Annotated in this window: 54 protein-coding genes (1 of these 54 running past the window's edge); 12 read left to right on the forward strand and 42 right to left on the reverse strand. The window is 45.8% G+C overall.

Annotated features, from left to right (window positions below; genetic code table 11):
• Window positions 1-293: 293 nt before the first annotated feature.
• From istB to truA, 26 genes are all read right to left on the reverse strand, one after another.
• Window positions 294-1,013, reverse strand: a complete 720-nt coding sequence (gene istB / locus GCU44_RS17270; protein ID WP_154858080.1) for an IS21-like element helper ATPase IstB — start codon at window positions 1,011-1,013, stop codon at window positions 294-296.
• Window positions 985-2,583 carry an IS21 family transposase gene (gene istA, locus GCU44_RS17275; protein ID WP_241685002.1) on the reverse strand — a complete coding sequence of 533 codons (1,599 nt, stop codon included), beginning with the start codon at window positions 2,581-2,583 and terminating at the stop codon, window positions 985-987. Before istA ends, istB begins: the two co-directional genes overlap by 29 nt.
• Window positions 2,584-3,019: 436 nt before the next feature.
• A complete protein-coding gene (locus GCU44_RS17280) occupies window positions 3,020-4,168 on the reverse strand; it encodes a glycosyltransferase (RefSeq protein WP_154858084.1) in 1,149 nt (382 codons plus the stop codon).
• Window positions 4,169-4,197: 29 nt separating this feature from the next.
• Window positions 4,198-5,304 carry a glycosyltransferase gene (locus GCU44_RS17285; protein WP_154858086.1) on the reverse strand — a complete coding sequence of 369 codons (1,107 nt, stop codon included), beginning with the start codon at window positions 5,302-5,304 and terminating at the stop codon, window positions 4,198-4,200.
• Window positions 5,282-6,271, reverse strand: a complete 990-nt coding sequence (locus GCU44_RS17290) for a glycosyltransferase (RefSeq protein WP_241685003.1) — start codon at window positions 6,269-6,271, stop codon at window positions 5,282-5,284. Before GCU44_RS17290 ends, GCU44_RS17285 begins: the two co-directional genes overlap by 23 nt.
• A gap of 163 nt (window positions 6,272-6,434) precedes the next feature.
• A complete protein-coding gene (gene pssE, locus GCU44_RS17295) occupies window positions 6,435-6,914 on the reverse strand; it encodes a PssE/Cps14G family polysaccharide biosynthesis glycosyltransferase (protein WP_161993964.1) in 480 nt (159 codons plus the stop codon).
• A 32-nt stretch (window positions 6,915-6,946) separates the two neighbouring features.
• The gene (pssD, locus tag GCU44_RS17300; protein ID WP_161993965.1) at window positions 6,947-7,423 is read right to left on the reverse strand and encodes a PssD/Cps14F family polysaccharide biosynthesis glycosyltransferase; all 477 of its coding nucleotides are present in this window, start codon (window positions 7,421-7,423) and stop codon (window positions 6,947-6,949) included.
• A gap of 31 nt (window positions 7,424-7,454) precedes the next feature.
• Window positions 7,455-8,153 (reverse strand): glycosyltransferase, encoded by a 699-nt coding sequence (locus GCU44_RS17305; protein WP_241685004.1) that lies wholly within the window; start codon window positions 8,151-8,153, stop codon window positions 7,455-7,457.
• A gap of 636 nt (window positions 8,154-8,789) precedes the next feature.
• Entirely contained in the window at window positions 8,790-9,647 is an 858-nt protein-coding gene (locus GCU44_RS17310) for a hypothetical protein (protein ID WP_092177891.1), read from the reverse strand.
• Window positions 9,648-9,651: 4 nt separating this feature from the next.
• Entirely contained in the window at window positions 9,652-10,665 is a 1,014-nt protein-coding gene (locus GCU44_RS17315) for a Gfo/Idh/MocA family protein (RefSeq protein WP_154858088.1), read from the reverse strand.
• A 64-nt stretch (window positions 10,666-10,729) separates the two neighbouring features.
• A complete protein-coding gene (locus tag GCU44_RS17320; protein WP_154858090.1) occupies window positions 10,730-11,737 on the reverse strand; it encodes a glycosyltransferase family protein in 1,008 nt (335 codons plus the stop codon).
• A 122-nt stretch (window positions 11,738-11,859) separates the two neighbouring features.
• On the reverse strand, window positions 11,860-13,170 hold the full coding sequence (locus tag GCU44_RS17325; RefSeq protein ID WP_154858092.1) for a glycosyltransferase family protein: 1,311 nt from the start codon (window positions 13,168-13,170) through the stop codon (window positions 11,860-11,862).
• 19 nt (window positions 13,171-13,189) lie between these two features.
• Window positions 13,190-14,443 (reverse strand): hypothetical protein, encoded by a 1,254-nt coding sequence (locus tag GCU44_RS17330; protein WP_154858094.1) that lies wholly within the window; start codon window positions 14,441-14,443, stop codon window positions 13,190-13,192.
• Window positions 14,440-15,105 carry a CatB-related O-acetyltransferase gene (locus GCU44_RS17335; RefSeq protein ID WP_154858096.1) on the reverse strand — a complete coding sequence of 222 codons (666 nt, stop codon included), beginning with the start codon at window positions 15,103-15,105 and terminating at the stop codon, window positions 14,440-14,442. The genes GCU44_RS17330 and GCU44_RS17335 overlap by 4 nt, the downstream gene beginning before the upstream one ends.
• The gene (locus GCU44_RS17340; RefSeq protein ID WP_154858098.1) at window positions 15,102-16,472 is read right to left on the reverse strand and encodes a lipopolysaccharide biosynthesis protein; all 1,371 of its coding nucleotides are present in this window, start codon (window positions 16,470-16,472) and stop codon (window positions 15,102-15,104) included. The genes GCU44_RS17335 and GCU44_RS17340 overlap by 4 nt, the downstream gene beginning before the upstream one ends.
• Before the next feature lie 44 nt (window positions 16,473-16,516).
• Window positions 16,517-18,886, reverse strand: a complete 2,370-nt coding sequence (locus tag GCU44_RS17345; RefSeq protein ID WP_206670855.1) for a GumC family protein — start codon at window positions 18,884-18,886, stop codon at window positions 16,517-16,519.
• A gap of 18 nt (window positions 18,887-18,904) precedes the next feature.
• Complete coding sequence (locus GCU44_RS17350) at window positions 18,905-19,702, reverse strand: polysaccharide biosynthesis/export family protein (protein WP_154858102.1); 798 nt, start codon at window positions 19,700-19,702, stop codon at window positions 18,905-18,907.
• 446 nt (window positions 19,703-20,148) lie between these two features.
• Window positions 20,149-20,856 (reverse strand): sugar transferase, encoded by a 708-nt coding sequence (locus GCU44_RS17355; RefSeq protein ID WP_154858104.1) that lies wholly within the window; start codon window positions 20,854-20,856, stop codon window positions 20,149-20,151.
• Window positions 20,857-21,176: 320 nt separating this feature from the next.
• The gene (locus GCU44_RS17360; protein ID WP_154858106.1) at window positions 21,177-21,869 is read right to left on the reverse strand and encodes a sugar transferase; all 693 of its coding nucleotides are present in this window, start codon (window positions 21,867-21,869) and stop codon (window positions 21,177-21,179) included.
• Window positions 21,870-22,111: 242 nt separating this feature from the next.
• Window positions 22,112-23,146, reverse strand: coding sequence for a uroporphyrinogen decarboxylase (hemE, locus tag GCU44_RS17365; protein ID WP_154858108.1), 1,035 nt, complete (start codon window positions 23,144-23,146; stop codon window positions 22,112-22,114).
• 114 nt (window positions 23,147-23,260) lie between these two features.
• Complete coding sequence (locus GCU44_RS17370) at window positions 23,261-23,818, reverse strand: hypothetical protein (protein WP_154858110.1); 558 nt, start codon at window positions 23,816-23,818, stop codon at window positions 23,261-23,263.
• 143 nt (window positions 23,819-23,961) lie between these two features.
• Entirely contained in the window at window positions 23,962-24,510 is a 549-nt protein-coding gene (locus GCU44_RS17375; protein ID WP_154858112.1) for a hypothetical protein, read from the reverse strand.
• Window positions 24,511-24,827: 317 nt separating this feature from the next.
• Window positions 24,828-25,349 (reverse strand): hypothetical protein, encoded by a 522-nt coding sequence (locus GCU44_RS17380; RefSeq protein WP_154858114.1) that lies wholly within the window; start codon window positions 25,347-25,349, stop codon window positions 24,828-24,830.
• Window positions 25,346-25,939 carry a hypothetical protein gene (locus tag GCU44_RS17385; RefSeq protein WP_154858116.1) on the reverse strand — a complete coding sequence of 198 codons (594 nt, stop codon included), beginning with the start codon at window positions 25,937-25,939 and terminating at the stop codon, window positions 25,346-25,348. Before GCU44_RS17385 ends, GCU44_RS17380 begins: the two co-directional genes overlap by 4 nt.
• 102 nt (window positions 25,940-26,041) lie before the next feature.
• Entirely contained in the window at window positions 26,042-27,817 is a 1,776-nt protein-coding gene (locus GCU44_RS17390) for an ABC transporter ATP-binding protein (RefSeq protein WP_092177859.1), read from the reverse strand.
• A 12-nt stretch (window positions 27,818-27,829) separates the two neighbouring features.
• Window positions 27,830-28,585, reverse strand: coding sequence for a tRNA pseudouridine(38-40) synthase TruA (gene truA, locus GCU44_RS17395; RefSeq protein ID WP_154858118.1), 756 nt, complete (start codon window positions 28,583-28,585; stop codon window positions 27,830-27,832).
• A gap of 83 nt (window positions 28,586-28,668) precedes the next feature.
• Here truA and GCU44_RS17400 point away from each other — a divergent pair, with 83 nt between their 5' ends.
• Window positions 28,669-29,166: a DUF4293 domain-containing protein gene (locus tag GCU44_RS17400; RefSeq protein WP_317175345.1), complete on the forward strand. Its 498-nt coding sequence runs from the start codon at window positions 28,669-28,671 to the stop codon at window positions 29,164-29,166.
• Between the two features lie 57 nt (window positions 29,167-29,223).
• Window positions 29,224-30,333: a trans-sulfuration enzyme family protein gene (locus GCU44_RS17405; RefSeq protein ID WP_154858120.1), complete on the forward strand. Its 1,110-nt coding sequence runs from the start codon at window positions 29,224-29,226 to the stop codon at window positions 30,331-30,333.
• 7 nt (window positions 30,334-30,340) lie between these two features.
• Here the strand turns inward: GCU44_RS17405 and GCU44_RS17410 are convergent, their stop codons facing one another.
• The 5 genes from GCU44_RS17410 to GCU44_RS17430 form a co-directional block, all read right to left on the reverse strand.
• Window positions 30,341-30,793: a bactofilin family protein gene (locus tag GCU44_RS17410; protein ID WP_154858122.1), complete on the reverse strand. Its 453-nt coding sequence runs from the start codon at window positions 30,791-30,793 to the stop codon at window positions 30,341-30,343.
• Window positions 30,794-30,934: 141 nt separating this feature from the next.
• The gene (locus tag GCU44_RS17415; RefSeq protein ID WP_154858124.1) at window positions 30,935-32,473 is read right to left on the reverse strand and encodes a YifB family Mg chelatase-like AAA ATPase; all 1,539 of its coding nucleotides are present in this window, start codon (window positions 32,471-32,473) and stop codon (window positions 30,935-30,937) included.
• 51 nt (window positions 32,474-32,524) lie between these two features.
• On the reverse strand, window positions 32,525-32,878 hold the full coding sequence (locus tag GCU44_RS17420; protein ID WP_092177847.1) for a hypothetical protein: 354 nt from the start codon (window positions 32,876-32,878) through the stop codon (window positions 32,525-32,527).
• Window positions 32,879-32,912: 34 nt separating this feature from the next.
• Entirely contained in the window at window positions 32,913-34,745 is a 1,833-nt protein-coding gene (locus GCU44_RS17425) for an ABC transporter ATP-binding protein (RefSeq protein WP_154858126.1), read from the reverse strand.
• A gap of 72 nt (window positions 34,746-34,817) precedes the next feature.
• Window positions 34,818-36,488, reverse strand: a complete 1,671-nt coding sequence (locus GCU44_RS17430; protein ID WP_154858129.1) for a hypothetical protein — start codon at window positions 36,486-36,488, stop codon at window positions 34,818-34,820.
• 209 nt (window positions 36,489-36,697) lie between these two features.
• On the opposite strand from GCU44_RS17430, the gene GCU44_RS17435 reads away from it, so the two are divergent.
• The 9 genes from GCU44_RS17435 to GCU44_RS17475 all read left to right on the forward strand — a co-directional run bounded on the left by GCU44_RS17435 (window position 36,698) and on the right by GCU44_RS17475 (window position 44,920).
• The gene (locus GCU44_RS17435; RefSeq protein ID WP_092177842.1) at window positions 36,698-36,943 is read left to right on the forward strand and encodes a type B 50S ribosomal protein L31; all 246 of its coding nucleotides are present in this window, start codon (window positions 36,698-36,700) and stop codon (window positions 36,941-36,943) included.
• Between the two features lie 72 nt (window positions 36,944-37,015).
• The gene (locus GCU44_RS17440) at window positions 37,016-38,218 is read left to right on the forward strand and encodes a GlmU family protein (protein WP_154858131.1); all 1,203 of its coding nucleotides are present in this window, start codon (window positions 37,016-37,018) and stop codon (window positions 38,216-38,218) included.
• 11 nt (window positions 38,219-38,229) lie between these two features.
• On the forward strand, window positions 38,230-39,375 hold the full coding sequence (locus GCU44_RS17445; RefSeq protein WP_154858133.1) for a DNA polymerase III subunit: 1,146 nt from the start codon (window positions 38,230-38,232) through the stop codon (window positions 39,373-39,375).
• A gap of 57 nt (window positions 39,376-39,432) precedes the next feature.
• Entirely contained in the window at window positions 39,433-39,879 is a 447-nt protein-coding gene (locus GCU44_RS17450) for an ATP-dependent zinc protease family protein (RefSeq protein WP_154858135.1), read from the forward strand.
• Window positions 39,876-40,784 (forward strand): 30S ribosomal protein S6--L-glutamate ligase, encoded by a 909-nt coding sequence (gene rimK / locus GCU44_RS17455; RefSeq protein ID WP_154858137.1) that lies wholly within the window; start codon window positions 39,876-39,878, stop codon window positions 40,782-40,784. The genes GCU44_RS17450 and rimK overlap by 4 nt, the downstream gene beginning before the upstream one ends.
• A complete protein-coding gene (gene hemC, locus GCU44_RS17460; RefSeq protein WP_174238268.1) occupies window positions 40,784-41,722 on the forward strand; it encodes a hydroxymethylbilane synthase in 939 nt (312 codons plus the stop codon). The genes rimK and hemC overlap by 1 nt, the downstream gene beginning before the upstream one ends.
• A complete protein-coding gene (locus GCU44_RS17465) occupies window positions 41,715-42,566 on the forward strand; it encodes a peptidylprolyl isomerase (protein WP_092177832.1) in 852 nt (283 codons plus the stop codon). The genes hemC and GCU44_RS17465 overlap by 8 nt, the downstream gene beginning before the upstream one ends.
• On the forward strand, window positions 42,541-43,488 hold the full coding sequence (locus GCU44_RS17470) for an SDR family oxidoreductase (RefSeq protein WP_154858141.1): 948 nt from the start codon (window positions 42,541-42,543) through the stop codon (window positions 43,486-43,488). Before GCU44_RS17465 ends, GCU44_RS17470 begins: the two co-directional genes overlap by 26 nt.
• Before the next feature lie 40 nt (window positions 43,489-43,528).
• Window positions 43,529-44,920 carry a sodium-dependent transporter gene (locus GCU44_RS17475; RefSeq protein WP_154858143.1) on the forward strand — a complete coding sequence of 464 codons (1,392 nt, stop codon included), beginning with the start codon at window positions 43,529-43,531 and terminating at the stop codon, window positions 44,918-44,920.
• Window positions 44,921-45,049: 129 nt separating this feature from the next.
• Here GCU44_RS17475 and GCU44_RS17480 read toward each other — a convergent pair whose 3' ends face one another.
• Together GCU44_RS17480 and GCU44_RS17485 are read right to left on the reverse strand one after the other, a co-directional pair.
• Window positions 45,050-45,616 carry a bactofilin family protein gene (locus GCU44_RS17480; RefSeq protein WP_092177827.1) on the reverse strand — a complete coding sequence of 189 codons (567 nt, stop codon included), beginning with the start codon at window positions 45,614-45,616 and terminating at the stop codon, window positions 45,050-45,052.
• A gap of 4 nt (window positions 45,617-45,620) precedes the next feature.
• Window positions 45,621-46,703, reverse strand: a complete 1,083-nt coding sequence (locus GCU44_RS17485; RefSeq protein ID WP_394366498.1) for a ParM/StbA family protein — start codon at window positions 46,701-46,703, stop codon at window positions 45,621-45,623.
• A gap of 329 nt (window positions 46,704-47,032) precedes the next feature.
• Between GCU44_RS17485 and GCU44_RS17490 the strand changes: the two genes are divergently transcribed.
• Window positions 47,033-47,635 carry a porin family protein gene (locus GCU44_RS17490; protein ID WP_154858147.1) on the forward strand — a complete coding sequence of 201 codons (603 nt, stop codon included), beginning with the start codon at window positions 47,033-47,035 and terminating at the stop codon, window positions 47,633-47,635.
• A gap of 17 nt (window positions 47,636-47,652) precedes the next feature.
• On the opposite strand, the gene GCU44_RS17495 is transcribed toward GCU44_RS17490, so the two are convergent.
• The 9 genes from GCU44_RS17495 to pheT form a co-directional block, all read right to left on the reverse strand.
• A complete protein-coding gene (locus tag GCU44_RS17495; RefSeq protein WP_241685005.1) occupies window positions 47,653-48,180 on the reverse strand; it encodes a helix-turn-helix domain-containing protein in 528 nt (175 codons plus the stop codon).
• A gap of 171 nt (window positions 48,181-48,351) precedes the next feature.
• Window positions 48,352-48,933, reverse strand: a complete 582-nt coding sequence (locus GCU44_RS17500) for a hypothetical protein (RefSeq protein WP_154858151.1) — start codon at window positions 48,931-48,933, stop codon at window positions 48,352-48,354.
• A 382-nt stretch (window positions 48,934-49,315) separates the two neighbouring features.
• Window positions 49,316-50,470, reverse strand: coding sequence for a hypothetical protein (locus GCU44_RS17505; protein WP_154858153.1), 1,155 nt, complete (start codon window positions 50,468-50,470; stop codon window positions 49,316-49,318).
• Between the two features lie 30 nt (window positions 50,471-50,500).
• The gene (locus GCU44_RS17510; protein ID WP_154858155.1) at window positions 50,501-53,617 is read right to left on the reverse strand and encodes an efflux RND transporter permease subunit; all 3,117 of its coding nucleotides are present in this window, start codon (window positions 53,615-53,617) and stop codon (window positions 50,501-50,503) included.
• 50 nt (window positions 53,618-53,667) lie between these two features.
• The gene (locus GCU44_RS17515; RefSeq protein WP_154858157.1) at window positions 53,668-54,819 is read right to left on the reverse strand and encodes a hypothetical protein; all 1,152 of its coding nucleotides are present in this window, start codon (window positions 54,817-54,819) and stop codon (window positions 53,668-53,670) included.
• A 172-nt stretch (window positions 54,820-54,991) separates the two neighbouring features.
• A complete protein-coding gene (gene rny, locus GCU44_RS17520; protein ID WP_154858159.1) occupies window positions 54,992-56,557 on the reverse strand; it encodes a ribonuclease Y in 1,566 nt (521 codons plus the stop codon).
• Window positions 56,558-56,627: 70 nt separating this feature from the next.
• A complete protein-coding gene (locus tag GCU44_RS17525; protein ID WP_092177809.1) occupies window positions 56,628-56,912 on the reverse strand; it encodes a cell division protein ZapA in 285 nt (94 codons plus the stop codon).
• 1 nt (window position 56,913) lies between these two features.
• Window positions 56,914-57,201, reverse strand: a complete 288-nt coding sequence (locus tag GCU44_RS17530) for a hypothetical protein (protein WP_092177807.1) — start codon at window positions 57,199-57,201, stop codon at window positions 56,914-56,916.
• Between the two features lies 1 nt (window position 57,202).
• On the reverse strand, window positions 57,203-57,671 hold the 3' portion of the coding sequence (gene pheT, locus GCU44_RS17535; protein WP_154858161.1) for a phenylalanine--tRNA ligase subunit beta. Its footprint extends 1,943 nt past the window's final position; only the last 469 of its 2,412 coding nucleotides appear in the window; its start codon lies beyond the right edge, outside the window; its stop codon occupies window positions 57,203-57,205.

Below are 57,671 nucleotides of genomic sequence, written 5' to 3' on the forward strand. Positions count from 1 at the left end.
AACTTGGCCATAGTTGCTTTTTTGTACAACTCCAAAATACCATTTTTGGAGAAAAAAAACAACTAAATTAGAGGCTGCCCGACTTTTCGGACAGCCTCATTTTCTTTACCTCATCAAATGAATTGCTCCCGGCCAATATGCAACTGGAATGTAAGCTACCGACGGTTGGTGACGCCTCATTTTTTCTTTACGGAGGGTGTACCTGGATATTCCGGTGATGTTGACCCCCTTCCGGGCATACTGACCCCCCTAAAAATGACTGGTTTTTTGAAGAACGCTATATACTGACAATTTTACTGTTTTTTTCTGAGACTTTCCCCTTTTATTTCTATTCTATAAGATCCATGCACGAGACGGTCCAAAACCGCATCTGCAATCGTCTCCTCTGTAAACACATCATACCAGCTCCCAACCGGTAACTGACTTACTATAATTGTTGAGCGTTTGCCATGTCGGTCCTCTATCATTTCCATAAAATCCATTTCCTGTTGCTTATCCAGGTGTGTCAGCCCAAAGTCATCCAGGATCAATAGATCCGCTTTCGCCAGTTTATCAAAAAACCTGATACTGGAGCCTTCCAGACGTACCAGCTTGGCCTTCAACATGAGCTTCTGCGTATTAAAATATGCTACTTTATACCCCTGTAGACATGCCTGGTGACCAAGTGCCGAAGAGAGGAAACTTTTTCCGCATCCAGTGGAACCGGAGATCAGTACCGCTGTTCCCTGCGCGATATATTCACCGGTTGCCAGGGTGGTAATCAGGTTTTTATCCACTCCCCTGGAAGGATCCAGCCTGAGTTCTTCGATTGAAGCCCTGTACCTGAACCCGGCGTTTGCCGATAGTCTTTTGAACCTTCTGTTAGTCCTTTCCTCTTCCTCGGCCTGGAGCAGGATCTCCATCCCTTCCTGCAGGTTGAGTTCATGCAGTCTCCGTGTTTCTTTTAGGGCTTCCCAGGTACGGGACATCCCGTGGAGCCTCAGGTTACCCATTTTTGTTTCGATCTGATTCATTGTTCTGTTGTTTGTTAAATTTAAGTTGAGTTTGGTAATGTTCTTTTCCCCTTACGTTTTTGTGGTCGGGAAGCTTCTTTTGAACCGGTTCCCGGTACTGTCCGGTCATATTGTTTTCCAGGATGTTTTTAACAAAAGAATAGGAGTAAACTTCGTTGTCTATGGCCATTTGGCAGGCAAGCCTGAATTTTTCCGCATCCGATTTCCTTGACAGTGCCAGAAGGCCATCACAGGTATTATAAAGTTGTTCCGGATAACGGTCCTGACTGAAAATATATTCAACAAGCCTGCTTAATATATCCGAATGCCCGGAGGCGAGTTTCTTATAATATTCAGGGCTTCTGTCCCTGTAGTGCCTGTGCTGGGAACATAAGTGGTCGGCAGTTGTCGTGTATTTGCCATCCTTGGAGCCGCTCCGGATATGTACGGCAACCTGCTCCCCCTCATGGTAGATGTATACCATGGAACGGGTATAGAGCACCTTCATTTTTAAACCTATAAGCCTGTAAGGGACACTGTAATAATGGTTGTCCTCGGTCAGATAGATATGGTTGTTTTTGGCGGCCTTGAGTTCACAGTAACTCTTGAGTACGAACGGATCATCGGGAAGTGCGGACATATGCTTTTTTTCCTCTGCCAGATACTGTTCCTCTCTGCAGTAGGGTTTCTGTTGCATCCTGGTCTGGTTGTGGGCCTTTACCTTACATTTAACCGCTTCATTGAGCGAATGGAGGTCAAAAAACTGCTGGTTCCTCAGTTTGGCATATACCCTGGAATAAACCAGTTTCACCTGGTTCTCAACCAAAGCTTTATCTTTTGGTTTTTTCACTCTTGTGGGCAGTACGGCTGCCCCGTAATGGGTGGCAAAATCTTCCATGGCCCTGTTGATGTGGGGCTCATATTTGCTGGCTTTGATGACTGCGGATTTCAGGTTATCGGGAATCAAAACCTTTGGGACAGCCCCAAGAAAGGCTAGACAACAGGAAAGGGCATAAAGAAAGTCGGATACGGACTGGCTTGGAACAGCCAGTACGAAGGCATAATCGGAAAAGGGCATACAGGCCACAAAAACCGGACATTCAATTGCTTCCCCGGTTTCCCTGTCATAATAGGTGAGCTTTTTGCCTGCAAAATCAATGTAAAGCTTATCCCCCGGAACATGCTGCAATACGGCAGAAGGTTTGGAGGCTTCCTTTTGCTGCTGGAGATGGAAACAGAACTGGGAGTATCCATAGCCATCCGGATTGGATTCCCTGTACTCTTCCCACAACAGCCTTTTATTGACCCCTGTACGCTCAAGCTCTTTCAAATAGTAGTCGATGTGGGTTTTAAGGTGCTCGTATCTTTCTTCTTTATAAGCAGGGTTTCCCGGGTGGAACTTGGCCTCAAGTTCGGGGGATTCCAGCTTCAGAAGACTTTCCGTACTGTTCTTTACACCCTGCGAGACAAGGGCATCATGCTTTGCAAGATAGGCTTTTACGGTGTTTTTGCTGATACCAAGGCTGCGGGCAATGGTCTTGATGCCCTTGCCCTGCTGGTGTAAAATCAATAATTGTTTTATCTGACTCATCGGTTTTGGTTTTCCTGCCATAGCTTATCTAAATCGGTAAGTTAATTTTACCGCAAGAAACCAAAATCATCTTTAGGGGGTCAATCCCGATGCTCGGGACAGGCTATGCTCCGGAATAGTCCGAAAGAGGGGTCAACATGCTCCGGATTTTTTCACTCAGGGAGTGTGAAAGAGGGGTCAACATCTGCCGGAATGGCAGCCGTTTAAAGCATTTAAAGACACCCTAACCTTCCGGATAAGGGCATCATTTGGGGGGTCAATTTACTCCGGTATATCCAGGTGTACCTGGATAACCAAACAAATGTAGCTGTCAGAAGTGAACGGAGAGGCCGCAAAAAAAACCGTTGCGAAGCTGCCTTATTCGGAAGCGTGTGTTGGTGGTAGCCAAAATGCACCAACAGGGATAGAAAAAGAATCACCGGAATTCATCCGGACGTCAAGCGAGCAAGGCTCTTAGAATACCGAGGTAATCCTCCGTGACGCGCTTTCTCGAAAACGCATCCAATTTACCCTCATCTTTAAAATGTTGCACCGAGGCCGTGTATGCTTCGTTGTTTTCGTACACCTGCTTCAATGCATCGGATATTTCTTTCACCGAGCGACTGTCAACCTTTACGCCCACCTTTCTGTACTCCTCAAAAAAACCGTCCACACCGGCGTTTTTAGCATAGATGATGGGAAGACCCGAATTAAGGGCTTCAATAAAAACCAGACCAAAGGTTTCCGGATTACTTGGGAGTACCAGACCCAGGTATTTGGGGTACACGTGAACCAGCTGCTCATTGGGTACCGAACCGAGGAGGTTAAAACGAGAGGGGTACTTGCAGGAATCAATGTACTTTTGAATTACTTTTTTTGATTTTTCGGTACCCGGTCCAATAATATCCAACCCAACGGAAGGGATCGACGCATGGAGCGCGTCCATTGCCTTGATGACGCGTTTAATGTTTTTCCTTTTATAGGAATCCAGTTTAAAAACCGAAACGAACTTGTTGTTTTTGGTATGGCCGGTTGTGCTTACCTGCCTGCTTGGCTCAATAATATTTGGGATCAGTACTGCTTTTTCCTGAAAGGGTATAGCGGGAAAATAGTGCTCCAATTGATACCTTGTCCACGGAGTAAGGAATAGAATTTTAGATGCCCCGCCCAAAATCTTCCCATACAATGGGCGTGCCCACCACTTGGCCCGAATCACTTTGAGGTCGGAGTCACCGCGAATGGTAACAATATACGGAATACCCAATCTCTCTGCCAGCGAAAAAGCAATGATCCCCTCAAAGGTAAGTTTGTGGGCATGGATCATATCAAAATCCACCGAATTGTTACGGAGGGTTTTCAGGATTCGCCTGCCAGCGAAACGCATGCAGGGCGTGAGAAAAATACCAAAGGGCAACCCAAATACCCTCATGCCAAAACCATAATCCGTCTTGACCACCCGGTAATCGGAAAAAGGATTTGCCGAACGTTTCATAGAGAACACCAAATTGTCAAACTCGTTTTGTGCATCTATGAGGTTCTTGACAGCTTTTGTCTTATCCTTGTGTAGAAAGCCCGGGTAATCAAAAGACAGGTGCAGTATCGACATGGGTTACAACGTTGATTCGAAAAATGCCATTATATTGCTTTTCTAAATATTTCAGCCATCTCCTGACCAAATACTCCTGAATGATACCGGGTATGGTACAATTGTCGGGCATTTTTCTCCATAAGATCAAAACTACCCGAAAGGCCAAACATCCTATTCAAGGCAGTCTCCCAGCCTTTCACCGTGTTGTCTTTTACCCACAGTCCGATATTCTCCTTCTCTATATCAATATCGATGTAGGGGTGGTATGTCATTAAAACTGGCTTTCCCATGGCGATGCAATCGTTTAATACAGTAAGTCCAAAGGTATTTCCCCTGTTCTTGATATCATCCCGAATGGGAATGATCACAAAACTGGATGCCCGGTATTCCTCCATCAAAACAGGGTAAGGTACCCAGGAATTGTCCACAAAAACGTTCGAAGGCAATTCTTTAGAGGAAGAAACCCCCTTTTCCGTGCAAAAAATCCTCAACTGCTCCCCCACGTTAGAGAAAGCCGCAATCAACATATCGTAATCCCTATCTACTGTGCCGGCACAAACAGCAAATGGCCGATCGTTTGGAGACGTTTTGGTAGCTGACAGGCGCTGATAAAACTTCCTGTCCGGCCCCCAATGGACGTAATGAAAACGCTCTCTTGCAGAATCACTGGAAAAATCCAAATCGATTTGGGTTTTCTCTAGTAATTTTCTACTGAAAAACGCATAATGATCAAACTGCTGATACCCCTTTTTTAGAAGTCGGTTAAAAAACGTGTCTTTGTCATCGTAGTACTGAAAACCTTGATGTCCAAGTACTACAATAGGTATAGGAAGCAGTTTCATCCACTTCAATAGCGATAATAGCCGACTATTGGCAAGCGGGTAGGGCAGGTAGAGAAGGTCGTAGCGGTTGACCGACAAAAGCGTCCTAACCTGTTGGTCCAGGAAGGGAATACGAAGTAGGCTCCCCAGTCGATTTAACCAACGGTATTTTTCGTGCTTTAGAATATCTACAACAAAATCCCCGGACTCTTCCAATTCAATTTTCCCCATAAGAAAATGGCTGGGATTTTCCCCCTTTGACCAATTGGCAAAAATCGTATCGAATGAGTAGGAATTGATGAGGAGTACTCTAATCTTTCGTTGCGTTACCATTTTCTGCGTTTAAAAGACCAGCAATTCGTTCGCTTACATACCGTGCAGTAGCGCTTTCCGAGCATCGATTCTCCCACCATTCAATCATCTGTTTTTGGATACGCTGCATTTGCTCGGGATTCGCTAAGAGTTTCTTTACAATAGCGATTCCTTCGCCCCAATCGTCTATTTCCAGTATCGGAGATCCCCGGTAAAACTCGGTATTCGGCAACCGTTCGGAAAGTATCACACAGCCGGCACGCATTCCTTCAAAATGCCTGAAGCATTCTGTCATATCGTATCCTTTTGGACAAAGCACGATTTTACTTTCAGAAAGAATCTCTCCATATTTTTCCAACGTGTAACCCGATTTAAACGAACTGTTAAACATGAGAATGGAATCCGGGAATTTGCTACTAAAATCAACTTTCGTTTTTAGTAACAAATTGCGGTACAGTTCGCCCCTAAAAAATCGCTGTGCCGGGAACAGCCATTTCAAGCCCGATATATTTCGGAAAAAATCGATTCGGTTTTTATTTAAGTTTCCGCGGAAAAACACGTTGTATTTTCGATTCTCGATTGGCTTTATCGGTCGAAAGACCGGTACGTCCTTCACATAGCCAATCTGTATGGGAAAGACGTTCCCCGTAGACCCATATCTATCTCCAATATACGCCTTAAAAATAGCAAAATAATGCTGTGAATAGGGTCTCGGATCCTTTCCCAATTCGTCCGAAAAATAAAGCAGAATTTTCTTTTTGCTGCTTTTCACCTGTATACTTTCCGGGAGAACCTTCTTTTTGTGGTTGGAGAAAATAAAAAACTCGAAGTCAAAAAAAGTCTCCTTCATCAAACGTTGGAGCTCCTCAAAAACCCGGGAAATAAATACCCCTTCGTTCAGATCCTCAAATCTATAATCTGAGTTTTTATCATAATGTACATTGGGGTATTCAAACAAATCTCCACCAACTATTTTTTTACTACTCACATCTACCCTTTTAATCTTTAAACACATCCTGCATCAAAACTTTCCTAGATGGTCTATCGCATTGCTCGCAAACGGTTAACTATTTTAAAAAGCTAAGACTGCGCCTGCTTAAAAATACGAACAATCACCAATAAAATACGTCTTTACGAACCACAAATCTCAATCACAACTGACTGATGTAGTCTTCCAGAAAATCTATTATTTGTTGCTTTTGCGAAACATACGGAGCCGGTTCGAAATCTTCGACCCTATTGAGCAAATCGATCAAACTATCCTCTTCACGCCAGGCAATCAAATACCCCAATCGCTCAAATTCGCGGAGAATCTCAAGCTGATGATCATCTACGTGCTCGCCGTATTTTGCCAGCCGGGGAATGGCAATCACTTTCTTGCCAAGCTTCACGGCTTTCAGGATCGATCCGGATCCCGCATGCGTGATAATGAGACGTGCCTTTTTATATAAGCCCAACAGATCATCGGCCGACATAAAGGGTTTCACTGTAAGATAATTCGAATCAACTTCTGTATGTCCAGACTGAACGATTATTTCTTCGTTCAATAATCCTTCCTTGCAGAGTCTGTCCAACTCAACAAGAGGCCTTTTAAACTGGATAGGAAATGTTCCCAATAACACTAAAATCATATTCGTAGGGTTGGATTTATACGCTATATTAATCAATAGATTCCTCCTAAATGTATTCCTTTTTTGTAAAACCGTTGAGGACCCGGCCATTGCAAAATAAACTTATCCGCAATGGGGTAAATAAGATCCGCAGAAAACGCCCTTGAATCGATCCTTGCGAAGGACAAAATCCAGATAATCTTTCTACCCAACAATTTCCCCAGAATACACATCGGAACTGCTGTATGGCTTCCAGTCGTAATGATCGCTTTTGGAAAATGACTAAATAAAATCTTAATCGTAAGAAAAAAATTAACCAATATATTGATAAAAAACCCCACACTTCGACTTTTCCCATTTGACCTGCCCCTTAGATACTTAATATTATATTGGTCTTGATAGGCCATGGTGGAAGGAGCCATCTCTGTAACCAAAAGATAGTCATAGTTGGTAAACCAATCCCGCAATTCAAGTATCTGCGCCAGGTGCCCCCCATCCGAACAAATCAAAATAATCTTTTTTTTCTTCATCTTCCTCATGATTTTATAAAACAGTTAGGAATTACTTATCTCTTTCTTTCCAAAATTGGGTAAAAACCGTTTTCAGTTGATTGGCAAAAATATCCGCATTGAACTTCTTGCGATAGACCGACAACGCATTTTCACTCATTTGTTTCATTTTTGTTTTGTCATTCATTAGCGTTTTCACCGCATTCACCCACCCATCAACATCCCCCATTTCTACAAAGATACCGAACCCTTCTTTCTCGGCATCGAGATTTAAGGTTATATTTTTGGTGATAATCGTAGGTTTTCCCAGTGCAACTACGTCTTGAATACTGGTCATCCCCTGACAACCTTCCTGAATGCGATCGTATTTTAGCGGAATTAGGATCGCTTGTGCATTTATATAATGTTCCATCAACTCTATATAGGGAATAAATTCAGAATGAATGGAGACATTCGCTGGAAGCTCGGCTATCTTCGGCATTGACCTTGGCGTACAAAAAATCTTTAATTTATAATCCAGGCGCCTAAATGCTTCAATCAACGTCTCGTAATCTCTCGCCGTATGTCCCGCACTAATCAGATAGGATTCTGTCGCTCCCGCAGAGAATTTCGAGTTTGCATAAAAATTAAGATCTGGCCCCCACTGAGCCGTATACAGTTTATTGGCAATCGCATCCGTATCGATCTTTAATTTTTCAATGGCCTGAGCCAGCAAGGCTTCACTTAAATAAATGCTGGCATCGTAGGTCATCAAAAGCTTTTTGGTAATCTTCCTAACCAGGTAAGAGCTGGAATTGGTTCCGATAAAGGGCTGGTGAATCGTAACGACCACCGGTTTGCGGTAAATTTTTAAAAACTTAAGAAATAATAACAACTTTGTGTTCTTCGTATTGTAGGGCGCATACAATACGTCGTAGCTCCCCGGCGAAAACAATATCCGTATTTGTTGATCCAAGTGTGTGACCCCAACTTTCCCGCCGATTCGGTTCAACCATTTGTACTTTTCGTGGGGAAAAATAATCATCTTAAAATCGCTGATGCGCTCCAATTCAATCTTACCCCAAACATGGTGAGACCCGCTTTTTCCCTCGCTCCAAAGCTGGTAAGCGTTTTCCATGGAATAACTATTGATCAACAAGATCCTCATTTCAGTAACAGAAAATAACTGGAACAAACAAATGTATCCGGAACCTAACAAGAAGGAACCCTATGCCGCACTACCGGCTAGCGAACCAACACCCATGAACTTAATCCTAAATGACCCGTGAAAGCAGCGACTACTCAATGTATAAACGTTATAATGCCCCCGCTAACGGGTGTAGAGATGACGTGCATCCCGCGCGAGCCAAAGGAACAGGGACCCTTGGCTCGGCGGAAAAACACCCGATCAAACGCGGCTATATGTATCAATTAAGGTTTTCGTCTGATGTATGTTCGCTCTTGACGAAGCACCGAACAATATGGATTCAACTCCGTCCAGGGAACAAACGTATTCCAGGGCTTCCGCCGGAGGCAGTGCCCCTGCAGCAAGTACTTGCATGGCGACCAACTTGCATCGTTTTTGGGCGATTACCTCTTCATACTTTTCTTTCCCGCCAGACATTCGAAACCCGATTTTATTGATCGATGCGCAGACTGTAGGATTCTCAATACCTGCTTTCTCGAGCGTATCCAGTAACAACGGTAGATTCATCGTAATGAAGCCCGGTTCCGCTTGGTGCTTTTCTTTTACGTGCCGATAAAACGTGACCAAAAACTCGGTCATTCCCAGACCTAACAGCAAGTCCGTGATGACATTCTGAACCCAAATCACGGGGGTTTTTATGCCCTTAAACATTTTCAATTCGGCATCAATCATCAACTCCGCCAGGGAAGAAAAATCCTTTTTCACAAAAGCCAGCCCCCCCTTTGCAAACGTATTGAAGATGTTCCCGGGAACAAACTGTTTGATGGTCCCCAAATAGCCCAACTCGGTCACCGCATTTGCATATTTATGCGCGTAGGGCATACAGGGAAAAATTTGAAAACCGTTGTATTTATCGTTTGTTCTGATGACCTCGCAAATATTGGCAATACGATCATGCGTCGTGCACATAAAGGTATTAATCCCTTCATCAATCGCGGTATCCAACACTTTCAGGATGGCCTCGTCTTTTTGAAATTTCATCGTCTGAGCCCTGGATTTTTCATCAGAACTGTGGTTTACACCAAAAAACTGATTATCTCCAAATAATACTCTATCCATTTTCTTATTGTTTAGCGTTTTCAAGTAATTTTGATATTGTCTGATCCGTCACTGTCGCGTTCTTGAAACTACTTTTATTCTGAACTCCCTTATTGAGAATACAGGAAATAAAGTGATCCAACTGCGAGCTATATTCCTCTCCCCTCAGGTAAAAGTCCACGGATTCAGTAAGGTCTGTTAAGTACTTTATCGTCCAGCCCTTTTCAAGTCCCTCTTGTAAATTTGCTTCTTTCAGAAAAATCTTTACTTCTGTAGCATCAGCGATTAATTTCCCCTTCTTTCCCATGACGGTGATTTGAGTCGTCATTTTTCTATGCGTCTCGTCGCTCCAGTTCACGGACAATTGGCCACTCAACCCATTTTCCAATTCCATACTGCTGTAAACAGCATCTTCCACGCCCCGGGAGAAAATACTTTTAAGCATCGTCCCCGAGACTGCCGTTGGCTTACCCAGAAGAAAATATACCAGATCGATGGTATGAGACGCATAGTCATAAAGACAGCCTCCTCCCTGATTCTTTTCAGACCTCCAGGTTCCCCCTTTTTCTCGCAATACTACAGGTCCGTAGGATTCCGCCAAAAAATGGTACATCTCTCCCAGTATCCCTTTTTCGAGCAACCTTCTTACTTCCTCGAATGTCCCTAAAAATCGATTGTGGTACCCTACTTGATTTACTAATCCTTTTGCATCCGCTTTTTCTGACAGGCGAATCCCATCCTCCGCGTTGAGGACAAAAGGCTTTTCGCAGAACACGTGAATATTTCGCTCTAATCCATAGTCCACCATTTCAGCGTGAAACTTGGTCGGAGATGCAATGAGCAAGGCATCCAGGTTTGCCTGATCGATCATCTTCTTATAATCCGTATAACACGGAAACGACGAATATTTCTTGAACCCGTCGATTACCAAACCAGAGGTGTCACATACACCTGCTACCTCTACTTCCGGATGCGCGCCTAAGATCGAACAATGTGATAAACCCATTTTCCCAAGGCCTATAATCCCTACTCTAATCATTTTTAATTCAGTTTAAAATATATGTTAATAGTGCAGTATAATATTTCAAAAACCAGAACATCACTTACAAATCTGCAAGCACCCGATCTACTTTGTCTATAAACCTTTCCCAATTATTCTCCTTAAAAAAAACGTCCCTTTCCGACCTCAGCTGATCGGATGTTGTACCCGTGAAACGACTACATTCAACGATATCCCCAAAATTCTCGTAGGTTTTCACAAAACTCAGGTTGCTCAAATCTTTGAATGCCCCATGATTTGGACCCAGTATGGCGCTTCCCATGCGTATGGAATCAATCAACGAACCCGAACTTATAACCGTGTCGGAATTATAGGTAAACAAAATAAATTTTGCTTCCTGTGCAATCCGATAAATTTCCTCCAATTCCAGAATTTCATTAGTAAACATAATATCTTCGTTTACATAAGAGGTGATTTCCTTCAGATAGGCTTTATCAAAACATTTTCCAACAATTCTTACTTTAAAACGGTGTTCCTCGGATATTGTAGCGAGGAAATTTAAAAACTTATCAATCCCTTTGTACCTGTGAACGCTGCCCCAAATCAAAAAATCGATGGTTTTTTCCGCATCAATAATCGGAAACAGTTCGCTAATGGGATGCAGAATCACCACAACTTTGGCTGCTTGTTCGGGGTACGTTTCCTCAACAAAAGACTTACCTGATTCGGAGTGGGTGATAATCTTATCAGATCTTCGCATCATTAACCTAAAAACTTTATCCGCCTGTTGATTGTCTCGTTGATGGTGTGAACCTTTGTTATGCAGTACCCAAACAATTTTCTTTTTGAATATACGCACCAGCCAAAGGAAAAAGACAAACCCAGCTACTTGAAGGCGGCCAAACTTCTTTTCCGGCAGGTTTTCGATCCAATTAAAAAGAAAAACTTCCGATTGGAAAAAGTAGACAAATAAATTCAAAGTACCTATATTTGGCGCATTTTTGTTTACAACCCGATGCTTTTTAGCAAGTTCCCGGTGGAAATCAAAGATATAGGGATTTGGAGATCCATAAAACCGATCGTGCTTGGGATATAAAAAAATATTTTTCATCTGTTTATAATTGTCTTTTTGTGGTCACATAATCTGTCCGGATCACTTAATAATCATCCCTCTGTGTGACGGTACCTCATGCCTGCCTGTCCGGTAGGCGGGCACGATTTCATCACGTATAATCAGGCCAAAACTGAATTCAAGGCCTGTCTAAAATCATCTCGCACCTTTTTGCCCTCGTGTCGCTCTTTTGCTATCGCTATAGCCGCTTTTCCAAACGCTTCTCTTTCGCCGGAATTTGTCAGCAGTCCCTCCACTGCTTCCACTAATACGTCTATCTTATTTTCGGTGACCACTTTAGCCCATTGGTACTTTTTCGCATAGTCTACGAGCGCCGTCTCCTCCGGTGCAAAGATCAGGATTGGTGTTCCGCTTACCATGTATTCCGATGCTTTCGTTGGCATGGAATACTTGATAAACTTGACTGCGCTTTGAGAAAAATCATAGGGCAGGTACAATATATCCGCTTCCCCAAATTTTAGTGGAAGCTGTTCATAAGGCACCGGCTCCCGGTGTTTTACGCAGGAATACTTTTCCATCCAGGCCCTTTTTGTAGCTACTTGTATGACAAACTCTATTGAACTCCCCGATTTGGAATTAATTCGTGTCACCGCCTCCGCCATATTTTCTAACGACTCCTCGATTCCCAACCCGACACGTCCTGCATACAAAATCGTGGGGTTTTCAGCCTGCAATTCCCAGGTCGTTTTTTGGCCCGTTTTCCAAAAATCAATATCAATCGGATTGTGGAAAGGTTTGAAGTCCATGCCATATCTCCTTCGGTATTCATCATCCATCAACTCACTTATCCCCAAATGAAGATCGGATATCTTTAGCAGGTGCCGAAATTCTTTATCAACGACTTTTTCCCAGGATTTACCGAATACGCTCTCATCGCGCGCATAACTGGGCCAATCGTCCATCATATGAAAAACCATTGGCTTTTTCGAATACTCCTTTACCCGCGAACAAAATCGAACCCTGTTTCTCCCATGTGCCTGGGCGTAGATAATATCCGGATTAAAATCATCAAGCCAGCGTGTAAATTCATCGGACATCTTCAACTCGTACAACAATTCCATCACCCCCAACCACTTTAGTGCGGGCTCAACGTAGTCAATTGAAATCCGAGAACGTAACCGGGATTTTTTCGGGACAATTTCCTTTACCTGTCGCTTTTTGAAGTCCAGTAGTCCCGATGGATACCTCCGTTTTATCTTATTAAAGGGAAACTTCCAGATCGTCTCTTTCTCTCCTAACTGATAGTACGTATCACAGATAGCAGTATTAATATGGGTACTAACCAATGCCGGTAAACTCGCTACCGCTAGTTTATCTTTTGGCCAGCCGTAAAATAGATTGGTCAGCGTAATACCTCCTCCGGTATTGTTGTTAAACGGTTGGATTAATATAAGAACCTTGGGATGCTTCATGTTACCAACTAAAAATAACCTATTGTTTAAATGCCTCTTTGATCGTTTCGTCCGATAAATACCGAATATCCCTCGAATACCCGATTCCAACAGCTATCCAAAAAATCATGTAGTTTACCGAAAATATAAACACATTCATTGGATACAAACTTAAGATCCATAAAATTATCCAAATACCGGCTGCTTTGGACAAAAGGTTTTTCGAATAAAAAAACGCTTTAAAAGCAGCAGGAATTGAAATTACTAAAATCAGCACAAGTAAAATAGAGCCCCCTTTTAAAATCATGTTTAGGTAATCTGTCTCTATCATCCTCCGATACCCTGTCGTATCATTCACGTCAATATTCGGACACCAATAGGTCCCGTTAATTCCCCGGCCAATAATCCAATCCTGCAATTCGAAATCGCGATAAAACGCAAGTTCTACGTATTCACGCGTGTTTTCGGTACTCCGCTCCTCAATTTTCTCGAAAAAAGTAAACCGAAGTTTTTGATAGATCTGTCCGGCAAAAGCAGAAGCGACTAGTAAAAATACACCGAAAAGCATGGCCATCAAAACTTTTCGATTTGAATAAAGGTAGAGTATCACGAGAAAAATCAATAGGTAAACAACGCCTACAACCATAATGGATCGCCTTGCTCGATAGGCAGCCACGCCTACCATAAAAAGTACACCCAGTAATACCGTTAAATTTTTTGTTTTACTATGATATATATACGTGAAGAGAAGAAATCCCAATGGGATACCAAAATTTCTGGTAAATCCTTCGAAAATAAATTTCTCGTTGACGTTCGTCTCATAGTGCGTGGTAACCTCTTCGAAAAAGAGTAAGTTGTATACGATATACGCAATAGCCAGCACAAAAATGACCGAAAAAAGCTTCTTGTAAAAAAATAGATTTCTGGGAAAGAAAAGAAGAAGTGGAAATAAATACTTAAAGACACCCCCAAAAATAACAGACTTGGTACTCTGATACGTATACTCGAACCCATAAAAGGTAATAAAAATCACCCATATAAAGTAAATAACCAATAGTATGCTGATCACTTTATTGGGCGAGCGGAATTGCACGATATGATAGGTAGAATAAAAAATTCCGAGCAGCGCGATCATCTGAAAAAATTGCTCAATCTTATACAAACTTTCGATAAAGGTATTTCCTAGCCCTCCACTTATGCTGTATAGCAGTACAGATGCCCAAAACACCTTATAGTTAAAATTAAGTTCGTTTACGTACTTTTGATAGTTGATTGAGTATTCAATGGTATTCATGCTTCTTGAATTTGCTTTATAAATCCCTCAACATCGAAAAACATTTCCTCTACCTTCTGTAGGGAAGCATCATCGCCTTCCCACCATTTTGACCTTAATAAACCATCGATGATTTCATTGCTAAAGCGGTATTTGATTATGCGTATCGGACAACCTACTGCAACCGCATAGGGGGGGATGTCTTTACTAACCACCGCACCCGCACCGATCACGGCCCCATCACCGATGGTAACCCCGTCCAAAATGATCACATTGGCCCCGATAAAGACGTCATTCCCAATCTTGATGGGTATTAGCTCTTGAACTTTGGTTTCTTTACAAAAGGTAAATCCAGCCTGCGCATTTGCTGAGTAAAATGCAGGAGAAGTAGAGATGCCATTGATGGGATGCATCCCCCAACCACATACCAAATTAGGGCCAATTGAGCAAAACTTCCCGATCGTTGTGTTGTATATCCGCGCATTGAGTGAAATGTACGTTCCCTTATCTACTTCTGTGTTACTCAGCACGTAGTACTTAAACACTCTTGCCTGTGGATGAACTTTACTGTTGATCAGATTTCCTCCAAGGATTTCCCAGTAAACACTCTCCTTTTTTGCCGATACCTTGAGCAGTATAAACGTATTTATGAAAAAATTCCGTATGTAATTGAAAACCCTCATTGATTCCAAATATTTTTCGCTGATTTATTCAATATCTTTCGGGTTTGAATAAAGAACACCAAACCCTGTACCCCAAAAATGATGGTACTGGTAAGCGTGATTCCGACCAAACCAAACAACCCCCCTAAATAAATGGCCATCGGTATATTCAGCACCGCCGCAATAGAAACCATGTACAGCTGCAGCTTGATTTTACCGATCCCGTTTAAGAAAAAAACATGAATCGTCTGCCAGATTGAAACCACCACATACACGCACATTGCCACCGAAAGGCTAAAAGGTACCTGCACTTTGTCCCCTACCCAAATATCGTATAAAAACGGTGATGCAAACAAGATGGCGACCGCTGCAAGAATGGACAACAGCCATATTTTTCTCATTTTAGCCAGGGTATTTTTTATCCAGGTGTATTCCTCACGTACATATGCATCCGTAAATGCACTCCAAAGTGGGGTTGCGACAATCCCAAAACCCATCGTCACAATATTAAATAATTTGAAGGCTATATTGAATGGCGTGACTTCCGTCGGGCCAAACAGCTGCGTAATAATGATATTATTCGTGCTGAACAACACGAGTGCGCCAATCTGAATGATAAAAAACTTCCCCCCTAATGTCATTAAATCCCGTGCCAGGCTAAAGTCTACTTGCTTTAACGAGGGTGCGTATCGCTTGTATTCGTGATTGTAAAACCAAACACTTGAAAAAATCAAAACCAATACGGGTGTAAAACTCAGTGCCGTTCCCAAATAAATTAAGTTTCCCTCTGTCGTTAACGTCAGGATATAAATCACAATCAGCGAAAAAAGACTCCCCAGAAAATTAAAAAAGGAAGCTTTCGCAGGTTCCTGATTCGCAGTAAGTACGGTTGTAATTAACTTTAAAACAAATTGAAGGCAAAAGAACGTGAAAACGATCAAGGCCAAAATCCGTAATTCTCCAGCCATTTCAACCGGCGAATTCAGAATATTTGACCAATTCAAAAAAGGTGTAATACCGGCAAATACCAGTAACACGACACCAATAATCAAGCTTAAAACTACATAGGTGGTACTGATGTATTTTCTCGCCAAATCGTATTCACCCCTGGCAATACTTTCGGCGAATTTGTTTCGCAGCCCATGCCCAAAACCGATGTCAAAGAAACTAAACCAACCAACGATAGAACTCAACGTCAACCAAATACCGTAGCTTGTCGCGTTAACGTAATTGATAGTCAAAGGAACCAGTACCAAGCTAATCGCGATACTTCCGCCCTTTATCACCAGGGAGGCAAGGATGTTCTTTTTGGCTTTTACACTTCTTTTGTGCCCTTTATTGATCGCCTTACTTAAAACGAAATAAAGAGAGGAAACTTGACTTCTCATACAGAAAAACATTCACTAACACCTCAACCTAAAAAAATGCAAGGCTATACTTTTTTCACCATCTTTTTATACACCTCGCGTTTCTTCTTCTTAATATCTGCCTTCTGATAGTAATCGTAACCGTAACTCATCTTGGTTTTGGCATCATTTAAAACAATCACAGGATTTTTTAATTTCTTTTCTCTTTTTTGCTCGTTAATGAACGTAATTGCCTGTGATTCAGAAAAGTTGTACCTCATGATATAGGTGGTGATATCCGAGAACCGCGAAAGTGAAAACGCGTCGGCCACCTGACCGACAGGAGCTGAATCAATGATGATCACGTCGTATATCTCCTGAAGCTTATCGATAAAATACCCCACTTTGGGCAATAGCATCAATTCCGACGGGTCATCTGGGAGCGTTCCACAACCAATCAAATCCAATCCATCCGGCAACCGGTCATTCTTGACAATTAAATCTGCTATCGTCAACGAATCGTTCTGTAGGTAATCGGAAATTCCCCGCTTCTCCTCCATTCCCAGGTATTCCAATAGTAGGGGCTTTCTTAGGTCAAATTCAAGAATGACAACTTTTTTATCCGCCAAACTCATGCTCACTCCCAGATTCAGGGAAAAAAATGTTTTTCCCTCCCCACTCGTAGTAGAAGTAACCAGAATCACTTTCTTATCCTTATTGGGCAGCGCAAACTGAAGGTTGGTCCGAATAAGGCGAAACTGTTCGGCCACGGGCGTCCGTACCCCTCTGGATATGGCTATCGGCACCTTTTCATCGTGGTGGGAGACTTCTCCCAGAATGGAAATATTGGTCCTTGATGTAACGTCTCGTTTCACTTTTATCTTGGTATTCAACTGATAAAAGACGAATACAAACCCGAGACTCCCGCCCAATCCGGCAAAAAATGCGAAGCCAAGGATCAATAGTTTATTAGGTTTGCTCGGTTTACTGCCGGCCATTGCTGGATCAATGATTCTGGAATTACTCACCGTTGTGGCGGCAAGAGACATCGATGCCTCTTCTCTCTTTTTCACCAGGTATTGATAATGGTCCTGCTTGATGGCTTGTTGGCGATTTATTTCCAATAGCTTTCGCTCGATTTCAGGAACTTTCCCGCTCTGTATCTCCACTTCGGTCGTCCGGGCCAGGAGATTATTTCTTGCAATTTCCACACTGGATTTAATGCTCTGGATATTTCCCAGTATGTTTTGACGAGCAGAACTCAACTGCTGGTTCTTCTCCAGTATCAGCGGATTACCCGGTTGGGTGGTACGAACCATGCGCTCTCTGTCCCGCAGTAACTCATTAAACTTGTCGATACTAGCCGACAACGTTGGATCAGGAATATTGAGCGATCCCGAAATAACCTGAAAATCGTCCTCCTGCCCCTGCAGTGACTCCTCGATCGAATTCAACACATCCAATTGAATGGAATATTCTGCCAGTTGTTCTTTCCCTTGGTTAAACCGCTCGGCATACTGCAGGGCATCGGAACTCAGTTCGGTGATTTTATTTTCTGACTTGTATTCTTCCACCATCGCTTCAATTTCCCGTAAATCATTGGTGACCGAATCAAGCTGTTTATTAATAAAATCAATGGTATTTTTAGCTGTTTGGTTTTTGTTCAGCATCGCCTCCCTGTTGTAGGCTTCAATTAGCTTATTCAAGACTAACATGCCCTTTTGGGGTACCGGATCCGTAAAACCAAGCCGCAATACGCTGGCTAGCTTGTTTACGATCATCACTTCCAACTTATTGCTATACCTTCCCGGTAGCGCATACGGGTTGTTGAATTGGATAATGATCGTGCTGGGGTATTCCTCCAACTCCTGCAATAGGTCAATGGTAAACTCCCCAAACGGGAAGGCCAACTCTTCCCCAAAACGGTGGTTAGAACTATTTTCCTCTTCATCCTCCAATTGAAACGTTTCCGGTCCCTGCACGTGGACCTTGAATACGGTCAACAAGTCTTCGTCAAAAAATGCGGCGGAATCGTACCGATCCAGGTTAACCCGTATGGGTACCTGAGGTCCAAAAATCTCTTTGTTTCGAAATAAATTATCTTCTACAAAGTAGGACACATTTAGATCCAATTCCCGAACTGCCTGCCTCATCAAGCTAAATGACTGCAACACTTCAGACTCATTTTCTACCAATTTGATCGACTGATACGTTTCCAATTCCGAGTATACGGCATTTTGAGAAAAATCCGAACTCTTGTTACTATTGATCAAAATAGTCGCCTCAATAGGGTATTCCGGGGTAGCATACTGCAAATAAAGAAATGCCAATCCCAAGCATCCTACAAGTCCGATCACATACAAATACCAAAACTTCAGGTATTTCATGATCAAGTACTTGTAATCCGTGTTTTCCACCTCCTTGGGTTGGAAATCATCCATTAACATATCCGACATTTTCATAATCCCGTATTCTTATTCGAAATAGAAGCGTAAGTTGAACAATACCGCGATGCCAAGTGAGGCCAAAATACCAAAAATGGTGATAGCCCGCTGATTTGTACTGGCCTGAATCGCTTTCATTTTATCTGGTTCTACGTATACCACGTCATTTTGGTGCAACATGAAATACGGAGAATTTAAAATTTCTCGATTATTTAGATTTAACCTGACTGCCTTTCGAACGCCATCTTCATCCCTGATTACCAATACATTCTCTCTCTTTCCAAATTCCGTCATGTCGCCTGCTAAACCCAAGGCTTCAAGTATGGTAATCCGGTCGGTTTCCAAGGTGAAAGTATTGGGTTTGGAAACTTCTCCGATCACGGTGATTTTAAAGTTCAGGTATTGAACGTTTACAATGGGGTCTTTCACGTACTCTTCCAAACGCTGTGCCATTTTCTCAATCGCTTCTTCCTTCGTCAGACCTTCCAGCACCACCATCCCCAAAACCGGGAAATTTACCTGCCCGTCTTTGTCCACCAGGTAACCCTCATTGATCGGAACTGCCGCATTCATCACCCGCCCGTCTTCAGAAGACGACATCACGCCCGCATTAAACAGCAGATTTGACTCCGGATTAAGACTGCTTACGGTAATTTTTAACAAATCCCCTTTTTGAATGGTCGGCTCAGGAAACTTGGTAATCTGGGTTGAAAAATCTGCTCCGGATTCAATATCGCTGAAATAGACCAAATTCCTCTTCGCACAACCAAAAATGCCGGACAGAAGGAAAATAAAAACCAAGCTGTTTACTAATGTACTTTTTCTCATAAAATCTAAAGACTGTTACGTCGTTTTTACTCACCGAACTCGTTCATCTCGGTGAAAAAGTGAAACAATAATCTGCTAAAACATGCAACCAATAAAGACGTCGCAAAATACTTAATTATCAGAACAATAAGAACTGTGCCAGAATATTTTCATTCGTTTTAGCTATATTTACCCGGATACCTATCGACAAACGTTCCATTTCTTCTCGTTCCAAGACCGAACAAACCTGTAATCACGAATGTCGGTTGACCCTTTGCTCGTCAAAAGGATCGACTCGGTCTACGTAACTTAAGGAAGCCAGCCAAGGCCCGAGTATTCGGTAGCAAAACCGACCGTTTGTTATAATGGGTTATATCGGACACAAGCAACATCTGGAAAGCTGTTATCAATCAGAAAAATTTGTGCCCTTTTGTGTTTATCGCTGTTTATTTCGACGCGCTATGGTGTTAATATGCTTTTTCGTTTTTTGTCAAAAGAGAAACAACCGTTTCAATGACAATTTTAATATCAAATAGCAGGCACCATTTCCGCACATAGAAGAAGTCCAACCGAAACCGGGAATGTAGTTCCTGGAAATTAATGATTTCACCACGATACCCCTTGCACTGCGCCAGGCCGGTAATGCCCGGCTTCACGCGGTGTCGTTGCATGAAACCGCCGATTTCTTTCGCAAATTCCAGGTTCATCGGTACGGCGTGGGGCCTTGGACCAACGATCGACATGTCTCCAAGAAGCACGTTCAGTATCTGCGGAAGTTCATCCAAACTGGATTTCCGAAGAAATTTCCCAACCCGGGTGATTCGCGAATCATTCTGCGTCGCTTGCCGGGTGTCTGCTTCGTTGTTTTTGATCATCGTTCGGAATTTGTAGCAATAAAATACCTTGTTGCCTCTTCCATGCCGCTGCTGCTTGAAGAGGACAGGTCCCTTGGAATCCAGTTTGATCAAGATTCCAATCAATGGAAACAACCAGGACAATACGAACACGGTAGTAAATACCGATACGGTCAAATCAAAAACCCGCTTGATGAGACGCTTCTGATAGCTATCGCTTTTACCGTACAGTACCCTGATTTTTGCCTCCTGCTGCCCTTTTACAAAATTTCCCTTCCTGAGGGATTGGCCAAATTTTCTTTCTACTAAAACATTTTCCATCGCTAACAATCGTTACTTACCTCCCTATTCCTTACCTATTGTTTAAAAAACATTTTTATATATCTGAAATACATTTTTACAAATATATAGGGACTTTCTGTTCTTTGCAAGCTTTTGGAAAATTAATTTTAATTAAAATCCGTTTTTTTGTATTTAAAATTCATTTTTATAGTTTTAAAAATTAGTTCTCGGCAATGAATCGGTCATAAACGTAAAAAAATCTGCTTGGAATCGACCAGATGGGGACTGGGGATTAATTATTTTCCAAGGCCATCGTCTGACAACTGCCAAGCCAAATTCATGCCCATTTAACAAAAAAATCAATAGACGTTGGCATTCTTTAAAAATACAGCAGAAATCGTCCAAACCAGGATCTTTGCGTCCAGGAGTAAGGACCAATTTTTGATATAAAAATGATCCAGCCGCACCCGACCATAAATATCATAGAAGCGCAGGATTTCCCCCCGGTACCCTTTTACCTGAGCCAATCCGGTAATCCCAGGTTTGACAGAATGGCGAAACATGTAATTATTTATTTCGTTGGAAAACAAGTGGTTCATTGGCACGGCATGAGGTCTGGGCCCAATAACAGACATGTCACCAAGCAAAACATTGAAAAACTGTGGTGTTTCATCCAGACTGGTTTTCCTTAGGAATTTCCCCATTCGGGTAACCCGCCGGTCGTGCCTAGACGCCTGCCGGGTGTCAGCCTCATCGTTTCGCTTCATCGTTCGGAACTTATAGCACCAGAAGGCGGTATTCCCTTTGCCGTGCCGCAACTGCTTGAAAAGAACAGGGCCGGAAGAGTCCAGTTTAATCAACACTGCAACCAAAGGAAACAACCAGGATAGAATAAAAATCAAGAAAAGAAATGAAAAAACCAGGTCCACAAGTCGCTTCACAAAAACCTTCCTAGGATCCGTAAGGTAAACCACCCCACCCGGCCCAATATACCCGGAGAGCTTTTTCGATAAATATTCCGACTGATCCTGCTTGTGTAAAAACTTTTCCATTGCCGAAATCAATGAACCCTAACAAAAAACTATACCTCGTTTTAATGTATTTGAAATACATTTTAACAAATATATTCAGCTATTTTGAGATTACCAAATATACGGGCGGTATTTATGATCCAGAAAATTACAGTTTCAAAATGAAAAAAATTACTAAAAAAGTTATTTTTATTTATATAATTAGAACAAACACATCTAATTGTATTGTATCCTCATTGAAATATTTTACTTATTTAAACAATTTAGGGAGCAATTTCAAATTCTTTTACCGTTTGAACAAAAAGCTTCACTTTCTCTGGTGAGGTGTCCGGGTACACCCCGTGACCCAGGTTAGCAATGTGCCTGCTTCCTGCAAATTGGGTTAACATGCTGCGCGTCTGAGCAACGAGTGTCTCGTCTGGAGCATACAGGGCCGCCGGATCGAGGTTTCCTTGCAGGGCTTTTTTCCCATCCACAAGTTGCTTTACCTCTCCTATATCCATGTTCCAGTCCAAGCCCACGGTGGCACAGGCCATGCGTGAAAAATCTTTCATGGCAAAATAAGCCCCTTTGGCAAAGACCGTGACCGGTACTTCCGTAACCGCTTCACAGATCCTCTCCAGATAGGGCAATGAAAACGCCCGGTATTGATCGGGAGGCAAGATGCCAGCCCAACTATCAAAAATCTGTACCAGGTTTGCTCCTGCACCTACCTGTGCTTGCAAGTACTTAATGGTCGTTTTGGTAATTAGGTCCAAAAGTTTGTGCGCCAAATCCGGGTTTTGGTACAACATGGCCCTGGCTTTGGAAAAGGTCTTCGACCCAGAGCCTTCTACCATGTAGGCAAAAATCGTCCAGGGTGCTCCTGCAAAGCCTATCAGCGGCACCCTGCCGTTGAGCCCCTTCTTCGTGAGCCGAATGGCTTCCAAAACGTAGTGAAGATCGGTTTGGGGATCGGCTACCCTTAATTTCTTTAAATCGGCGGCACTCCCGATCGTTTTCGGAAACCAGGGACCTCGCTTCTCTACCATCTCGTAGGGAAGCCCCATCGCCTCCGGAACAACCAAAATATCTGAAAAAATGATGGCAGCGTCCACACCAAGGAGATCTACAGGCTGTATCGTCACCTCTGCAGCCAATTCAGGCGTTTGCGCCAGTTCAATAAAACCACGCACACTTGCTCTGACTGCCCTGTACTCGGGTAAAATTCGCCCAGCCTGCCGCATCAACCAAACTGGAGTCCTTTCTACTGCCTCTCCTTTAATTACACGTAAAAGTAAATCGTTCTTCATTTGCATGCCGCAAATATAAATCAAGTTGCGCCAAAAACGAAAAAAGGGACTGTATAGAAAAAGCTTCCCTAAATTCCGGAAAGCTTTTTCTACCTGCAATTATCGAAGTTCCTCTCTTGATTAGTTGAGCGTTATTGGCACGATATCCGATTCGTCCTTCCCGATCAGGGACATCACGGCATCAAAGTCACTGAAATCAATTCGCGCAGCTTCTTCCTCTACAAAAAACCCAGGGAGCAATACAATACGAATGCGCTGGTTATCTGTCCACTCGGCTTCCAACTGCGTAAGATCAAAATTCGCCTGCATGAAGACATTGAAAAAAGAAGCGGTGTATTGGTAATTGTACGTCAATGTCGCTCCCTCTGCAAAAAACACCGTTTGGGGCAATAACCGCCACAACGTCTCCCCTTCTACCTGCGCCCATTCCAGGTAGACGAGCAAATTATCCCCCGGACCGATCTCCAGACCGGAACCGATCGCAAATTCGTTCTCCTCAGAAAACGTTACCTGCCCTTCAAAGACCAGGTTCAGAACTTCAATGCCATCTTCCCCATCTTCTCCATCCACTCCATCTCTTCCATCCAGACCCGGAGGGCCTTGAGGTCCTTCCGGACCCTCACATGCAGGCAATGCCATTATTGCTGCAAGTACTACCAAGTATAAAATCTGCTTCATAAGTTTTTGTTTACTACGTATAATGAATTAGGTGCGTTATTTGAAAGATAGCCGGTAATTTTTGCATATCCAATACCAACCAAAAAAAAGACAGCCTGCCACACGCGCAAACTGTCTTTTTACGAAAATCACATCATTTCGGCTTAATTTCCTACCGGATACCGCCGGATATCCTCTTCGTCTACCCCAAGCAAGTTCAAAACAGCCTGGTGGTTTAAAAAATCCATCCGTAGATCAATTCGGTCAGCAGGAACGATCAATACCCGAAAAACCTGCTCGTTTCTAAACCCAGGCTCCAATGTATTGAGGTCAAAATCACCGGTTAAAAAAATCGAATAATCGTAGAAGGTGAAATCGTAATCGTAGGTAAAAATACCGTTTTGATGAAATACAACCTGCGGGATTAACCGCCAAATATCATTGCCTTCCTGATCCACACCACCCAGGCGGTAGATCAAGACCTTGTCCGACTCCACCAAATCAAAGCCGTACTCACCGCGGATGCCAAAATTACCTGACTGTGTAAAGTCGCCGATTATTTCGAAAACCTCTCCCACGATGGTGACACCATCAAGTCCGTCCTGTCCCGGAGGGCCCTGCGGACCTATCGGTCCTTCACAACTCCACAAAACCCCTGCGGTGATAAGAAGGAACAGCTTACTTACGAGTACTGATTGATTGCTTTTTTTCATACGCTTTTAATTTACTTTGTAAAGGCCATATGCCTGCCTGTATGCTAAGGAATACCCAATGTATCACCCGATACCGCTAGGTGGATCCCCGTGTGTGACTTTTGCGTCATGCCCGTTTACATCAGGCAGGCTCCATTTCATATGCTTATGCGAAATACTAGATACGTTGGTTTCCCTTTTCCAAAACCGTACCAGTTTTGGTAATTCCCCCGAAAAACCCGTACCTCGCCCAATTTTTCACCAACAGCCCAAATGCCCATTCCTGATCGCCCGTTTGAATCAAACAGAAAATCCGTTCGGTTGCCCGTATCGCACTACTATTCTCGAACCGGGGCCCACACCTCCACATGATTCCTTCCGATAATCTTATCAATAAAGACCCCCTGCAACATTCGTCCCCGGGCAGAAGCAAAATCCTCCATCTTTTTCTTTGTTTGTTGCGGCCCAGGCATCACCCACCGGTGCATCTGCATGCTGGCTTTTACTGCCTCGCTGCAATCAAATGAGCGTTCCGCCCAACTAGTGGGCAACCGGTCAGGTCCTTCACCAGAAGCCATTCCCACAAACACATGCAATGTATCCCGTTTTCCCGAAGGCTCCTCGAAATAAATGGTGTAAAGCGGAGCTTCCCCCCTATTCGCCTCTACCTCCTGAAAATATTGCCCCAGTCGCTCTTCTTGGGGAGTACCCCTGTATTCCAATCCGACCAGATCCAGAGTCTGGCACGAAACCAACTCCACTTTTGTCTCACTCGCTCCACCCAAATACAGGTACCCGGCGGCAGCTACAAGTAGTAGCACTACCACTACTCCCAGTATTCGTCTGCTTTTGCTTGTCATTTTCCAAATACATACCTGGCGCCAATGGCTCCCTGAACTTTCAGATGGCCAAATCGGTCCAGAAGTTCCATAAACAGCCCCAACTCCGCAAAAATCCCTAAGGGCACATCCTCAAAATAATAGGCCGAACCGATAAACCCCTCCGGACCAACGTCTGCATTCCTCCGGGATTCGCTACGGGACGCACCCGCCTCGCCGGCAGCAGGTGTGCGGTAAAAATAGGTGACCGTAGTACTTCTAACCTGTACACCGGCGCCCGCATAGCCGACTAAATTTCCTTCCGCTATATCAAATTCGGCATTGAGTGATTGTTCGTAGGCCACCCGTGCTTGTGCCGAAAAAGCACCTGCCACTTGTTGCCCTTCGTAGATGGCTGAACTCAACGGCGGGTTGTTTTCAAACGACCTACGGTAATAACTCCCACTGTTTGGACTCCCCCGTCCAATGATTGCCTCCAGGGAATAGTCATCAAATAAGGCTGTTTTAAACGTGATCCCGTACGGTTCACCCAACCGCAATCCCAGCTCGTATTCCTGGGCAAAAGCTGAGAATCCAGTAAAAGCGATCAAACAAACTAATAAATATTTCATGCATCAAAAACGATAAGAAGCGTCAAATTCATTGCTTTTCAAACGACAGAGCCATCCGGTAAGTTACGGGCAATCGCCAAACTTTTTCCCTACTTGCACCAGTCAACTAACCGCCATGGACTTGAGCTGCATTTGATGCAACTGGGAATAGTACCCTCCATGCTTCAATAGTGCCTCGTGGGTCCCTTCCTCTACGATTTCTCCTTTGTTAAGCACAATTATTTTACTGGCCTTTTGAATGGTAGAAAGTCGGTGGGCGATGATAATTGATGTTCTTCCTTCCATCATTTTTTCTATCGCCTCCTGTATCAGCTCCTCGGTTTCGGTATCTACTGATGACGTGGCCTCGTCCAAAATGATGATCTCGGGATCGTATACCATAGCCCTGACAAATGAAATCAACTGCCTTTGACCCACCGATAGCGTGCCCCCTCTTTCCCTTACATCGTAATCCAACCCTCCGGGCAGTCGTTCAATAAACTTACGCGCACCCACCAATTCTGCTGCATGCATCACCTGTTCGCGACTGATCTCCGGATTCCCCAGGGTAATGTTTTGGAGAATGGTGTCCGAAAAGAGAAATACATCCTGCAGTACCACCCCAACGTGCTTGCGAAGTGTAGGTAATTCGTAGGAAGAAACGGATGTTCCGTCAATTTTTATCGCTCCTTTGTTGATGTCATAAAACCGGCTGATCAGGTTGATGATGGACGATTTGCCGGCACCTGTTGCTCCGACCAATGCTACCGTTTCGCCATGCCTGACGTTCAAATTGATGTCTTTCAATACCCAATCCTCCTGATCGTACGCAAACCAAACCTTTTCGAATGAAATGTTACCCTTAATTTTTTCAGGGGCATGGTTCCCTTCGTTTGGTATCTGCTCGCTGTTTTCAAGAATGGTGAAAATCCGGGAAGAACTCACCACTCCCATCTGAAGGGTATTAAACCGATCGGCAATCATTCGGATGGGACGGAAAAATAATTGCAGGTACATGATAAAGGAGATCAGCACCCCTACCTTTATCTGCAGGTCAAATACGCCGGTAGCTCCATACCAAACTACCAGACCAATCCCGATGGCCTGGATGATTTCCGCAACGGGATAATAGACGGAATAATACAAAACCGACTTTAGGTGCGCCCGGCGGTGCTCCTCGTTGATGGCTTTGAATTTTTCGTATTCGCGTTCCTCCCTGTTAAACACCTGAATGATATTCATGCCCGTGATATGCTCTTGCAAAAAAGAATTCAGGTTGGATACAGCGTTTCGGACATCGTTGAAGGAAACTTTGACTTTTTCTTTGAAGACATAGGTGGAAACGACGAGCAGCGGCAGGGTACACAGACTTACCAGTGTCAACTTCCAATCCACATAAAACATCACCGCAAGAATGGATACCAACTGTAGCAAGTCACCGATTATTTCCGCCAGACCTTGGCTAAATACATCCGAAAGCGTCTCCACGTCAGAAATATTCCGGGTCACCAGTCGGCCAATCGGCGTTTTGTCAAAATATTTGAGCCGCATCTTCAGCAGATGTCGGTACAGCTTAATCCGGATGTCCCGGATGATCACCTGTCCTAACCAACCGGAAAGGTAGGTGTGCCCAAACTGAACCAGCGCATGCAGTACCAATAGTCCAAGCAAAAAATACATGATTCGGAGCAATCCCTCGGCATCACCCATCGCGACGTAATCGTCCACCGCGATCTGTATCAATAACGGTCTACTAGGTGCCAGCACAGCCAACAACAAGGTTAGCAAAACCAAAAAGTAAAACCGCGGCTTATACGGGGTAACAAATTGGTAAAGCTTTTTCAACACCTTGGTGTCGATGATATCCCCGCTTTTTACATTTTCTTTTTCCAGTCCCAATTGGTCAGTAGTTTACATAAAAATTTTTGCCGGATACCGTACCCCGGTTAGGTAAAGACCCTGAGCGGGTGCCGCACTCCCCGCCTGTTTCCGATCCTTGCTTCTAATGATCTCGGTAAATCCCGCCAAATCCAGTTGCTTTCGTCCGATTTGTAGTAGGGTACCAACGATCGCCCGAACCATCCCACGCAAAAATCGATTGGCCTCTATATGAAATACCAAACCATGGGCGGTTTGTTCCCAGCCGACCCGTTTTATTTTACAATCAAAACTTTTAACATCGGTCTTTGTTTTGCTAAAGCACTGAAAGTCGGTATGGCTCAAGAGTAATTCCGCCGCCGCCGCCATTGCTTCTGCATCCAACGCATAATAGCAGTGCCAGGCTTTCCCAAGCAGAAAGGGGTCTTTGCGAAAGGTAATGTGGTATTCGTAGCTGCGCCACAAGGCATCAAAGCGGGCATGGGCATTCGATTGCACCGGTAACAAATCATGAACGGCAATATCTGATGGCAACATGCCATTGACCCGCTTTAAAAACTCTACCTTTGGTATCTCCTCCGGCACCTCGAAATGGGCAAATTGCTGGCGCGCATGTACGCCAGTATCCGTCCGGCCACTCCCCATGATGGAAACAGCTGTTCGAAATAAGACCGACAGTACTTCCTGAATCGCCTGCTGCACGGAAGGAGCATTTTTCTGCATTTGCCAGCCATGATAGGCAGAACCGTCGTAGGCAATCTCAATAAAATACCGGTGACCTTTGCTCATTTCAAGTGCAAAGATAAAAATATACCCCTATTTCAAAGCGGATTTGACGTATTCCTTGCGAAAATTCAAATAACCCTTTTTCTTTGTCAAAAGACTTTGACATGATCCAACGAATCCAATCGCTTTTCCTTTTTCTGGTTGCCATTTCCATGATTACCGTAACGCTCACGCCAATTTGGCTTCAGGTGAGTCCTTCCCAAGACCAACGCATGGAAATGACCGCCTGGCATACACGCATCCTGGAATTGCCCCAGGAAACCATTGTCTCTGAAAGCAATAACATGTACATCGGGATTTTGGCTGTATTGGCTGCAGCACTGGCCATCTATAGCCTGCTACAATTCAAAAACCGGAAAAGGCAACTCATGCTGAACATGATCAATGCCCTGCTAATGGGCTTCACGCTAGGGCTTGCTGTCTATAGCAGTTATACATCAAACGAGACGTTCAATCCTGCAGTCGGTGGTGCCTTTGTGCTCGGCTTTTACAGCATTATTTTTGCGTTAATTGTAAACCTTATCGCCAACCGATTTATCAGAAAGGACGAGATGCTGATCCGTTCTGTGGACCGAATACGGTAGACGCCCGCGAAACCCTGGTAGGGCTTTTGCCGGTGAAGTACCTAACCCCCTACTCCAATGAAAACAGAAACCATCGCCATCCATGGAGGAAACAACGTCACCGACGCACTAAAACCTGTAATCCAACCGATTACGCTCTCCACTACCTTTGAACACCGGGACAACAGCATGCTGTACGGCCGGCTGGAAAATCCGAACAGAAAATCGCTGGAGCAAGTCATGGCTGCCCTGGAAAAAGGCGTGGATGCTGCTGCATTTTCCTCGGGAAATGCAGCCGCTAACGCCGTATTTCAGGCGCTTCCTGCGGGAGCGCATGTGATTGCCCCCGATGATATGTACCACGGTTTGAGATCCTTGTTGGAAACCGTTTTTTTTGATAAAATCCACGTGGATTTCGTGGACATGACCCAGCCCGAACAGGTTGCGGCTGCGATTAAGCCCCCCACGCACCTGTTGTGGATCGAAAGTCCTTCCAATCCGCTACTGAAAATATCGGCTATCAAAACACTATGCCACCTGGCTCACGAAAACGACGTTACCGTGGTTTGTGACAACACCTTTGCCAGCCCAATTTTTCAGCAACCCCTGGAGGAAGGAGCAGATTTGGTCATGCACAGCAATACCAAATACATTGGTGGACACAGCGATGTCATCGGCGGGGTACTGATCACCGGAAAAAAAACCGACTTTTGGGACAAAATCCGCTCCGTACAACAACTGGCTGGAGCCGTTCCTTCCCCTTTTGATACGTATTTCCTCACACGCAGCATCAAGACGCTACCCTATCGCATGAAGGCGCATGCCGCTAATGCCAGCCAAATAGCTCGATTTTTGAGCAAACATCCCCTTATCGAAAAGGTATACTATCCCGGGCTGGAAACACACCCGGGCCACAAAAACGCCCGGGCCCAAATGCAGGGCTATGGAGGCATGCTTTCGGTAGTGATTAAAGGCAATGCGCGGGATGCGGATCGTTTTGTCGATGAATTAACCTATTTCTCCAATGCTACCAGCCTGGGAGGGGTGGAAAGCCTAATTGAACGAAGATCCCGCGTGCAGGGAGTGACGGAGGGCGTGCCGGAACAGCTTATCCGGATCTCTGCAGGCCTTGAGAATACGGAAGACCTGTTGGAAGACCTTGAAAAAGGACTTAAGGTATTGCGGTAGAGGGCGACTAATCCATTTTCATTAATTCCTCCACAGGCCGCCTGGGGGTATTTGGATCATTGCCTTTCTGCGATTTGGCGGATCGCTCCGTCGCGCCGGCTTTATTGAACTTAGACACGGTCAATTCCACGTCTGCACCGGCTTCGATCCCAATTTTTTCGGAACAAACCGTACCCTTCATTGTAGCTTCCGCCGTAAAACGTGCCAGGCCCTGGATGTACAAATCTCCAAGAACTTCACCCATGACGCAGATTTCGGAGGCGTGAATATCTCCCTTTACTTTTCCCGAAACACCTACAATTACCTTTTTCTTGGTCACGACATTGCCACAAATATCTCCTTCGATCCGGATATCACTCGTGGCCTCTATATCTCCTATGATCGATAATCCTGGAGCAAAAACCGATGTTGCACTAGCCATTTCCATTTCTTCCTGAATTTTTCTTTCCTTGGTCCACATAAAATCAACTACTGTTAATACCGCTTGTTTCTATTTGCTAACGAGGTTTTTCTGGGCGACAACCCTACAGGCTACCAAGCAAATATAACAAATTGAGGACCGAAAATCCTAACCAGCGAGGGGAAATGAAGCCGCCGGGTCTTATCCTGCCCACCCCTCCCTATCCAGGCTTCGGTATTGGATGGCTTCGGCCAGGTGTTCCACCCGTATTTCCTCAGCTCCAGCCAGATCAGCGATGGTTCTGGAGACCTTCAGGATACGGTCATAGGCCCGGGCGGACAGACCCAATCGTTCCATGGCCGTTTTTAACAAGACCTTGCCAGCCTGATTGATTTTACACAACTCCTTGACGGTATGGGAAGGCATCATGGCGTTGCAATGGACGTCCGGGCTGTCCCCAAACCTGGTATGCTGTCTTTCTCTGGCCAGGGAAACACGCTCCCGGATGGACTTGCTGGACTCGGACTTCCCCTCTGAAGTCATTTCTTCAAAATTAACCGGAGTCACCTCCACGTGTAAGTCTATGCGATCCAACAGGGGACCACTTACCTTGTTCAGGTACTTTTGGACGACTCCGGGACCACAAACACATTCTTTTTCGGGGTGATTGTAATAACCACAGGGGCAGGGGTTCATACTGGCCACCAGCATGAAGTTGGCAGGAAAATCTACCGAAACTTTTGCTCTGGAGATGGTCACTTTTCGCTCCTCCAGAGGCTGACGGAGCACTTCCAGTACCGTTCGCTTAAACTCCGGCAATTCGTCCAAAAACAAAACACCATTGTGGGACAGGGATATTTCCCCGGGCTGAGGGTTTCCTCCCCCGCCCACCAAAGCCACATCGCTGATGGTATGGTGGGGTGAACGAAAGGGACGTTGGGCCACCAACGATGCCTCTACGCCAAGCTTACCGGCCACCGAATGGATCTTCGTCGTTTCCAGCGCCTCCTGCAAACTAAGTGGCGGGAGAATGGACGGAAGTCTTTTTGCCAACATGGTCTTTCCCGCGCCCGGCGGGCCAATCATGATCACGTTGTGCCCGCCAGCAGCGGCGATTTCCATGGCGCGTTTGATATTTTCTTGGCCCTGTACGTCTGCAAAATCAAAGGCATAATCCTCCAATGAGTTAAAAAACACATTGCGTGTATCCGTGACCAGCGGGGCAATTTCCTGTGTCCCTTCCAGAAAATGAATGGCTTCCTGTAGGGTTTCTACGCCGATGATATCCAATTTATTAACAATAGCGGCCTCTTGGGCATTTTCTTTGGGCAGGATAAATCCCTTAAACCCGCGCTTTCTAGCCTCAATCGCAATAGGTAGAACTCCTTTTATGGTTCGGAGCTTTCCGTCCAGTGACAGTTCGCCCATGATCAGGTATTCCTCCAGCTCGGGAAAAAACACCTGCTCGGAAGCTTGGAGTATCCCCATAGCAATGGGCAAATCGTAGGATGATCCTTCCTTTCGAAGATCGGCTGGCGCCAGGTTGATGACCACTTTTTGTCGGGGCATGCGGTAGCCATAGTACTTCAATGCAGATTCCACCCGCTGCTGGCTTTCCTTTACCGCACTATCGGGAAGTCCTACCATATAAAAACTGGTCCCCTGACCTACATTTACTTCGATGGTGATGAGCTTTGCGTCTACACCGGAGACTGCACTGCCAAAAGTTTTAGCTACCATACCTAACCTGTGAGTGAAAAGCGGAACGGCGTACTTTCGCGATCCGTTCTGCTATTTAAAATTTTCTCTGGGCTTAATGGAGGAACCTTCTTTGTCATCGGGTTGATCCTCGATTTTTTTGTCCAGTTTTTCAATTTTAACGCCCCTTTCCAGGTCGAAAACCATGGCTTTCAATTCCTTTTTCTCCTGCTCTGTTTTTTTAATTTTACTTTGTAAGTTGCTCGTGTGGGCCCAGCCGGCTCCCCAGGTAATCAGGTACGACACCAGGCCTGCGAGTAACCAGGACACCACCTCCCCTGCCTCCGGACTCCCTCCCCACATTCGTTCGTAGGTAAGAAAATACACCAGTCCGATGCCAAAAAACAAAGCGGTTACTAGTTGAAAGATATTCGTCAATTTTTTCATAAGGGTCTATCTTAGGGAATGCTACCACAATATACTAAACTGACTGCATTTGGGAAAGTTTCTTGTACAATCCGTTCATTTCCATTAAATCGGTATGTGTGCCGCGTTCAGCAATCCTGCCTCCTTCGATGACCAGGATTTCATCCGCATGCTGAATGGTACTCAGTCTATGTGCAATGACCAGGGAGGTGCGATTGGCCATCAGGTTGGCCAGTGCTTCCTGCACCAGTCGCTCTGAAGCCGAGTCCAATGCCGACGTAGCTTCGTCCAGAATGAGAATGGCAGGGTTTTTTAAAACAGCCCGTGCGATACTCAGGCGCTGCCGCTGTCCTCCGGACAATTTGGTACCTCGTTCGCCAATATTGGTCTGGTATCCCTCCTCCAGTTTTGTAATAAATTCATGGGCATTGGCAATTCTGGCCGCTTTTTCTACCGCTTCCTGCGAAGCCCCCTCCATGCCAAAGGCGATGTTATGATACACGGTGTCGTTGAAAAGAATGGATTCCTGGGTGACAATTCCCATGAGTTGCCGCAGGTCAGCGATCTTCAGGGTTTTGATATCATGGCCATCAATTGTGATCAGCCCCTCTGTCGGGTCGTAAAACCGGGGCAATAGATCGGCAAGGGTGGACTTCCCCCCTCCGGACGGACCTACCAGGGCGATGGTCTTTCCTTTGGTTAGTTCAAAATTGATCCCTTCCAGTACGGGAGTTTCCTCGTAGGCAAAGCCTACATTCGCAAAAACCACCCGATCCGTAAACTGTGGCAGGCGACGCGGCTGACCGATTTCCTGAATCAGGGGTTTGGCATCTACCACTTCGAAAATCCTGCGCGCGGAGGCCAATCCCCGTTGAATGCTGCTGACTGCGCGGGAAATTTCCTTGGCCGGGTTCAACACTTGGGTAAACAAAATGATGTACGCGATAAATTCACTGGCACTGAGACTGGAGGTATTGGTTAAGACCAAGTTTCCCCCGTAGAGAAGAATCCCGGCGACGACGGTAACACCGAGGAATTGGCTGATCGGCGAGGCCAGTTCGTATTTTCTTGCCATGGATACATTCACCCGGGCATAATAATCGGTCTCTTCTGCAAATTTATCCTGTACAAATTTCCGCCCCCCAAAGGCCTTCACCACCCGCATGCCCCCAATGGTTTCATCCAGAATGGTAACGATCCTTCCCAGGGATTCCTGGCTTTGCTCTGCCGTCTTCTTTAGTCGCTTGGTCACGTAGCCGATGATTGCACCCGACACCGGTATGAGCAAAATGGTAAAAAGTGTGAGCTGTACCGACATAAAAAACAACACCGCAAAATACAGGATCACCGTCACCGGTTCTTTAAAAATCACCCGAAGGGACTGCACGATGCTGTTTTCTACTTCCTGTATATCGTTGGTCATCTTGGATATTAAATCCCCCTTTCGTTCGGTAGAAAAGTACCCCAAATGCATGCTGCTGACTGCATTAAAAATCCGAATACGCATTCCCTGAATGATATCCGCACGTACCTTGGCTAAAACTACCCCGGATAAATACGCAAACAGATTACTCAAAAAGACCGAAATGACAATAATGACACACACGTATACCAGGGTTCCAAATTTCCCATAGGCCGTGGCAATCTCGAGAAAATAATGGTTAAAAAGGTTCAGGAAATAGTTTACCGTGAACGAAAATTCGGGTGCTTCGCGGTAGGCTTCCAATTCCTCGGGGCCCACCTGCTCGAAAATCACATCAAAAAGTGGCTTCAGCAAGGTGAAGTTCAACAATCCGAAAACGATAGCCAGAAAGGCAAACAACACGTATTGAGGGAAATACCTTCGGTAAGGCCGGGCATAGGCAAGTATACGCAGATACGTTTCCATAGGGTTTGGCTGATTCAGGGCTGTAATTTACAATTTTTTCGGGCGAATCACGGTTCCCCGAAGCTGTTCCGGTCAAAAGTGCGGATCAAACCAGGCGGTGTTCAGCCGCAAGCCCGCCTGAGAAAAGGCTTTGGTTCGGGTCGAAACTGCTTCTCCAGAATCCCTGCGTAACGTTTGGGAAAAATCAAGAAACACATTATGGTGGAGCATGTAGGATGCACGAATCGTCCCCATGTAGACCTGTGTTTTTTCCCCCTGTCCGATAAAATTACCAAACAGCGACGTGCTGTTTTCCACCCGGTTCTTTAAAATATCTCCTCCGAAGTTAGCCGAGGAGACCGGGTCCTTTCCGTGCATTTGGTAGAGTGCGGTCGCATGCAGCGTTAGTTTCGGTAGGGGTTGAAACCGACTTTGAACAAGGAGTTCCCGAAAATTGGCGCCACGAGGATGGGTAAGCGGGATGCGGTAATTGGTGTAGGATTGGTAATCGAACTTTTCCTGAAAGGTGTAGGGGCGTGCATGGTTGTACTCCACCTGCACATCCAGGTTCGGAATGCCCGCGACTTCCACATGATGTATGCCAAGTTGAAAACCGTGTTTGTTACGGCTCGATCCTTTACCGGAAATCCCAAAAAACTCATTGAATACAAACTCATCCAATACAAATTGCCCGTAGACCTGTAGGCCCTTTAGGGGGTGCCACTTGAAATCGGTTCCCAGCATGACTTTATCGGGCGTACCTAATTGATGCTCTACCCAGCGATAAAACACGAGGGGATTGAGGTAGTTCCAGTCCATGCGGTTTGCCATCACCGACTCGTACAGTCCCAGATTGAATCGTTTTCCCAGGTTTACACCCAGCCGGTGAAAGGAAAACCATTTTTGCGGATACCGTCCATCTGTAGGAACGCCGCGGTCTGTCAGGATATCTGCGGTGAGCTGCCCCCATAGGTTGGTAAAGTTTACCGGCCCAATCCGGGTATTTATTTTCACAAATACAAAGGGGTTGGAAAAATCAGACAGCACGAAGGACCGAATCCCCTGCCCGATAAAGTGACTATCGTGACCGAATTGCATCTGAATATGCCGTGTAGCCCGAAAGTTGATATGGCCGCGGGCAGAAAAGAAACTGTATCCATTGTCTCCGTATCGCTTCCAAAAACCCTGGCCGGGTATCGCTCCGTGCTGTTGGACGTAGCCATTGATCCAGGAGGGAAAAACCAGGTCCGTAGTCGAAAGCAGCGTATAAAACCCAATTTTATTATCAATGCTGCCTCGCAGGGTAAGTCCCCGGGTATTCCGAAAACGCAGGTCTGCTTCGTCGGTTTCCACCCCTCCCTGAAAATGCAGTACCGGATTGACGTGAACGTCCCATACCTCATCCTTGTACGCATAAAAATCCGCGGGATGCTGGTAAAACCGTCGTCTTTTTTGCTGCGGCAGCAGCTCCAAGGTGTCGGTAGTGTGTTCCCAACTGTCTCGCAGCAGGTAATTCAGATTGAAAGCGTCGGATTGGGAAAGGGATGGATGGGCTTCTTTGTATCCGTCCAGAAACCGGACGACAGCTTTTCTACCAAACGGCTTGACCCCGGTATGAAAGGATTCGGTAAAAAACCCTTGACGGATCTCTAGCCGTTCGATGAGTTGGAAATACTCCCTGTCGTATACCAACTGGGGGCTTTGTGCCCACGTTGCGGGGACTTGAAAAAGTAGTACAAGAAAATAAAAAAAAAGCGACCTCATAGGAAAAATTGTTTTGTTAGCTGCCCGCTTTTGGCGGAGTTACCCTTTCAACCAAGGTTTCTGAAACCCGACAGCCGGGACTTACCGTTCAGATGCGCCTTAAAATTAAGGAAGTATTTTATATTTGAAAGGGAATGTTTTGGAGAAAATTATAAAAAAGGGTAAATTTGTGCCTCTATTTGAAGACGAAGAAAATAACAGGCCATACAATGAAAAAAGAAATTCATCCCAATTACAGAGAAGTGGTATTCTTAGACACTTCCAGCGAGCATAAATTCATGACCAAATCCACCATAGAGACCAGCGATACCATTACATGGGAAGATGGCAAGGATTATCCTTTGGTAAAAGTGGAAGTAAGTTCCGCTTCACATCCTTTCTACACAGGTAAGAAAATGCTACTCGACACCGCAGGACGCGTGGAGAAGTTCAACAGAAGGTACAAGAAAAAATAATTATTTCAGGATATCGCCTGAGATTAAGTCTACCGGGAGGTGTATTCCGGTAGACTTTTTTATTTTTGTGACATGGACCAGCTCATGATGTTCGATGACCCCCGGATTCGGGGCAACCTTTTGCCTTTTACGTTTACCCGTCCGGTGGCAGCGATTCGAATCGGTATCCTCACGATCGGTGAAAAGTGGCAGGAGCATTTGCAGGCAAGCCAGGTCGGCTACCTGACGCAGGAATACCTGCAGGGCAAGTTTCCCCCAGTACCGGGCCCTTCCTTGTACATCAACGGGGCGCTTTGTCCCACCGGGGAATTGTTGGAAGCGGTGGGGGCGCTGAAGGAGAACGAATCCCTTTGGCATCAGGAAACGCTGTTGGCCACCTTTTTGGAAAAGCCGGAGCAATTCCAACCCGACCACCTTCCTAGTAAAAAAAAGGTCGTTTTCGAAAAAGATATTCGTATTCTCGGTAGAAACTGGCAGATATTTCAATGGAATGGAAACGAAATTCGGCAGGATTTTGATTTATTGACCAGACGAAGGGTTTCCTGGGGTACCGACGATCCCCACACCCACCTGTACCGGGAACCGGATATTTTCATCGAAAAGGGAGCTAAAATCAGGGCGGCGGTATTGAATGCGACGAACGGCCCAATCTACATTGGGAAAAACACGGAGATCATGGAAGGATCCCTGGTGAGGGGGCCCTTTGCCCTGTGTGAGGGCGCGACGCTTGCCATGGGAGCGAAGATTAGGGAAAACACGACCATTGGCCCCGGGTGCAAAGTTGGGGGAGAAGTTTCCAATGTGGTATTCATGGGAAACAGCAATAAGGCGCACGACGGCTACATGGGCAACAGTGTGGTGGGAGAATGGTGTAACTTTGGAGCAAATACGGTGGTTTCCAACCTCAAGAACAATCACATGCCGGTCAAAGTCTGGGACTATACCAAAGGCGGATTCAGCGACACGGGACTTCAGTTTTGCGGATCCATGATCGCAGATCATGTAAAGCTAGGAATCGGTACTACCCTGAATACCGGAACGGTAATCGGTGTGGGCTCCAATTTGTTTGGTGAGGGATTTCCCAGAAAGTTTGTTTCTTCGTTTGCCTGGGGTGGGGCAGCGGGATTCAGCACCTTCAAGCTGATGCGGTTTGAAGAAACCGCCCAGAAAGCCATGGCCTTCAAAGGCAAAGAGTTTGACGACAAGGAGCGGGCCATACTTCAACGCGTATTTGAACTCACCCGCCCATACCGGATTTGGGACAAGGAATTTTAAACGAAAAAAACATGCTTTTTTCATCCATTCCAGGGCTTGAGGAAACCAAGGGAAAACTAGTCAATGCCATAAAAAAGGACCACCTGGCGCATGCGCTCCTTTTTCATGGAAAAGAGGGTAGTCCTACCCTTTCCCTGGCTCTCGCATTGGCCACGTACGTGAACTGCACACAACCGGGCGAATCTGATTCTTGTGGGACATGCCCCTCTTGTCTGAAAATGGAAAAATTGATTCACCCCGATCTCAATTTTGTCATGCCTCTTCCGGCGCCTCCCAAAAGCAAAGAAAAGGAAAAAGAGGCCGATGCGAACGAGGATAAAGTCGATCACCTTGCATCCTGGCGTTCGTTTGTTCGAGAAAAAACCTACGGCAATTTCCCGGATTGGAATGCACATTTGGGTAGCAAAAAGCCACTCAGCATTTCCAAAAATGCCGCCCGACAAATCGTAAAAACCCTCTCGCTAAAATCGTTTGAAGGGGGGTATAAAATGATGCTGATCTGGGCACCGGAAACGATGCACCCCTCCGCAGCCAATGCCTTGCTGAAGATTCTGGAGGAACCTCCGGCCAAAACCCTCTTTTTGATGGTAAGTCAGCACCCCGAAACCCTGCTGACCACCATATTGTCTCGCACACAAAAAATCCATGTGAGAAGTTTCTCGGACGAAGAGGTGCAAAACTACCTGATCCGATCCGGCCTTTCCAGCACAGTGGCTGCCCAGCAAATTGCTCCGCTGGCTGACGGAAATCTACGGGAAGCCATCCAGCTTTCTCAGAACGTGGCCGATAAAAACACCCTTCTTTTCAGAGATTGGCTACGCGATTGCTATGCCGTGGATATCCCGGCCTTGCTTCGTTTTTCCGAGCAGCTAAGTTTTACCGGCAAGGAGGCGCAAAAATCCTTGCTTTTGACCGGAGTCAATGTAATCCGGGAATCCCTTTTGAATCGTGCGCAGGTGCCAGAGCTCATGCGGACCGATGAAGCAGACCGGGAGTTTATCGTCAAATTTTCCAGTTCGGTACTTACCGATGAGAAGCTTTCCAAACTATATACACTCTTGAACGAAGCACATTACCACATTGAACGGAATGCCAATGCGAAAATTCTTTTTCTGGATTTGGCATTCTCACTAGCCCGAATTATTAAAGCGGGTTGATGTAGAATCCTCGGATCCCGGGCTTTATTACGACGGGAAAAACTTACCTTTGAAACGATGGAAAAATCTACAATAGGTAGAAAAGAACTAGTAGCGTTACCCGGTTGGTCGATTGAAAAAATCATTGCCAAAGTAGACACGGGTGCGTATAACTGCGCCATTCATGTGGATTCAGTGGTCGAGCAGGTGGATCAGGGACAGCCTATCCTAGAATTTGTTTTGCTTTCTCCGTCTGATCCGGCCTATTCAGGAAATAAAATTCGTACCGCCAATTATCGTGTAAAGAATGTACGAAACTCATTTGGGCAAATGGAAAAGCGGTTTTTGGTGCACACCCGGCTGACACTTGGAAGACAATCGATCCCGGTCGCATTTACGTTATCGGAACGGTCAAAAATGAAACATGCGGTTTTATTGGGCAGAAAGATGCTGAAAAACCGCTTCTTAGTAGATGTAGCAAAAATGTATCTGGCGGGGGAACCTATAATTAACAATCAACCATGAAAATAGCAGTTCTATCAAGAAACCCCCATTTGTATTCAACCAAGCGATTGGTGCAAGCAATTCGGGAAGCGGGACACCAACCCATGGTGATTGATCACTCCACCTGTGATCTGATCATCGAACAAAATGGTCCCTATATCCTCTATAAAGGAGAAAAACTTATTGGAATCGACGCCATAATCCCCCGGATAGGCGCTTCGGTCACTTTCTACGGCACGGCGGTGGTGCGTCAATTTGAGTTGATGGGTGTGTTTTCTGCTGTAGAATCTCAAGCGATCGTGCGTAGCAGGGATAAGCTGAGATCGTTACAGATTCTTTCCCGGGAAGGGCTCGGCATGCCAAAGACGGCTTTCACAAACTTTTCGAAAGGAGGCGAAAAGCAACTGGTGGAAATGATCGGCGGAGCACCCCTCATTATCAAACTCCTGGAAGGTACCCAAGGGTTAGGGGTCGTGCTTGCAGAGACCAAAAAGGCAGGACAGTCCGTCATAGAGGCCTTTCACGGCTTGAAGGCACGAATCATTGTACAGGAATTTATCAAGGAAGCCAGGGGTGCGGATATCCGGGCGTTTATCGTGAATAACCGCGTGGTGGGAGCGATGAAGCGGCAAGGGGCCGAAGGAGAGTTCCGATCCAACCTGCATCGGGGTGGAAAGGCCGAAGTAATCCGGCTGAGCAAACTGGAAAAATCGGCCGCACTGAATGCTGCCAAAGCGCTCGGACTATCCGTTGCCGGTGTGGACATGCTCCAGTCGGACAGAGGGCCGCTGATCCTGGAAGTAAACAGTTCCCCGGGATTGGAAGGCATTGAAAAAGCTACCGGAATAGATATTGCCGGCAAGATCGTGTCTTTCATTGAGACTTCCGTCGACAAAAAGACCAACAAACGAAAATCAGACCAATAATGAAACCCATACGAATAGGAACGAGGGGAAGCAAACTGGCATTGTTTCAGGCGCACCATGTAGCCGCACTGCTTCATGCCAGGGGCCTGGCAACCGAAATCGTAATTATAGCAACCAAAGGAGATCAGGTCCTGGATGTGGCCATATCCAAAATCGGCAGCAAGGGAGTATTTACGGAAGAATTGGAAAACCAACTAGCCGAAAGGAACGTGGATATCGCCGTACATAGCGCAAAAGATCTACCCTCGCGGCTGCCTGAGGGTTTTGACATCATCGCATTTACAGAACGAGAAAAAGTAAACGATGTGATCATTAGCCACAAAAAGGATTTTCCAGCCCTGGAAACGACCAAAAAGCCCCTACTGCTAGGCACCTCCTCTACCCGGAGAATCGCTACCCTTGCCTACTATTACCCACAGGTACGCACCACCGATATTCGGGGAAACCTACAGACACGCATCGCCAAAATGGAACGAGGGGTTTGTGATGGGCTATTATTGGCTTATGCGGGAGTTCACCGCATGGGCTACGACACCTTGATCCGAAAGGAGCTGTCCCTGGAAGAATTCATTCCGGCGGTAGGGCAGGGTTGCATCGGTGTGGAGGCACACAGCAGCCTGGCCGGCCCCCTAAAAGAGGCCATTCAGCAGGCAGTCAACGATCCTGCCACGGCCGTTTGCCTGGAAGCCGAACGGAGTTTTCTGCGGGTACTGGAAGGGGGCTGCAGCATTCCCGCCTTTGCCCTGGCCGAGTGGAAAGGAGATGTCGTTCACTTACGCGGTGGCTTGATGCAGCTAGAGGGTAAAGAAAGGCTGTACGACTCTTTTCAGGGAAACGAAAAAGAAGCCCATTCCCTGGGGATCAAGTTAGCCGAAAGCATCCTAAAAAAGGGTGGAGATAGATTATTAAAGGAAATCAAACAAAGCATTGATGAGTAAGCTGTCGACTAGTACTGGAATTTTTCTGATCGGTGTGCTGCTACTCGGCAGTTCCTGTGCCAGTGAAAAAGATCACCTGGTCACCCTGTCTACGGAGCACGGCACCATGTACGCCATCCTATACGAAGAGACTCCGGCTCACAAAGAAAATTTTATCAGGTTGGCTGAATCCGGAAGGTACGATTCCACGGAATTTCACCGGATTATCCCTGATTTCATGATACAGGGAGGTGACGTGTTCAGCAAAGAAGACTTACCACAGGAGGAATGGTATACGCTACCGGCAGAGTTTCACCCGGACCTCATCCACGAAAGGGGAAGCCTGGCGGCAGCGCGGCAAGGAGATCAGATGAATCCGGAAAGAAGATCCAGTGGTTGCCAGTTTTACGTCGTCGAGGGGCGGGTTTACGAAGAGGCCCCATTGACCACCGATATGAACAAACTTCAACAGGTATTTTTCCAATACATGCAACTGGAAAGCAACGTGGGATTAAAGGAAACCTACCGTAGATTATACGCAAAACAGGAAATTGACAGTTTAAATGCCCTAATGCTTTCAAAAAAAGTAGTGCTGGAACAATTTTTTAATGTAAATTTGGGATTAAGCAGAAGGGAAAACCAAATTCAGGCCTATACTACGGTGGGAGGAACTCCGCATTTGGACGATACCTACACGGTTTTTGGCAGGGTAATACACGGTCTGGAAGTAATCGAGAAAATTTCCCGTTTGGAAACGGACCAAAATAACAAACCTATTACTCCTGTTTACATACATGTAGATGTCGAATTAGTTGCTAAGAAGAAAATTACGGAAGAATATGGATATACATATCCTGAAGAGTGAAAGGCCAAAAGTACTAATCACGGGAGCGAATGGATTGTTGGGCCAGAAAATAGTTAAAAAAATCCTTATTGACGGGAAATACGATGCCATTGCCACCGGCAGGGGTGCCTGCAGACTCCCTGGAGAGTGGGAAGGATACGATTTCGAACAAATGGACATTACCAACGAAAAGGAAGTAATGGACGTGTTTCGGGTATACGCACCCCAGGTAGTCATTCATGCCGCATCCATGACGGATGTGGACCGCTGCGAAGTGAACCGGCACAGTTGTTTTGAACAAAACGTTACCGGCACCCAAAACATTCTAAAGGGCAGCAAGGCTTGTAAATCACACCTGATATTTATATCAACCGACTTCATATTTGACGGAAAAAACGGTCCTTACGACGAGGAGGACCTTCCCAACCCACTAAATTACTACGGAAAAACCAAGCTGGACACGGAGAATCTCGTCCGGGAATACCCCTTTGATTGGTCCATCATTCGTACCAATCTGGTATACGGTACGGCTCATGACATGAGCCGTTCGAACATCATTCTTTGGGTAAAAAAAGGACTGGAACAGCAGAAGGAACTGGAATTGGTCGATGACCAATTCCGAACGCCTACCCTTGCGGAGGATTTGGCTGAAGGCTGCCTACTGGTAGCCGATAAGATGGCGACGGGCGTCTTCAATATTTCAGGAGAAGAACTGTTGACACCCTACGACATGGCCATGATGACGGCAAAATTCTTCGGACTGGACAGCAAAGGGATTAAAAAGACCGATTCGCGTCACTTTGGGCAGGTGGCCGCTAGACCCCTGCGAACGGGACTTATCATTACCAAAGCGAAGGAAACTTTAGGATTTCAGCCGAAAAGTTTTGAAGAAGGAATTGGTATTTTAGCAAAACAAATTAAATTAGCCGATTACAAAGCCTAACAAATTCTTTAATTAATCACCAATCAACGCAACCACCAGTATGCAAAAATCTGTCAGTCGCTCCGCTAGAGGGCAATGGGGATCCACCTTTGGTTTTATTATGGCTGCGGGCGGCTCGGCCGTAGGACTGGGCAACATATGGCGCTTTCCTTACATTACCGGTCAAAATGGCGGTGGAGCATTCGTCTTTGTTTACGTTCTCTGTGTTTTGCTCATTGGTCTCCCGTTACTACTCAATGAAATTGCCCTGGGCAGGAAATCAGGAAAAAACCCAGTGGGTGCAATCAAAGAAACCGGAGGTAACCATTTCTGGCAGTCTGCAGGTGTGCTTTGCGTGATGGTTTGTTTTGCAGTATTGAGTTATTACTCGGTCATCGCAGGCTGGACCATCGGTTATATATTTACCGAACTGATAAATATCCCGGTGGATTTTGAGGATTTTGTCCAGACCCCCGCATACGTCATTCCCCTTTGCATGCTCTTTATTCTACTGACCATTTTTGTCGTATTGGGAGGCATATCGGGAGGCATTGAGAAAGCAGCCAAGTTTCTGATGCCGGTTTTATTTCTGATCATTTTGCTCATTGCGGCGCGCTCGGTAACACTCCCTGGGGCCGGGGCGGGCATCGAATACTACCTGTCCCCTGATTTTTCGAAGATCAATGGCAAAGTAATTCTATCCGCATTGGGGCAAGCTTTTTTTAGTCTGTCGGTCGGCTGGGGACTGATGATTACCTTTGGATCTTACCTACCCCGGGACAGTAACGTCATACAATCTTCTGGGTGGATTGCTGGAATGGATAGCATGGTAGCCCTGATGGGGGGCTTGATGATTTTCCCGGCTTTGTTTGCACTGCTCCCCGGCGTAAGCCCGGACGAGGGGCCTGCCTTGGTTTTTAACGTCTTGCCCCGGGTTTTTGATCAGATCGAACCCTTCGGAAACATCATTGGTGGCTTATTTTTTCTGCTTTTGCTCGTCGCAGCGCTCACCTCTAGTATTTCCATGTTGGAAGTCCCGGTAGCCTATTTCATTGACGAAAGAAAATGGTCCCGAAAAAAAGCCACCTGGACCATCGGGCTGGCCGCCATGGTATTGAGTATTCCCTCTTCCTTGGCCGCTGTTAAGGGAAATTTCTTTAACAACCTGGGATTCAATTTTTTTGGGAGACAAATTGCCGGTTTTTTCGACATGATGGATTTCTTCTTTGGAACCCTTGCTATCGTAGTCATTTGCCTCATGCTTAGTCTGTACACCGGATGGATCAAAAACGTAAAAGAATATGCATCGGAATTGGCAATGGGATCGAGTTCATTCAACGGATTCCCAAAAAAAGCCTGGATATTCTTTATCCGGTGGATTTGCCCGGTGGTAATCCTGCTGGTGCTACTAAATATGATCGGTATATTTGGTGAACCGGGAGAAGGTGGGTAACTCCGCAGGAAGGGATCAGCCCCTTGTTACCAAAAAGCGGCAGCCAAACTCGAGTTTGGCTGCCGCTTTTTTTCTGTTCGGTAGTGTTTTTGCTTTCGTATCGACTCGCCGAGAAGACTGGATGCGTCTTTACCAGGACCTGGGGAAATCCAGTGGGTCATTGTTGTCGCCGGATTCCGTGGAACTACTTTCCTTAAACGAACGAAGCTCCGCCTTGGAAATGGGCTTTACCGGGACATCCTTCTTTTTAGACGTTCGATCATCCAGCATGGAATACAATTCTTCCCTACTAACAGAGTTGATTTTACTGGATTTTGAAGCCTCTTCTACTGCTTTGGGATCGACCACCTGGATTCCACTGTTGATCTGCGCTCCTTTGTGAATAAAAATAGAGCTGGTAATGATGTTTCCGGAAACCTTTGCGTCTGCGTAGATGGTGGTTTCTCCTTTGATATACAAATCACCGACTACTTCACCGCTGATGCTGATTTCCTCGGCAATAATATCCCCGGTAATCGAAGCCTTTTCTCCAACGACTACCTTTTTGTCTGTTCGAATGCTACCTACAAGAATGCCGTCCGCCCGGATGTCACTTTTAGAGATGATATCGCCCGTGAGTTCAAAGCCAAGGGACAGTACCGTTACCTTGCCTGCATGGGGTTCTTCATTTTGTTGTTTGTTGGATCCAAATTTCATAGGCTCAATCTTCTTTTTCTTGTTTGAACGTAGTGAGAATAGTGGAGCTGTTACCCAGGTCCAGTCCAACCGCCTTATCCTTGGCCCCGCCACTGATGGCCAGACTGTTGTAACAATAGCCGATCGACGCCATCTGCTCCGGTGCATCGGGTACGTGGACGTTTAATAATCCATCAAATTCATCCCGAAATAAGTTTACCAATTCGGCATAATTGGCACCGCCACCTGCCAGGTAAAGATCTGCGGACTTTGTAAAATCACTATCCGAAAACGCTTTTCGCAAAGATGGGGAAATCACGTCGTTGTAATACTGCGTGATAACCTGCTTTCGCAGCTCTCTTAAGTCCAAACGCTTTCGGTTTAAAATAATTGTTCCTTCGCTAAAATACTGGTCGATCTGATGCTCGGTTTTTAAATCCAGGTAATTGTCCTTTTGTAATTCCCGGGTGATCAGGTTAATGGCGTATCTCAACCCAAACGTAGAAACGCTTGACCGCTGTACCAAACCTCCCTCCGTACTTAGAATGGCCTCCATGGTGCCGTATCCAAGACTGATCATGAAGAAGCTTTTTGGCGAATCGCTGTACATCTGCCTGACGGCCATGCTACAACCCACTACTTCGGGAATCACCGCTACGCGATCCACTTCCACGGCCATTTTCTTTCGACCTCCCCCGCCAAATGTCTGCGTATCGTACTCAATGATGTGCTCGTTTTCAAGCAGGCGATAGGCATTTTCCTTAAACACCTGAAAGGTGGAAAACGGAAACCCGGTGGTAACAGTAATGGGGCTACCCAGCTTTTGGGAAGCCAACAAAAGCCCCGCCTTTAAAAAAATACGGTAATCAATTTCTTCTGGTGAACTGTTGATGTTTCTGTGTGGAGAAGTCCCTTCAGAAAGTGCCAAATCTCCAACCAGGTAGCCAATGTTATCGTGGTAAATCTTAAGTCCGGAAACCAAATCCCTCGCAACGTTTCTAAGCTCAAGATTACTACTTTCCAATACACTGGGGTACTTTATTACTTCTATCATGGATTTTTTTTTTATTCTTTTGTCCTTTTTAAAACAGTTTTCCGTTTTTCTAATTTTTCAATCCTAAAAACTAAAATGACCAAGAGAAAGTCTCCCTGTATGGATAAACGGGGCGTTTGCCGCCTGTTTATCTTACAAACTTAATTATTTTTATCAATATTTTACGGAGGCAAATGCCAAACCTTAGGTTTAAAGACAAATTAAAGGAACCTTGCCGAAATTACAAGCTACATCCCCAAGTTTGTGTATAAAATTTTGCATTTGATAGAAAACGAACCCCCTGTCTGGCGACTACCCCTCTTTCCATGCAAGGAATTTGCGAATTTGTAACCGTATCCTTTTGAATTTGTTTAGTTTTGTACCAAACCAATACCTTCAAGCGCATGAGACAAGTAATCCATATAAGTCTTGCATTGCTCCTACTTTCCCTCATTTCTGGAGAGGTTCGGGCACAGGAGTTTTCTATTGGTCCCAAGATAGGTATTTCGCAAGGCAATATATCCGTTACCGGTAGCACCTTCTCGAAAGGGAACGAAAAACTGGGATATCATGCGGGAATTTTTGCCCGCCTAGGAGGGAACCGGATTTTCATCCAACCGGAAATTCTCTACAGCAATACCGGGGGAGAATTTGAGCACCTGCAATCCAACAATCAGGTTACGTACACTGCCAGTTTTGACCGAATCGATGTGCCATTGATGGCTGGGTTTAAGTTTGCAAACTTTTTCCGCATACAGGCCGGACCCTCGCTAACCTTCATTCTCGACAACGAATTGAGCACACAGGATCCTTTGCTTACTATTGCTTCCGAACCAAACACGACCACATTGGGCTACCAGGCGGGAATTGGCCTGGATATCGCCAACATGATTCTCGATTTTAAGTACGAGGGAGCTTTGGCAAACCACGTCGATTCCATTGCCGGACTTCCTACCGACCAGCGACAAAACCAATTGATCCTTTCGTTGGGGATTCGCTTGTTTTGATTGCGTCAGTGACGGCTTCAGCGGTCCCCAACCTGGTCCAAAAACTTGCGGGGCTTTTGGCTTAGTTTTCGAAATTGGCTGGGCGTCATGCCCGTATGTTTCTTAAACTGCGCCGAAAAATGTTGCATGCTGCTGTATCCCAATTTCCAGGCTGTCTCGGAGATATTGTGGGATGCGTAGCTGAGGTACTCCTTTGCCTTTTCAATCTTCAATTCGATAAAATACTGCTCAATGGTAACCCCCTGAAGGCTGCTAAAAAGTTGGCTCAAGCGGGAATAGGAAATACCGGTTTTGTCGGCAAGAATTTGCGAAATCGTCCCATCCGGGCCGTCTGCGCCTTCCTCCAGTAATTGAATCAAGGTAACCTTACAGGTCTCCACCCAAATCGTTTCCCTGGATTTTGCCACCGCAAAGCCCAGTGCATCTAGTCTTCGTTCAAATGTCTCTGTCTGCCAGCTGTCCGGGGGATCGGAAAAACGAACCAGACCCAATTCCACCTTTTCAAACGCAAGACCCATTTCCCGAAGAACCTCCTCTACTGCCATGACGCAACGGGGACAAACCATATTTTTTATTCGGATTTCATGCATGGATGGATAACAAATGGGACAAAAAATAAATTTCAAAAAAGCAAAAGCCCTGCTGTCAGCAAACAAAAAAAGAGGCCATCCCAGGGACAGCCTCTTTCCGTTTGTTAGTGGTTGATTCAATTTCTTTTATCGCGCAGAGAGGAAATTTCCAAATCCACTCTTGTCGGAAACTTTGATGCTGATGTCGTTCAATGAAGCAACGTTTTCAAAGGAAAACTTTTTTCCAAAGGCCTCGTCGGTGATCGGAGCGTCGTAGACAAGCTGTCCCTTGTCGAAAATTTCGAGGTACTTTTCTGAACCGTCCAAATTTTTCAAGATAACCGCCAACGTCTGCTCATCTAATTTCGTAACTTTGGCAAAGTAGGTTTTTTCCACACTTTTTGGCCCCAGAAAAACATCGAAATCGGAAAGCTTACCAGATTCGGTGTTAAAAACTTCTACCTGATACGCTCCCAGGTCCAGCCGGTTCAAATCGTAATTCTTGAAAAACACCTTGTCGGAATCAATGACATCCCGAAAGATGATTCGGTTGGTTTCGTCTTTGATGGCTACGGTTACTTTACCCTCGGGAATTCCCAGGTACTTCAATTGAAATCGTTTCTCACCGATTTTTTCCAAGGTGACGATGGGAGGATTCTCCACTGGAGCCGTGGCAAAAACGGCCGTGTTGATAGTAAAAGCGAGTACTGTTGCAATAATTAATCTCATGGTGTTAAATTTTTAAAGGTTTAGAAACAGGTAAAACCTCTTCCCGGGTACTTCCCGAAAAATTTTTGTTTGAGGCTAATTATTTTGGGCAGGCAATTGAGTGACTTACGTAAGTATGACACAAATGTAATCAAGAGGATAGTACGTTACAAATTATTCAATGATAATATTAAAAAATTAACTATTACATAATATTAACGCTAAATAATTATCTATTTAAAAATTGATAACAAGTATTTGATTCGTGGAGAAAATCCATTCAGGGTTTAAATCTAAACCCAAAATGGACTAAAAAACAAAATTAAATTTTTTTTAGAGTATTTTATTTACCAGATTTGGAATTATATTCTTTTGTTTGCTAGAAAACAGCGCACACTGAGCGCTATTCCTTGAACTTCAACCGGTAAAACACATTGTAATCCCTTTCTACCGCCGGGTCCAGGTTATCGTTGACATAGATGTACCCATTTTCGTCGGCAAAATCAAGTGCACCAGAGAGCGGTAACCCGTCCAGCACACCTACCTGCTTGCCTCCCGCTACCACCATATAATAGGGTTTGCTGTACGTAGCCATGGCTTCTTTGAAAAGGGGACTTTCGTACCGATACTCCGAAGCAGCCCGAAGCTGGGTGACGATGTCCTCGGGTATGCGTGTTTTGAACTCCACCAAAAGTTTTTTTCCAACATACCGCAGGTCCGTAAAGGCCGGATAGCTGCTGTAATCCCCTACCTGCTCGGGCAGTCCTTCGGTACGGAACCGATGCCTGAGATCTACCTGGTATTTGAGCAGGGGCCTCCCACTGGCATAATCGTACACAAACAACTGATCGCCTATGGTAGGAAGCAATGCCAACTCCTGCCTACCCCGGTGGTAGGCCACAATGGGCGGACTCGGCCCAAGCATCTTCCCTTCTTTTCTGGGTTTCCATTCCTCCGGATAGGTTTCTAGCAACCGCAGCTTGCTGGAATCCACCTCGTACGAAAACACTGTCTTTGCCCGATCGTAGTAAACAGCGGATTGCCTTTCTTCTTCGGTGAGGCTTCCGGGATCAAACAAATTTTGTTCCTGCCCCACCAGCATTCGCTTTCCATTCGTTGTGAAACCTCTAAAAAACGTCCGGTAACTGTACATGGACATGGAAAAAATATCCAAATGAATGGGGTCCAGCAGCTGCAGCTTATTTCCGGCCAGGTCGTAGACGTGGTAGCCATTAAAAAGCCCCTGAGCTACCCATTGATCGGCATTCAAAAACCCATAGCCAAATGCACCTGAGCCCATGCCATTAGGACCATCGTGCAGCACGTCGAACACCTGCACAATCTCCCCTGTCTCCGCTACCAGGTGGGGCTTTCGGCTTTTATTTCCCCGCAGCAGAAATTTTCCGCTACCTTCCAGGTAATCGTCAATGACCAACGGTTCTAGTTCATTCACCACCAGGCTATCCACCAGTTCGAGGGTCAGCTTCGTTTGTGGATCTTGCCCATCGGTAGTAGGCGCCGGCTTGCAGGCAAAAGCCCCCGCAATCAGTAGAACCATTGGCTGAACGTATTTCATCTGTATCGATTGTTAGCGCGTATTAGCAACCTTCTTTTTTCTCCATAAAAAAACCGGCAAGGCAAGAAAAACCCCAACCATACTGAATGCCAATCCTCCGATGGTACCAATTGCCAAAGAAAACCAAAATATTTCATTTTGCCCTTCCATGACAAAAGGGATTAAGCCAAAACAGGTGGATAAAACCGTCAGCAAAATAGGCGTAGCTTTACCTGCCGCCGCTTTGATTACCTGTCGATTATAGGATTGCCCCTGCCGGTTATTGAGATCGTTGACAATAAATATGGCGGCATTGACAGCCAGCCCCCCGAGCATGACAAACGCCGCATATCCACCTTGATCAAAATAGAAATCAAACAGCGAAAAAATCAAAAACAGCCCAATAAAGGAAACCGGAATGATAAAAATGATGTACAAGGGCTGCTTGAAATTTTCAAACAGGATGGAGCAAATAAAGAAGATCCCGACCACCAGCACCAGCAATAGGCTGTACTGCCGCTTGGCCTGATCGTAGTTCCAGGAGTAGGTCTGTCGGCTGGCAGAATACCCGATCGGCATGCTGGTTTTCATTTCTTCCAGTACTTCGTCGAGGTATTCTCCCCCAAACTTGGCCGAGCCCATGTAGTCAAAGGAAACCAATCGAATGTACTGCCGGTCTTCCTTGTGCAGGGCATTGGTGGTAAACTCTTTTTGCAAAGAACCTACGCCGGCCACCTTTACAATCCGGTTTTCTGCCGAAATCAAACTGCTGTTTTCCAGATCAAATCGCGAAAACCGAGCGGACTCCTTTTCTCGCACCACCAACCCATACTGATCATTGGCTACTTCCAGAAACAGGGAGGGCTGCTCGTGCAAGGACCTGTTTTGAAGCGCATTTACGACCTCGTACTGGTTGGTGCCGGTCAGTGCCAGCCGTTGTTGATCAAACGCGAGCACATACTCTTCGGTTTTCTGCTCTCCCCAGGTTAGTCGTTCGTTCGTATTCACCTCCTGTATCCGCCGGTGCGAAAGAAGCTTTGTAGCCAAAATTTCTGCCTGCTTTTCCAGTTCGGTATAATTATACCCCCTCAACTCCGCCCGGAAAGAGGGGATTCCTTCTCCCCCGGGCCCGGTATAAAACCCCTGGCCCACGCCGTATATGTTCCATCGCACGCCACTCCAGTCCGTAGATTTCATCGCCAGCTTCCCTTTCAATTGGTAGGGCAAGGCCGATGTTTCGTAGGCTTCCTTGAAGGTGATTTCGATACGGGCATTTTGCCCGGAATTGACGGTGGTCACGAATTTATCAATCCCCTCCACCCCTTTTAGGTATGCCTCAAATTCACGAATGATAAAGTCCATTTGCTCCAAGGTATTGCCGAAGGGCAGATTGGCATTCACGATCAGCCGGGTGCGTTCGGCTTCCCGGTAGGATGATTTTTCGAATACCCCTCTGACAAACATCCGCATGGAACCACCCAGCGCCTTGTCTACGTACGGCCGGATCGTTTCCTGGTAATAGGTGCTGCCAACGGTGCTGTTGTACCATTCCTGACCCTCCCATTTTGCCGGAAGATAAAAAACCGGCAGGCCAAACAGCAGCACCAATGCCCAAACAAAGGCTTTACGGTAACCGGCCAAAAATGCTACCGTTCGCGTATAAATCCGCATCGCTCCAGCCCGTCTCCGTAGCTGTCGGTACGTCATGATACGGCCGGCTTTCCCCTTTTTGCTCAGCAGTAGGGCATAGACGGCCGGAGTGAATAGCAGGGCGATCAGCAGGGAAACCCCCAACATCACCGACACCACCGTGGAAAAATCAGCCAGGTTTTTTCGGTCGTCTTCGGGAAGTAAAAATACCATCAGCAGCGCGACAATGGTGGTCAAAGATGCTGCCAGCAGTGCCAGAAATACTTTGCGGTTTTTGTGCTTGTGCAGGTGGTCGATCATGATGATGGCATTATCCACGATCAGACCAAAAGAAATGGTCAACCCAGCCAATGAATACATGTGGATGTCGACCTTTAACAGGTAAAGAATGATCACCGTAAGGCTTACATTGACCAGTATACCCAAAAACAAACTGATCAGGTAATTGAGGTTGCGGTTGATTAAAAATATAAAAAGAATCAGGATCAGAATGGAAAGCCCGGAGCGCTTGTAGATTTTCTGGAGTTCCTTTTCCAGGTAGGACGTGTCGTCAAACTCCAGCCGCACATCAAACCCTTCGGGCAATTGCCTCTGGGAGGCAGCCATGGTTTGCTTGATTTTTTCTGCCAGCAACACCTTGTTTACACCGTCCCGGCTAGTGATGGTCAGGCTTACCGAATTGTTGCCGTTGATGCGGTAAAAACGCTGGGGCGCTGCTTCCTCCAGGGTTAGACTGGCCACATCTTTTAAAAACAGCTCCTTTCCCTCCAGCCTTCCGATAAGCAGGTTCTCCAGGGATTGCAGGGATTGCAGGGAGCGGTCCACCTGCAAAAACAAGGACTCACCCGACGCATTCATGGCCAGCCCGGGATAATTCCTTCCAAAAGAACTGCGTATTTTACTCTCCAAAGCGGTTCTGGAAAGATCGAGGGTCTGCAATTTCTGAATGTCGTAGGTGACATACAGATACAAGTCGTTGGCGCCCCGCACCTCCATCTCCTCTACTTCTTCAAGTTGGTTTAGCGACGATACCAGGATGTCCTCGGTAATCTTCTTGATCTCAAAGGAGGCAAACGGACCGTTTATGCTGTAGGTCAGGATGGGCCGTTTCTCCCGAATATACCGTTGGGAGGACTGGGTGATTGTGGGATAGCTCACCTTGCTGTCCAACGACGGGTATACCTGCCGAATCAGGGCCGAGACTTCAAATTTTTTGTATTCCATATCGGTGCGCTTATCAAAACGCAACTGAATGGATCCCTGATTGTAGTTGGATACAGAGGTCGTTTTTTTCAATTCAGACAACTGAGAGAGCACCCCTTCCAGCGGTGAAGTTGCCAGTTTTTCGACCAACTCCGGAGAGGCGCTGCGCACGGAAAAGCCAATATTCAGTACCGGCTCCTTTTCTCTGGGGTTGAGATCCACGGATAATTCCGAGACCAGGGAAAATCCAATGATTGCCAAAACAAAAAAAACGATAACCAGCCGGAAAGGTGTCATGGGGTATGGATTAAGAAGGTGTAGTTGGCCTTATTCATGGTTTTAACTTTTCATTGGATCTCATAAAAATAGAAAAAAACCTGGTCCAATTCCGTTTCCACCCGTGGCAGGTGCAGGTTTCGATCCGCAAACAACCTCCCTCCCTTGTATCGGAAATCAATATCCAAATGTACCTCCCACACCTTCCTTCCCTCCTTTACGATCTGGTAGTAGGGGATTTTGTATTCCTTCTGCAGGGCAGAAAATGCCTCTCCCCCGACAACGTTCCTGGGCAAGGCATCGACCTCTTCCTGGGGCGCTGCTCCCTGGTAGGCGGCCATTAGGTATCCGTTGGACCGAGACAAATGGACAAAACTGGAAGCCCCAAGTTCCTTGAAAAACCGGTCAAAGGGTTCGGCTTTGGGAGAAGCGGGATCAATCTGCACGTAAGCGTCTCCTGGGCTTAACTGTATGGTATCTTGCAATTCCAATTCGGGAAAGGTGTAGCGGTAAATCTCAGGCGAATACGAGAACAACAGGTAAATGGTCGCATCGTTCCTTATGGAAAACGGCGCCATCTCCCGGTATTGGCCAGGATTTTTCAGCATCTGTGAGGAGGCGGGAATGTACTGACGGGAAAGGATCGTATCCTGCTCCAGGTCATATACGGTCAGAAAAGGAAGCTGAGTAAGAAAATCCTCCTGCTCCAACACCTCCCCAGAAGGGTATTGCGGAAAGCTATTGGTAAACAGGATGCCCCCGGAAAGATCATTCACATGCCCTCCGTATACTGTATTGGTAAAAAAAGAAAATGGAAGTTCCCCGGATTGAATCAATTGCAGGTTCAAATCGTACCGAAATAATTTTTTATTTGTCAGAATGATAACTTCCTCCGATCCATGGTAATGTGCAGAAATAAAATACGAGCCATATCCATCCCGGGTATCACCGGTGAGGTTTTTAGCAAGCAAAATTTGTCCATTACTATCCACCCGGACCATTTCCTTCCGTTGATGATCAAACATCAAATACTCCGACCTGTCCGATTGGATATCCAGGATCGCGAGCCTACCGAGGTAATCAATCACCAAACTATCTGTGATCACAAACCGGGGTTCAAAACCATCTCCCGACCTATTTTCCCGGCCGCTATTGGAACAAGAAAGGTGTAAACCAATCATCAATCCAATCGGGAGCAAGGGGCAAAGGATTTGGGGACGCATATTCAGGAATTAACCATTGGATAAAGCTATCGGTGGAGATCCGATTAAAACTAAAGAAATAATTTTTAAAACAAAAATATTTTTGCTTTTTTTCTGGAAATAAAAAAAGGGCAGCCATCCCTTGCGGAACGCTACCCTTCATGTACCTGTGGAATAGGGTGTTGATTACAACCTATTTCGCGTAGTTTACCGATCGCATTTCCCGGATGACGGTAATTTTGATTTGCCCGGGGTACTGCATTTCCTTTTCGATCTTCTGGGAAATTTCGAAGGACAATTGACTAGCCGTGGTGTCGTCTACATTGTCGGCATCCACCAGCACGCGCAACTCCCGACCGGCCTGCATGGCAAAGCACTTATTGACGCCATCAAAACTCAGGGCCAAATCTTCCAGGTCCTTGAGGCGTTTGATGTAACTGTCCATGATTTCCCTTCTCGCTCCGGGCCTGGAACCGGAAATAGCATCACAGGCCTGCACGATGGGCGAAAGCATGGAGGTCATTTCGATCTCGTCATGGTGCGCTCCGATTGCATTGACCACTTCCGGATGTTCCTTGTGTTTTTTGGCGAGCTCCATACCCAAAATAGCGTGGGGGAGTTCTGCTTCTTCGGGATAAACCTTTCCGATATCGTGGAGCAATCCGGCTCGTTTGGCCAGTTTGGCATTGAACCCCATTTCTGCAGCCATGGTTGCACACAATTTGGCCACTTCTCTGGAGTGCTGCAGCAGGTTTTGCCCGTAGGAAGATCGAAAACGCATCCGACCTACCATTTTGATCAATTCCGGATGCAATCCGTGAATGCCCAGGTCGATACAGGTTCGTTCTCCTATTTCTATGATTTCTTCGTCAATATTTTTCTCGGTTTTGGCCACCACTTCCTCGATCCGGGCCGGGTGAATCCTCCCGTCTTGCACCAGACGATGCAAGGACAAGCGGGCCACTTCCCTTCTCACCGGATCAAACCCGGAGATGATGATTGCTTCCGGAGTATCGTCTACCACGATCTCTACTCCGGTAGCTGCTTCCAACGCCCGGATATTTCTACCTTCTCTACCGATAATTTTACCCTTCACGTCATCGCTCTCGATATTGAAGACCGAGACACAGTTTTCGATCGCATGTTCCGTAGCCGTGCGTTGAATGGTATCCAATACAATCTTCTTGGCTTGTTTGGTGGCACTGAGTTTGGCCTGATCCAAAATATCCTTGATATGGGAGGAAGCCTTGGTCGCCGCCTCGTCCTTGAGCATTTCGATCAATTGTTCGCGTGCCTCTTCCCGTGTGAGAAGGGCCACTTTTTCAAGATCAGTGATCCGCTGCTGGGTTACCTTATCCAATTCGTCTTTTCTAACCTGCACCGCATGCAACTGGGCGCTCAAGTTCTCTTTTCTACTATCCAGCTCGGCTTCCTTGCGCTTGAGCTGCTCCATTTCCTTGGAAAGGATTTGCTCGCGCTGCTTGAGCTTGTTTTCATTGGTAATGAGGATGTTTTTCTTTTTGCCTACTTCCTCTTCAAAATCCGATTTCAAGCGTAGGTACTTTTCCTTTGCTTCGAGGATCTTGTCTTTCTTTAATCCCTCGGCGTTGATTTCTGCTTCACGGATGATACTTTTGGCTTTTTCCCTGGCTTCGGCTTCTAGCTTTTTACTGTTGTTCTTGATAAAAAACCCAGCCAGTAGCGCCCCCAGCAAAATGCCGATGGCTCCTGATAAAATGATGTATAGTGAGATTCCCATAGATGTAGTTGAGTTATATCTACCGGAAAAAAATTCAATGCCGCTGCGTCGGGACGTTATGCATGCTATATTAAAGTAAAGACTCCAGGCGTTGGTTGACCTGTTCGACCATCGTTCGAACCTGCTCGTCTTCCTGCCCTTGTGTTTCGTTCAGTTCGATGGATTCCACCATGCAATCAAACGCCACCATGGCCAGCAGGTCTTGCCGGTCTTCCAGACCAAACTCTTCCCTGTACTTTTTAATTTTATCGTTGATCAATTTACCCACCCGTCTGATTCTGGCCTCTTCGTCGGCCTTAACTTTCATCGGATATTCTCGGTCTCCAATTTTTATTCTGATCGAAAGTGTATCCATATTAGTCAGACAGGTACGTGATAATCTTGTCGATTTCTTTTATATAGTCATCAATTCTCCCCTTCAATTCAGCAGACGCTTTATTTTCTACCGGTATGTTTCTTACAATTTTACTAATTTTAATTTGATTTTTAAAATCTTCCAGGGCCGCTCCTTGATCCGAAAGTTGCTTTTGATAAATTAAAAGTTGGTTTTTGAGGGCAGTATTTTCCTCTTCAAGCAGCCTGACCTTCTCTTCGACCCGTTCTGCTAGCCTTTCCAACTTTTGAAGCGCCCCGTAATCCTTCATTTTATTTTCTGATCAATGCTCCTGCATTTTTTTCAAATGCGGTCATTAATTTGTGCATGGTCTTATCGATCAATTTATCCGTCAGGGTTTGTTGATCGTCCTGTAGGTAAAAACTCAGCGCATAGGCCTTTTGGTTGGGCGCTACCTTATCGCCGGTGTACACGTCGAACACGTTGATTCGCTTGAGTAGCTTTCCCCCGGCCTTGATCGCCAGCTGACGCAATTCTTCAAAACTCACCTGCTGGTCAATCACTAGCGAGAGATCCCTGCGCACCTCCGGAAATTTGGAGATTTCCCGGTATCTTTCCTGTTTTTTGGCCAATTTGACCAGCCTATCCCAGTCCAATTCAGCGAAATATACTTCTTGCTTCACTCCGGCCTGCCGGGTTACGGCGGTTTCCAACAGCCCAATGTCTCCCAACTCCTGCTGGTTTACCCGCAGCGTAAGCCCGTAAGTATACGGGGCGCGC

The organism is Cyclobacterium xiamenense (assembly GCF_009467825.1).
GTDB classification, from domain to species: Bacteria; Bacteroidota; Bacteroidia; order Cytophagales; family Cyclobacteriaceae; genus Cyclobacterium; species Cyclobacterium xiamenense.

Bases quoted from the DNA above. Each gene is read 5' to 3' on its own strand.
- GCU44_RS17285 (WP_154858086.1), bottom strand. From the start codon at position 5,304: ATGGTAACGCAACGAAAGATTAGAGTACTCCTCATCAATTCCTACTCA.
- GCU44_RS17465 (WP_092177832.1), top strand. From the start codon at position 41,715: ATGAGTAAGCTGTCGACTAGTACTGGAATTTTTCTGATCGGTGTGCTG.
- rny (WP_154858159.1), bottom strand. From the start codon at position 56,557: ATGGGAATCTCACTATACATCATTTTATCAGGAGCCATCGGCATTTTG.
- GCU44_RS17505 (WP_154858153.1), bottom strand. From the start codon at position 50,470: ATGGTTCTACTGATTGCGGGGGCTTTTGCCTGCAAGCCGGCGCCTACT.
- istA (WP_241685002.1), bottom strand. From the start codon at position 2,583: ATGAGTCAGATAAAACAATTATTGATTTTACACCAGCAGGGCAAGGGC.
- pssE (WP_161993964.1), bottom strand. From the start codon at position 6,914: ATGATTTTAGTGTTATTGGGAACATTTCCTATCCAGTTTAAAAGGCCT.
- GCU44_RS17475 (WP_154858143.1), top strand. From the start codon at position 43,529: ATGCAAAAATCTGTCAGTCGCTCCGCTAGAGGGCAATGGGGATCCACC.
- hemC (WP_174238268.1), top strand. From the start codon at position 40,784: ATGAAACCCATACGAATAGGAACGAGGGGAAGCAAACTGGCATTGTTT.
- GCU44_RS17525 (WP_092177809.1), bottom strand. From the start codon at position 56,912: ATGGATACACTTTCGATCAGAATAAAAATTGGAGACCGAGAATATCCG.
- GCU44_RS17355 (WP_154858104.1), bottom strand. From the start codon at position 20,856: ATGGAAAATGTTTTAGTAGAAAGAAAATTTGGCCAATCCCTCAGGAAG.
- GCU44_RS17315 (WP_154858088.1), bottom strand. From the start codon at position 10,665: ATGATTAGAGTAGGGATTATAGGCCTTGGGAAAATGGGTTTATCACAT.
- GCU44_RS17445 (WP_154858133.1), top strand. From the start codon at position 38,230: ATGCTTTTTTCATCCATTCCAGGGCTTGAGGAAACCAAGGGAAAACTA.
- GCU44_RS17340 (WP_154858098.1), bottom strand. From the start codon at position 16,472: ATGAGAAGTCAAGTTTCCTCTCTTTATTTCGTTTTAAGTAAGGCGATC.
- GCU44_RS17345 (WP_206670855.1), bottom strand. From the start codon at position 18,886: ATGTCGGATATGTTAATGGATGATTTCCAACCCAAGGAGGTGGAAAAC.
- GCU44_RS17310 (WP_092177891.1), bottom strand. From the start codon at position 9,647: ATGGATAGAGTATTATTTGGAGATAATCAGTTTTTTGGTGTAAACCAC.
- GCU44_RS17500 (WP_154858151.1), bottom strand. From the start codon at position 48,933: ATGAGATTAATTATTGCAACAGTACTCGCTTTTACTATCAACACGGCC.
- GCU44_RS17370 (WP_154858110.1), bottom strand. From the start codon at position 23,818: ATGAAGCAGATTTTATACTTGGTAGTACTTGCAGCAATAATGGCATTG.
- GCU44_RS17350 (WP_154858102.1), bottom strand. From the start codon at position 19,702: ATGAGAAAAAGTACATTAGTAAACAGCTTGGTTTTTATTTTCCTTCTG.
- GCU44_RS17515 (WP_154858157.1), bottom strand. From the start codon at position 54,819: ATGCGTCCCCAAATCCTTTGCCCCTTGCTCCCGATTGGATTGATGATT.
- GCU44_RS17510 (WP_154858155.1), bottom strand. From the start codon at position 53,617: ATGACACCTTTCCGGCTGGTTATCGTTTTTTTTGTTTTGGCAATCATT.
- GCU44_RS17330 (WP_154858094.1), bottom strand. From the start codon at position 14,443: ATGAATACCATTGAATACTCAATCAACTATCAAAAGTACGTAAACGAA.
- GCU44_RS17435 (WP_092177842.1), top strand. From the start codon at position 36,698: ATGAAAAAAGAAATTCATCCCAATTACAGAGAAGTGGTATTCTTAGAC.
- GCU44_RS17450 (WP_154858135.1), top strand. From the start codon at position 39,433: ATGGAAAAATCTACAATAGGTAGAAAAGAACTAGTAGCGTTACCCGGT.
- GCU44_RS17430 (WP_154858129.1), bottom strand. From the start codon at position 36,488: ATGAGGTCGCTTTTTTTTTATTTTCTTGTACTACTTTTTCAAGTCCCC.
- GCU44_RS17410 (WP_154858122.1), bottom strand. From the start codon at position 30,793: ATGTGGACCAAGGAAAGAAAAATTCAGGAAGAAATGGAAATGGCTAGT.
- hemE (WP_154858108.1), bottom strand. From the start codon at position 23,146: ATGCAAATGAAGAACGATTTACTTTTACGTGTAATTAAAGGAGAGGCA.
- GCU44_RS17360 (WP_154858106.1), bottom strand. From the start codon at position 21,869: ATGGAAAAGTTTTTACACAAGCAGGATCAGTCGGAATATTTATCGAAA.
- GCU44_RS17490 (WP_154858147.1), top strand. From the start codon at position 47,033: ATGAGACAAGTAATCCATATAAGTCTTGCATTGCTCCTACTTTCCCTC.
- GCU44_RS17375 (WP_154858112.1), bottom strand. From the start codon at position 24,510: ATGAAAAAAAGCAATCAATCAGTACTCGTAAGTAAGCTGTTCCTTCTT.
- GCU44_RS17405 (WP_154858120.1), top strand. From the start codon at position 29,224: ATGAAAACAGAAACCATCGCCATCCATGGAGGAAACAACGTCACCGAC.
- GCU44_RS17470 (WP_154858141.1), top strand. From the start codon at position 42,541: ATGGATATACATATCCTGAAGAGTGAAAGGCCAAAAGTACTAATCACG.
- GCU44_RS17495 (WP_241685005.1), bottom strand. From the start codon at position 48,180: ATGGCAGTAGAGGAGGTTCTTCGGGAAATGGGTCTTGCGTTTGAAAAG.
- GCU44_RS17530 (WP_092177807.1), bottom strand. From the start codon at position 57,201: ATGAAGGATTACGGGGCGCTTCAAAAGTTGGAAAGGCTAGCAGAACGG.
- GCU44_RS17415 (WP_154858124.1), bottom strand. From the start codon at position 32,473: ATGGTAGCTAAAACTTTTGGCAGTGCAGTCTCCGGTGTAGACGCAAAG.
- pssD (WP_161993965.1), bottom strand. From the start codon at position 7,423: ATGAAGAAAAAAAAGATTATTTTGATTTGTTCGGATGGGGGGCACCTG.
- GCU44_RS17425 (WP_154858126.1), bottom strand. From the start codon at position 34,745: ATGGAAACGTATCTGCGTATACTTGCCTATGCCCGGCCTTACCGAAGG.
- GCU44_RS17380 (WP_154858114.1), bottom strand. From the start codon at position 25,349: ATGACAAGCAAAAGCAGACGAATACTGGGAGTAGTGGTAGTGCTACTA.
- GCU44_RS17420 (WP_092177847.1), bottom strand. From the start codon at position 32,878: ATGAAAAAATTGACGAATATCTTTCAACTAGTAACCGCTTTGTTTTTT.
- GCU44_RS17320 (WP_154858090.1), bottom strand. From the start codon at position 11,737: ATGAAAAATATTTTTTTATATCCCAAGCACGATCGGTTTTATGGATCT.
- GCU44_RS17480 (WP_092177827.1), bottom strand. From the start codon at position 45,616: ATGAAATTTGGATCCAACAAACAACAAAATGAAGAACCCCATGCAGGC.
- GCU44_RS17280 (WP_154858084.1), bottom strand. From the start codon at position 4,168: ATGTCGATACTGCACCTGTCTTTTGATTACCCGGGCTTTCTACACAAG.
- truA (WP_154858118.1), bottom strand. From the start codon at position 28,585: ATGAGCAAAGGTCACCGGTATTTTATTGAGATTGCCTACGACGGTTCT.
- istB (WP_154858080.1), bottom strand. From the start codon at position 1,013: ATGAATCAGATCGAAACAAAAATGGGTAACCTGAGGCTCCACGGGATG.
- GCU44_RS17335 (WP_154858096.1), bottom strand. From the start codon at position 15,105: ATGAGGGTTTTCAATTACATACGGAATTTTTTCATAAATACGTTTATA.
- GCU44_RS17325 (WP_154858092.1), bottom strand. From the start codon at position 13,170: ATGAAGCATCCCAAGGTTCTTATATTAATCCAACCGTTTAACAACAAT.
- GCU44_RS17440 (WP_154858131.1), top strand. From the start codon at position 37,016: ATGGACCAGCTCATGATGTTCGATGACCCCCGGATTCGGGGCAACCTT.
- GCU44_RS17305 (WP_241685004.1), bottom strand. From the start codon at position 8,153: ATGACCTACGATGCCAGCATTTATTTAAGTGAAGCCTTGCTGGCTCAG.
- rimK (WP_154858137.1), top strand. From the start codon at position 39,876: ATGAAAATAGCAGTTCTATCAAGAAACCCCCATTTGTATTCAACCAAG.
- GCU44_RS17385 (WP_154858116.1), bottom strand. From the start codon at position 25,939: ATGAAATATTTATTAGTTTGTTTGATCGCTTTTACTGGATTCTCAGCT.